This is a genomic window from Azospirillum sp. BE72, assembly GCF_031455875.1.
GTDB lineage: Bacteria > Pseudomonadota > Alphaproteobacteria > Azospirillales > Azospirillaceae > Azospirillum.
On the sequence record NZ_JAVDTO010000004.1, the window covers coordinates 338,125 to 395,795 of the forward strand.

The 57,671-nt window shown below is 68.6% G+C and carries 45 protein-coding genes (2 of these 45 only partly in view); 26 read left to right on the forward strand and 19 right to left on the reverse strand.

From position 1 onward, the window contains the following. The 4 genes from J2Y49_RS15945 to J2Y49_RS15960 form a co-directional block, all read left to right on the forward strand. Positions 1 to 915 carry the 3' portion of an ATP-binding protein gene (locus J2Y49_RS15945; RefSeq protein WP_310115841.1) on the forward strand. Its footprint begins 2,547 nt before the window's first position, so only the last 915 of its 3,462 coding nucleotides appear in the window; its start codon lies off the left edge, out of view; the stop codon is at positions 913 to 915. Next, positions 912 to 1,859: a response regulator transcription factor gene (locus J2Y49_RS15950; protein ID WP_310115842.1), complete on the forward strand. Its 948-nt coding sequence runs from the start codon at positions 912 to 914 to the stop codon at positions 1,857 to 1,859. The genes J2Y49_RS15945 and J2Y49_RS15950 overlap by 4 nt, the downstream gene beginning before the upstream one ends. A 127-nt stretch (positions 1,860 to 1,986) precedes the next feature. Next, positions 1,987 to 2,448 carry a putative toxin-antitoxin system toxin component, PIN family gene (locus J2Y49_RS15955; RefSeq protein WP_310115843.1) on the forward strand — a complete coding sequence of 154 codons (462 nt, stop codon included), beginning with the start codon at positions 1,987 to 1,989 and terminating at the stop codon, positions 2,446 to 2,448. Beyond that, positions 2,445 to 2,696: a pilus assembly protein HicB gene (locus J2Y49_RS15960; protein WP_310115844.1), complete on the forward strand. Its 252-nt coding sequence runs from the start codon at positions 2,445 to 2,447 to the stop codon at positions 2,694 to 2,696. Before J2Y49_RS15955 ends, J2Y49_RS15960 begins: the two co-directional genes overlap by 4 nt. 82 nt (positions 2,697 to 2,778) lie before the next feature. Here the strand turns inward: J2Y49_RS15960 and J2Y49_RS15965 are convergent, their stop codons facing one another. Genes J2Y49_RS15965 through J2Y49_RS15975 form a run of 3 tightly spaced genes read right to left on the reverse strand, consistent with a single transcriptional unit; the run spans position 2,779 to position 6,544 of the window. Then, positions 2,779 to 5,061, reverse strand: a complete 2,283-nt coding sequence (locus J2Y49_RS15965; protein ID WP_310115845.1) for a xanthine dehydrogenase family protein molybdopterin-binding subunit — start codon at positions 5,059 to 5,061, stop codon at positions 2,779 to 2,781. After that, on the reverse strand, positions 5,058 to 6,068 hold the full coding sequence (locus tag J2Y49_RS15970; RefSeq protein WP_310115846.1) for a xanthine dehydrogenase family protein subunit M: 1,011 nt from the start codon (positions 6,066 to 6,068) through the stop codon (positions 5,058 to 5,060). Before J2Y49_RS15970 ends, J2Y49_RS15965 begins: the two co-directional genes overlap by 4 nt. Continuing rightward, positions 6,065 to 6,544, reverse strand: coding sequence for a 2Fe-2S iron-sulfur cluster-binding protein (locus tag J2Y49_RS15975; protein WP_310115924.1), 480 nt, complete (start codon positions 6,542 to 6,544; stop codon positions 6,065 to 6,067). Before J2Y49_RS15975 ends, J2Y49_RS15970 begins: the two co-directional genes overlap by 4 nt. Before the next feature lie 445 nt (positions 6,545 to 6,989). Here J2Y49_RS15975 and J2Y49_RS15980 point away from each other — a divergent pair, with 445 nt between their 5' ends. From J2Y49_RS15980 to J2Y49_RS16015, 8 genes are all read left to right on the forward strand, one after another. Then, positions 6,990 to 7,484 (forward strand): GFA family protein, encoded by a 495-nt coding sequence (locus J2Y49_RS15980; protein WP_310115847.1) that lies wholly within the window; start codon positions 6,990 to 6,992, stop codon positions 7,482 to 7,484. A gap of 7 nt (positions 7,485 to 7,491) precedes the next feature. Continuing rightward, the gene (locus tag J2Y49_RS15985; protein WP_310115848.1) at positions 7,492 to 8,205 is read left to right on the forward strand and encodes an extensin family protein; all 714 of its coding nucleotides are present in this window, start codon (positions 7,492 to 7,494) and stop codon (positions 8,203 to 8,205) included. Positions 8,206 to 8,273: 68 nt separating this feature from the next. Then, positions 8,274 to 10,028: a thiamine pyrophosphate-dependent enzyme gene (locus J2Y49_RS15990; protein ID WP_310115849.1), complete on the forward strand. Its 1,755-nt coding sequence runs from the start codon at positions 8,274 to 8,276 to the stop codon at positions 10,026 to 10,028. Between the two features lie 175 nt (positions 10,029 to 10,203). Next, positions 10,204 to 10,695, forward strand: a complete 492-nt coding sequence (locus J2Y49_RS15995; protein WP_310115850.1) for a BLUF domain-containing protein — start codon at positions 10,204 to 10,206, stop codon at positions 10,693 to 10,695. Between the two features lie 110 nt (positions 10,696 to 10,805). After that, positions 10,806 to 12,272 (forward strand): mechanosensitive ion channel family protein, encoded by a 1,467-nt coding sequence (locus J2Y49_RS16000; RefSeq protein ID WP_310115851.1) that lies wholly within the window; start codon positions 10,806 to 10,808, stop codon positions 12,270 to 12,272. Positions 12,273 to 12,493: 221 nt separating this feature from the next. Further along, positions 12,494 to 14,269, forward strand: coding sequence for an N-acetylglutaminylglutamine amidotransferase (locus tag J2Y49_RS16005; protein ID WP_310115852.1), 1,776 nt, complete (start codon positions 12,494 to 12,496; stop codon positions 14,267 to 14,269). Between the two features lie 121 nt (positions 14,270 to 14,390). After that, positions 14,391 to 16,181 carry an N-acetylglutaminylglutamine synthetase gene (ngg, locus tag J2Y49_RS16010; protein WP_310115853.1) on the forward strand — a complete coding sequence of 597 codons (1,791 nt, stop codon included), beginning with the start codon at positions 14,391 to 14,393 and terminating at the stop codon, positions 16,179 to 16,181. Between the two features lie 55 nt (positions 16,182 to 16,236). Continuing rightward, positions 16,237 to 17,295 (forward strand): osmoprotectant NAGGN system M42 family peptidase, encoded by a 1,059-nt coding sequence (locus tag J2Y49_RS16015; RefSeq protein ID WP_310115854.1) that lies wholly within the window; start codon positions 16,237 to 16,239, stop codon positions 17,293 to 17,295. Here J2Y49_RS16015 and J2Y49_RS16020 read toward each other — a convergent pair. The 8 genes from J2Y49_RS16020 to J2Y49_RS16055 form a co-directional block, all read right to left on the reverse strand. Further along, positions 17,292 to 18,959 carry a hybrid sensor histidine kinase/response regulator gene (locus tag J2Y49_RS16020; RefSeq protein WP_310115855.1) on the reverse strand — a complete coding sequence of 556 codons (1,668 nt, stop codon included), beginning with the start codon at positions 18,957 to 18,959 and terminating at the stop codon, positions 17,292 to 17,294. The two genes, J2Y49_RS16015 and J2Y49_RS16020, sit on opposite strands and share 4 nt — an antisense overlap. Positions 18,960 to 19,053: 94 nt before the next feature. Beyond that, entirely contained in the window at positions 19,054 to 19,794 is a 741-nt protein-coding gene (locus J2Y49_RS16025) for a response regulator transcription factor (RefSeq protein ID WP_310115856.1), read from the reverse strand. 23 nt (positions 19,795 to 19,817) lie between these two features. Continuing rightward, complete coding sequence (locus J2Y49_RS16030; protein ID WP_310115857.1) at positions 19,818 to 20,897, reverse strand: chemotaxis protein CheB; 1,080 nt, start codon at positions 20,895 to 20,897, stop codon at positions 19,818 to 19,820. A 35-nt stretch (positions 20,898 to 20,932) separates the two neighbouring features. Further along, positions 20,933 to 23,176 (reverse strand): response regulator, encoded by a 2,244-nt coding sequence (locus J2Y49_RS16035; protein ID WP_310115858.1) that lies wholly within the window; start codon positions 23,174 to 23,176, stop codon positions 20,933 to 20,935. 229 nt (positions 23,177 to 23,405) lie between these two features. Next, the gene (locus tag J2Y49_RS16040) at positions 23,406 to 25,094 is read right to left on the reverse strand and encodes a methyl-accepting chemotaxis protein (protein ID WP_310115859.1); all 1,689 of its coding nucleotides are present in this window, start codon (positions 25,092 to 25,094) and stop codon (positions 23,406 to 23,408) included. Positions 25,095 to 25,152: 58 nt separating this feature from the next. Then, positions 25,153 to 25,761 carry a chemotaxis protein CheW gene (locus J2Y49_RS16045; RefSeq protein ID WP_310115860.1) on the reverse strand — a complete coding sequence of 203 codons (609 nt, stop codon included), beginning with the start codon at positions 25,759 to 25,761 and terminating at the stop codon, positions 25,153 to 25,155. Further along, positions 25,761 to 27,167: a protein-glutamate O-methyltransferase CheR gene (locus tag J2Y49_RS16050; protein WP_310115861.1), complete on the reverse strand. Its 1,407-nt coding sequence runs from the start codon at positions 27,165 to 27,167 to the stop codon at positions 25,761 to 25,763. Before J2Y49_RS16050 ends, J2Y49_RS16045 begins: the two co-directional genes overlap by 1 nt. Further along, positions 27,164 to 27,616: a chemotaxis protein CheW gene (locus J2Y49_RS16055; protein WP_310115862.1), complete on the reverse strand. Its 453-nt coding sequence runs from the start codon at positions 27,614 to 27,616 to the stop codon at positions 27,164 to 27,166. The genes J2Y49_RS16050 and J2Y49_RS16055 overlap by 4 nt, the downstream gene beginning before the upstream one ends. Positions 27,617 to 27,947: 331 nt before the next feature. Here J2Y49_RS16055 and J2Y49_RS16060 point away from each other — a divergent pair, with 331 nt between their 5' ends. Next, the gene (locus J2Y49_RS16060; protein WP_310115863.1) at positions 27,948 to 28,400 is read left to right on the forward strand and encodes a MaoC family dehydratase; all 453 of its coding nucleotides are present in this window, start codon (positions 27,948 to 27,950) and stop codon (positions 28,398 to 28,400) included. Between the two features lie 331 nt (positions 28,401 to 28,731). Next, a complete protein-coding gene (locus J2Y49_RS16065; protein WP_310115864.1) occupies positions 28,732 to 28,878 on the forward strand; it encodes a hypothetical protein in 147 nt (48 codons plus the stop codon). Between the two features lie 129 nt (positions 28,879 to 29,007). Here the strand turns inward: J2Y49_RS16065 and J2Y49_RS16070 are convergent, their stop codons facing one another. The 5 genes from J2Y49_RS16070 to J2Y49_RS16090 form a co-directional block, all read right to left on the reverse strand. Further along, positions 29,008 to 29,727 carry a metallophosphoesterase gene (locus J2Y49_RS16070; protein ID WP_310115865.1) on the reverse strand — a complete coding sequence of 240 codons (720 nt, stop codon included), beginning with the start codon at positions 29,725 to 29,727 and terminating at the stop codon, positions 29,008 to 29,010. Beyond that, positions 29,720 to 30,505 carry a nucleotidyltransferase gene (locus J2Y49_RS16075; RefSeq protein ID WP_310115866.1) on the reverse strand — a complete coding sequence of 262 codons (786 nt, stop codon included), beginning with the start codon at positions 30,503 to 30,505 and terminating at the stop codon, positions 29,720 to 29,722. Before J2Y49_RS16075 ends, J2Y49_RS16070 begins: the two co-directional genes overlap by 8 nt. 106 nt (positions 30,506 to 30,611) lie before the next feature. Then, positions 30,612 to 33,110, reverse strand: a complete 2,499-nt coding sequence (locus J2Y49_RS16080; protein ID WP_310115867.1) for a PAS domain-containing protein — start codon at positions 33,108 to 33,110, stop codon at positions 30,612 to 30,614. A gap of 335 nt (positions 33,111 to 33,445) precedes the next feature. Further along, entirely contained in the window at positions 33,446 to 34,660 is a 1,215-nt protein-coding gene (locus J2Y49_RS16085) for an alpha-hydroxy acid oxidase (protein WP_310115868.1), read from the reverse strand. A 114-nt stretch (positions 34,661 to 34,774) separates the two neighbouring features. Beyond that, a complete protein-coding gene (locus tag J2Y49_RS16090; RefSeq protein ID WP_310115869.1) occupies positions 34,775 to 34,948 on the reverse strand; it encodes a hypothetical protein in 174 nt (57 codons plus the stop codon). A gap of 346 nt (positions 34,949 to 35,294) precedes the next feature. On the opposite strand from J2Y49_RS16090, the gene J2Y49_RS16095 reads away from it, so the two are divergent. Next, positions 35,295 to 36,626, forward strand: a complete 1,332-nt coding sequence (locus tag J2Y49_RS16095; protein WP_310115871.1) for a nitrate- and nitrite sensing domain-containing protein — start codon at positions 35,295 to 35,297, stop codon at positions 36,624 to 36,626. A 12-nt stretch (positions 36,627 to 36,638) separates the two neighbouring features. On the opposite strand, the gene J2Y49_RS16100 is transcribed toward J2Y49_RS16095, so the two are convergent. From J2Y49_RS16100 to galE, 3 genes are read right to left on the reverse strand one after another with little or no spacing between them, the layout of a single operon-like run. Next, positions 36,639 to 37,856 (reverse strand): DUF2336 domain-containing protein, encoded by a 1,218-nt coding sequence (locus J2Y49_RS16100; RefSeq protein WP_310115872.1) that lies wholly within the window; start codon positions 37,854 to 37,856, stop codon positions 36,639 to 36,641. 35 nt (positions 37,857 to 37,891) lie between these two features. Beyond that, a complete protein-coding gene (locus tag J2Y49_RS16105; protein ID WP_310115873.1) occupies positions 37,892 to 38,452 on the reverse strand; it encodes a winged helix DNA-binding protein in 561 nt (186 codons plus the stop codon). A 51-nt stretch (positions 38,453 to 38,503) separates the two neighbouring features. Then, a complete protein-coding gene (gene galE, locus J2Y49_RS16110) occupies positions 38,504 to 39,517 on the reverse strand; it encodes a UDP-glucose 4-epimerase GalE (protein ID WP_310115874.1) in 1,014 nt (337 codons plus the stop codon). 535 nt (positions 39,518 to 40,052) lie between these two features. On the opposite strand from galE, the gene J2Y49_RS16115 reads away from it, so the two are divergent. The 11 genes from J2Y49_RS16115 to J2Y49_RS16165 all read left to right on the forward strand — a co-directional run. Then, positions 40,053 to 41,777 (forward strand): type I secretion system permease/ATPase, encoded by a 1,725-nt coding sequence (locus tag J2Y49_RS16115; protein ID WP_149224284.1) that lies wholly within the window; start codon positions 40,053 to 40,055, stop codon positions 41,775 to 41,777. Beyond that, positions 41,774 to 43,129: an HlyD family type I secretion periplasmic adaptor subunit gene (locus J2Y49_RS16120; protein ID WP_310115875.1), complete on the forward strand. Its 1,356-nt coding sequence runs from the start codon at positions 41,774 to 41,776 to the stop codon at positions 43,127 to 43,129. The genes J2Y49_RS16115 and J2Y49_RS16120 overlap by 4 nt, the downstream gene beginning before the upstream one ends. Before the next feature lie 642 nt (positions 43,130 to 43,771). Continuing rightward, positions 43,772 to 44,593 (forward strand): calcium-binding protein, encoded by an 822-nt coding sequence (locus J2Y49_RS16125; protein ID WP_310115876.1) that lies wholly within the window; start codon positions 43,772 to 43,774, stop codon positions 44,591 to 44,593. Between the two features lie 154 nt (positions 44,594 to 44,747). Beyond that, positions 44,748 to 47,027 carry a glycosyltransferase gene (locus tag J2Y49_RS16130; protein WP_310115877.1) on the forward strand — a complete coding sequence of 760 codons (2,280 nt, stop codon included), beginning with the start codon at positions 44,748 to 44,750 and terminating at the stop codon, positions 47,025 to 47,027. Continuing rightward, positions 47,024 to 47,851: a class I SAM-dependent methyltransferase gene (locus tag J2Y49_RS16135; protein WP_310115878.1), complete on the forward strand. Its 828-nt coding sequence runs from the start codon at positions 47,024 to 47,026 to the stop codon at positions 47,849 to 47,851. The genes J2Y49_RS16130 and J2Y49_RS16135 overlap by 4 nt, the downstream gene beginning before the upstream one ends. Beyond that, positions 47,848 to 49,254, forward strand: a complete 1,407-nt coding sequence (locus J2Y49_RS16140) for a glycosyltransferase family 4 protein (protein WP_310115879.1) — start codon at positions 47,848 to 47,850, stop codon at positions 49,252 to 49,254. Before J2Y49_RS16135 ends, J2Y49_RS16140 begins: the two co-directional genes overlap by 4 nt. Next, on the forward strand, positions 49,251 to 51,437 hold the full coding sequence (locus J2Y49_RS16145) for a hypothetical protein (RefSeq protein ID WP_310115880.1): 2,187 nt from the start codon (positions 49,251 to 49,253) through the stop codon (positions 51,435 to 51,437). The genes J2Y49_RS16140 and J2Y49_RS16145 overlap by 4 nt, the downstream gene beginning before the upstream one ends. A gap of 155 nt (positions 51,438 to 51,592) precedes the next feature. Next, positions 51,593 to 52,906 carry a glycosyltransferase family 4 protein gene (locus J2Y49_RS16150; protein ID WP_310115881.1) on the forward strand — a complete coding sequence of 438 codons (1,314 nt, stop codon included), beginning with the start codon at positions 51,593 to 51,595 and terminating at the stop codon, positions 52,904 to 52,906. Positions 52,907 to 53,102: 196 nt separating this feature from the next. Continuing rightward, positions 53,103 to 54,290: a polysaccharide pyruvyl transferase family protein gene (locus J2Y49_RS16155; RefSeq protein WP_310115882.1), complete on the forward strand. Its 1,188-nt coding sequence runs from the start codon at positions 53,103 to 53,105 to the stop codon at positions 54,288 to 54,290. Between the two features lie 212 nt (positions 54,291 to 54,502). Continuing rightward, positions 54,503 to 55,288, forward strand: coding sequence for a hypothetical protein (locus tag J2Y49_RS16160; RefSeq protein ID WP_310115884.1), 786 nt, complete (start codon positions 54,503 to 54,505; stop codon positions 55,286 to 55,288). 121 nt (positions 55,289 to 55,409) lie between these two features. Then, positions 55,410 to 57,671 carry the 5' portion of a DEAD/DEAH box helicase gene (locus J2Y49_RS16165; protein ID WP_310115886.1) on the forward strand. The gene runs 1,170 nt beyond the window's last position, so the window shows 2,262 of its 3,432 coding nt (coding positions 1-2,262); the start codon lies at positions 55,410 to 55,412; its stop codon lies off the right edge, out of view.

Below are 57,671 nucleotides of genomic sequence, written 5' to 3' on the forward strand. Positions count from 1 at the left end.
CGGGCGGTGGCCGGCACCGGCCTCGGCCTCACCATCACGCGGGTGCTGACCCGGATCATGGGCGGCGACATCGCCGTGCGCAGCACGCTGGGGCAGGGCAGCGTCTTCACCGTCCGCCTGCTGCTGTCGGAGGCCATGCACCGGCCGGGCGAGCAGGCGGAGCGGCGCTCCATCACCGGCTATGCCGGGCCGCAGATCACCATCCTGCTGGCCGATGACGACCGCGACCATCTGGCGCTGATGACCGACATCCTGCGCCCGCTGGGGTTCGTGCTGTTCACCGCGTCGGACGCCGCCGGCTGTCTGGAACTGGCGGCGCAGTGCAAGCCGGACCTCGCCATGCTCGACATCTCCATGCCGGGAGAGAGCGGCTGGGACGTGGCCGACGGACTGCGCCGGCAGTTCGGCGACGGCATCCGGATCATCATGGTGTCCGCCAACGCCTATGAGGCGCAGGGGCCGGGCGACGGGCGTGCTCCGCACGACGCCTTCGTCGCCAAGCCCATCGAGATCCACGCCCTGCTCGACCGGGTTCAGGCGCTGACCGGGCTGGAATGGATCCATGCGGCGGAAAAGCCGCCGGAACCGCTTGCGCCGGCGCCGGTGGCGGTCAAGTCTGCAGAGCCGTCCCCGGCTCCCGTCGTTGCGGCGGCACCCGCCCGGCCGCCGGACTCTGCGCTGCGTCATCTCGATGACCTGCGCCAACTGGGCCGGATCGGGTACATTCGCGGGATCGAGGCCAAGCTGCGCGAGATCGAGGCGGAGGACGCGGCCGCAACGCCCTTCGTCGAACGCCTGCGGACGCTGGTGCGCGCTTTCGACCTGAAGGGCTATATGCGCGCGGTGGAAGAGGCCGCTGACGAGAGCGGCAAAGGACCGAAGGGAGAGGCAGTGGACGGGGCCGTGACAGGATGAAGCGCCGCGACATGATCCTGGTGGTGGACGACACCCCCGACACGCTGGGATTCCTGACGGAGGCCATCGAACAGGCCGACCTGACCGTGCTGGTCGCCGTGGACGGTGAAAGCGCGCTGGAACTGGTCGGCCAGATCACGCCGGACCTGATCCTGATGGATGCCGTCATGCCGGGGCTGGACGGCTTCGAGACCTGCCGGCGGCTGAAGCAGATTCCCCACCTGTCGCACCTGCCGGTGATCTTCATGACCGGCCTCAGCGACACCGAACATGTGGTGAAGGGGCTGGAGGCCGGCGGCGTCGATTACGTCACCAAGCCCATCGTGGTGGACGAACTGATCGCCCGCATCCGCGTCCACCTGACCAACGCCCGCGTCGCCTATGGCGCCCGCGCGGCGCTGGACGCCACCGGCCGCTTCCTGCTGGCGACGGACGGGGAGGGGAGGCTGCTGTGGTGCACCCCCCAGGCCGAACGGCTGCTGGGCGGGCTGCTGCCGGGGACGGACGGCGTGCGGCCGGAATTGGCCCCCAATTTGGCTGCGACCCTGGCAGCCGGTCTGGTCCGTCTGCGGCAGGCGGCCAGCCCTGGCGCCGCCGCGTCGGAGAGCTTCACGCTCGACCTGCCGGATGGCGAGGGCGTGCGCCGGCTGGAATTCACCTATCTCAGCCCTGCCAACCCTGACGAGTACCTGTTCCGCCTCAGCGAACCGGCCGCCGGCCGGCAGGAGGCGATCCTGCGCGATGCCCTGGGCCTGACCGTGCGCGAGGCGGAGGTCCTGCTGTGGATCGCCAACGGCAAGCCCAACCGCGACATCGGCGAAATCCTGGGCATCAGCCCACGCACGGTGAACAAGCATCTGGAACAGGTCTTCGCCAAGCTGGGCGTGGAGAACCGCGCCTCCGCCGCGGCGCTGGCGATCCGCACCCTGGCGGCGCGGGGGTGAGCGGAAGAAGCCCACGGTTTCGCTGCAGATTGCGTTTGCCGGTCCGCCGTCTTCTCTCTGCATCGGCCTCCCGGCGGGCTGGGGTCGCTGAAGTCTCAGCCTGACATCCTATGGGATGTCACATTCGTTGCCTGGCGTTGAGAATTCTCATATCATCGACCGGATGAAGAGAGCGGTTCTCGACACCAATATTCTGACCGCCGGCTTGCGTAGCCGTCGGGGTGCGTCATTTGCCGTGCTCAACCTTCTTGCGGATGGACAGTTCAGGGCTTTGGTGACCACTGCCCTGTTCCTGGAATACGAGGCGGTGTTGAAGCGCCCCGAACAACGCGAAGTTCACGGACTCGACGGGACCGATGTGGATCGATTGTTGGCCGAGTTGGCCGCGATTCTGGAACCCGTTGACGTGCGTTTCACCTGGCGGCCCCAACTTTCCGATCCGGCGGACGAGATGGTGCTGGAGGCGGCGGTCAATGGCAGGGCGGATGTACTGGTAACCCACAATGTCCGGGACTTTGCCGCAGCCGCGCCGCGGTTCGGCATTCCGGTTCTCCGGCCTGCGGAGTTTCTGCGAGGAGTGGCGATATGAGCAAGGCGACCTACCCCCTGAAGCTGCCCGCGTCCGTCAAGGATGCCGCTGCCCGGCTGGCCCGTGAGGATGGCGTGTCTTTGAACCAGTGGATCGCCGCCGCCGTCGCCGAGAAGGTCGGTGCCGTCGAAACGGCAGCCTCCTTCCTGAAGGCCCGTGCCGGCACCGCGACCGGCGCAGGCTTGCGCTCCTTCCTGGACAGGGTGCCGGACAGACCGCCACAGACCGGCGACGAACTGGATCGGTGATAACGGGTTCAAAAAGAGGAGCGACCGTGCCAAGTGTGGGTTCGGGGAGGAGGCCCTTCTACATGGCGCCTCCTCCCTGCATCTATGCCCCCAATACCTTATCCACCGTGATCGGCAGGTCGCAGAGCCGCTTGCCGGTGGCGTGGTAAATGGCGTTGGCGATGGCGGCGGGGACGCCGACGATGCCGATCTCGCCGACGCCCTTGGCGCCCAGCGGGTTGACGATGTCGTCATGCTCCTCGACGAAGATGACGTCGATGTCGTGGACGTCGGCGTTCACCGGGATGTGGTATTCGGCGAAGTCGTGGTTCATGAACCGGCCCAGGCGCTGGTCGGTCATCGACTCCTCCTCCAGCGCCATGCCGATGCCCCACACCACCGCCCCCAGCACTTGGCTGCGGGCCATCTTCGGGTTGATGATGCGGCCGGCGGCGACCGCGCTGACCACGCGGGTCACCTGCACGGTGCCGAGATCCTCGTCCACCCGCACCTCCGCGAAGACGGCGGAGTGGGTGCCGAGCGTGTGCTGCATCTGCGACTTGTAATAGGGGATAGAGCGCGCCTCGTCCTCCAGCACAAGCAGATCGCTGGCGCGCATCACCTCGGTGACCGACATCCGCCGGGACGGGGCGGCCTTGGCGATCAGGAAGCCGTCGGCGAAGACCAGATCGTCGGCCTTCAGCCCCTTCAGCGGCCCGTCGTTCTGCCCCACCGCCAGCCCGGCCAGCTTGTCGCGCAGCCGGTCGCACACCGCCTTCACCGCCGACCCGACCGACGACACCGTCCAGGACCCGCCCTGCAGCGGTGCCATCGGCAGGTTGCTGTCGCCCAGCTGGAATGACACCCTTTCGATGGGCAGACCCAGGATGTCGGCGGCGATCTGCGTCATCGCCGTGTAGGTGCCGGGGCCGATGTCGGCGGTGGCGCTGCCCACGACCAGCGTGCCGTCGATGCCGAGCCGGGCCGATGCCGCGGCCTGCCCCTGCATGGCGTCCCACACGCCGGACGCCACGCCCCAACCGATCAGTTGCCGCCCCTCCCGCATCGACCGCGGTGTATGGTTGCGCCTGTGCCAGCCGAACCGCTCCGCCCCCTGCGTGAAGCACGCGCGTAGTTCCTTGCTGGAGAAGGGCTTGTCCGTATTGGGATCGACCTCGGTGTGGTTCTTCAGCCGCAACTCCAGCGGGTCCATGCCCAGCTTGGCCGCCAGCTCGTCCATGGCGATTTCCAGCGCCGGGACGCCGGTGGCGGCACCGGGCGCGCGCTGGTCGAGCGGGGTGTGGGTGTCCATCCGGGCCAGCTTGTAGTCGAGCCGGACATTGTCGCATTTGTACTGTTGGCCCGACCAGTTGACGACGACCTCGACATAGTTCTCGGTCTGCGAGGTCTCCTGCACCGCCTCGTGGATCATGGCGGTCAGCGTGCCGTCCTTGCGCGCGCCCAGCGCCACGCGCTGCAGGGTTTCGGGCCGATGGCCGAAGCTGAACATCTGCGGGCGCGACAGCTCGACCCGCACCGAACGCTTCAGCGCGGTCGCCGCCAGCACCGCCATGAACAGCTGGTGCTGCGGCCGCAGGCCCGAGCCGAAGGCGCCGCCGACGAAGGGCGAGATCACCCGCACCGCGTCCTTCGACAGGTTGAAGACGTTGCAGACGTAGGTCTGGGTGTTCAGCGGCCCCTGGGTCTTGTCATGGACGGTCAGGGTGCCGTCATCGTGGTAAATGACGGTGGAGGCGTGCATCTCCATCGGGTTGTGGTGCTCGACCGCCTGGGTGAAGTGCAGGTCGACGCTGATCTCCGCCTCGGCCAGTGCCCGGTCGGCGTCGCCGCGCGGCTTCGGCGGCGGCTGGAATCCCCCCTTGTCCTTGCCGGGGGTGAAGGCCTGGGCGCTCGCCGCGCGCAGGTCGGTCTGGTGCCCGTCGGCCTCATAGACGACATGGATCAGGCGGGCGGCGTAGCGCGCCAACTCGAAGCTTTCCGCCACAACCAGGGCGATGGGCTGGAGCGCATGGTGGATCGTCGCGTCGTACAGCGGGCGGAAGGGCGAGCCCTTGGGTGCGTCGTCGTCCTTCCACTTGCGGTCGAACCAGGCAAGGCTCGGCCGGTTCTCGTGCGTGAAGACCTGGAACACGCCGGGCAGGGCCAGCGCCTTGGACGTATCCATGCTCAGGATCCGGCCGCGGGCGATGGCGCTCGACAGGATGTAGCCGTGGGCGAGGCCGGGCGTGTTGAACTCCGCGGCGTATTTGGCGCCGCCGGTCACCTTCAGCCGGCCGTCGACGCGGCTGACGGGCTTGCCGATCTGCGCACCCGGCGAGCCATTGGGACGGTCGAGCGGATCGGGAATGGTCGGTTTGGCGATCATGGATGCTCCACTCCGGCGGCTTCGGCCAGCGCCCGGACGATGGCGCGCTCGGCAAGTCCGATCTTGAAGGCGTTGTGGGAATAGCCCTTGGCGTCGCGCAGCAGCACGCGCGCAGCCTCGCGGAATGTCTCCAGCGAGGCCGGCTTGCCCGCCAGTTCGGCTTCGGCCGTCGCATCGCGCCAGGGCTTGTGGGCGACGCCGCCGAGAGCCAGCCGGGCGGTGCGGATCGTCTGCCCGTCCATCTCCAGCGCCGCCGCCACCGAAACCAGCGCGAAGGCGTAGGAGGCGCGGTCGCGCACCTTCAGGTAGGTGGAGTGTTTGGCGAAGCCCTCCGCCGGCAAATCGATGGCTGTGATCAGCTCGTCGGCGGCAAGTGTGCTGTCGATGTGCGGGGTGTCGCCGGGCAGGCGGTGGAACTCGGCGAAGGGGATGGTCCGCTCGCCCTTCGGCCCGCTGACGCGCACCACCGCTTCCAGCGCCGCAAGCGCCACGCACATGTCGGACGGGTGGACGGCGATGCAACTGTCGCTGGCGCCCAGGATGGCGTGGATGCGGTTGACGCCAGTCAGCGCGCCGCAGCCTGTCCCCGGCTCCCGTTTGTTGCAGGGGGTGCCGGTGTCGTAGAAGTAATAGCAGCGCGTCCGCTGCAACAGATTGCCGCCGTTGGTCGCCATGTTGCGCAGCTGCGCCGACGCTCCCGCCAGGATAGCCTTGGACAGCATCGGATAGCGCGCCTGTACCCGCTCGTCATAGGCGGTGTCGGAATTGCGGGCGAGCGCGCCCAGCCGCAGCCCGCCGCCTTCCGTCTCCTCGATCCGGTCGAGGTTGAGGCGGGAGATGTCGACCAGCCGCTCCGGCCGCATCACGTCGGCCTTCATCAAATCCAGCAGGTTTGTGCCGCCGGCAACGAACTTCACCGCCGCCTCGGTCGTCGTGCCCGGCTGTCCCGCCACGCCGCGCAGCGCCGCATCGACGCTGTCGGGGCGGTCGTAGGAGAAGGCCCTCATGGCTTGCCTCCATCTTTCGATTGCCCATCCATCACCTGCCGGATCGCCGCGACGATGTTGGGATAGGCGCCGCAGCGGCACAGGTTGCCGCTCATCAGTTCGCGGATGTCGTCGTCGGTCTTGGCGTGGCCTTCCTCCAGCATGCCGACGGCGGAGCAGATCTGGCCCGGCGTGCAATAGCCGCACTGGAAGGCGTCATGTTCGACGAAGGCCTCCTGCAGCGGGTGGAGCGTGTCGCCGCTGGCCAGCCCTTCGATGGTGGTGACGCTCCGCCCCTCCATCATCACCGCCAGCGTCAGGCAGGAGTTGATGCGCCGTCCGTCGACCAGCACGGTGCAGGCGCCGCACTGCCCATGGTCGCAGCCCTTCTTGGTGCCGGTCAGGTCGAGATGCAGGCGCAACGCGTCGAGCAGGCTGGTCCAGGGCGCGACATGCAGCGTCCTGCGGCTGCCGTTGAGGGTCAGGGTGATCTCCATCGCTTCCGGCGGAGGCGCCGGCTGCGTGTGGGCATGGCCCTGGGACGCTGGACCTGTTGGCTGGGACATGACCGCTCCGACTGCTGGCAGGGGGGGGCGCCGCCGGCCGCGGGGGTGCGGCGGCGCGTCTTGGCTTGCCGGGGGTAACAGCCGCCCTTCCGCTGCGTTCCCTCGTTGGGGCTTAGCTCCCTCTCCCGCCCCGGGAGAGGGCATGAAGCCGACGGCCGTAGGCCGGACGAGCGCCGAAAGGCGATCGTAGGTGGAATGCAGTCGCGAGGCCTGCGAGCGACTTCGGGGCCCATGCAAAGCATGGGAAGGGTGAGGGGTGATCCAAGGAACCATGCGGTCCGGGATTCTTGGATTTCCCCTCACCCTCCCCACCTTCGGTGGGTCCCCTCCCTCTCCCGGGACGGGAGAGGGCATAGATTCCTGGAGACCCCCTGCCATGAAACTCTCCGGTTCCTGCCGTTGCGGTGCCGTCCGCTTCACGCTGAACTCGCCGACGCCGGTGCCCTACATGCACTGCTACTGCACGATCTGCCGCAAGAGCGCCGGTGGCGGCGGTTACGCCATCAACCTGGGCGGCGATGCCGACACGCTGGAGGTGGAGGGACGCGAGGCCGTGGAGATGTGGCGCGCGCCCATCGACGATCCCGACCATCCGGGCCATACCCACCTCGGCCCGTCGCACCGCCATTTCTGCAAGCACTGCGGCACTGCGCTGTGGGCGGAGGACCCGGCCTGGCCGGAACTGGTCCACCCCTTCGCCTCGGCCATCGACACGCCGCTGCCGACCCCGCCGGAGCGGGTGCACATCATGCTGGACTTCAAGGCGCCCTGGGTGGAGGTGCCCAGCGGCCCGAACGACGTGCATTTCGCCCGGTATCCGGAGGAATCGCTGGAGGATTGGCACCGGCGCCACGGGCTGCTGGACCGCTAGACGATCCATGATGGCAAGGCTGCTGCGATGGCTGGCGCTGCTGGTCCTGCTGGCGCTGGCCGGGGCGGCGGCCGGGGTGTGGGGCGGGCTGATCGCCGTGCCGCCGCGCTACGATCCCTGGGCGCCGCTCGACCTGCGGGCGGAGCCGGACTGGCTGACCGGATTCAAGCTGTCGCGGTTGGAGCGCGACCCGGAGCAGTGCAGGGCGGCGTTGGGCAACACGGGCCTGCATTTCGCTTCTGTGCTCGACCGCGACTCCGGCGAGAATTGCGCCTTGCAGGGGGTGGTGCGCGTTTCGCGTTCCGACCTCGCCTTCAGCAGCGGTTTTCTCGCCACCTGCGGGCTCGCCGCCGCCTGGACCCTGTTCGAGGCGAACGCCCTGCAGCCGGCGGCGCAAACGCATTTCGGCCAGAAGGTGGCGCGTGTCGAGCATCTCGGCACCTACGCCTGCCGCAACGTCTATGGCCGGGCGGAGGGGCGGCGCAGCGAGCATGCCAGCGCCAACGCCATCGACCTCGGCGCCTTCGTTCTGGCCGACGGCACACGGATCAGCGTTCTGAACGACTGGAAGAAGACCGGCGACGACCGCAAGGCCGCTTTCCTGCGCGACGTGCGCGACGGCGCCTGCCGCTTCTTCGACGTGGTGCTGGGTCCCGACTACAACGAGGCGCACCGCAACCACTTCCACCTGGACATGGGCGCCTTCAGCACCTGCCGGTGAGGGAACCGCCCGGGAAGCCTCCTGTTGCTGGGCTCAAGACGACACGAACCCGGCGAGGAAGTAGACCCATGGCACGCACGGCAGCCGACATCCTGGTGGACGTCCTGGTGGATTGGGGAGTCGACACCATCTTCGGCATTCCCGGCGACGGCATCAACGGCGTGGTGGAGGCGCTGCGCCAGCGCAAGGACGAGATCCGCTTCATCCAGGTCCGGCACGAGGAGGCCGCCGCCCTCGCCGCCTGCGGCTATGCCAAGTTCACCGGGAGGCTGGGCGTCTGCCTCGCCACCTCCGGCCCCGGCGGACTTCATCTGCTGAACGGCCTCTACGACGCCAAGCTGGACCACCAGCCGGTTCTGGCGATCACCGGGCTGCAATATCACGACCTCGTCGGCACCCACACCCAGCAGGACGTGGAACTGGACAAGGTGTTCCAGGACGTGTCGGTCTTCAACCAGCGCATCATGGGCGCCGCCCATGTCCGCAACATCGCGACATTGGCCTGCCGCACGGCGCTGGCCCATCGCGGCGTCGCCCACATCACCATCCCGGTCGATCTGCAGGATCAGGCGGCCGGCGACGACATGCGGGCGCCGCGCAACGTCAAGGGCCACAACACCGCCCTGTTCGCCCCCGAATTGCCGGTTCCGTCTGAGGCCGAGATGCGGCGCGCGGTGGAGATCATGGACGCCGGCAAGCGCATCGTCATCCTGGCCGGCCAAGGCGCGCTGAACGCCACGGACCAGCTGGAACGGCTTGCGGAGAAGACCGGGGCGGTGATCGTCAAGGCGCTGCTCGGCAAGGCGGCGGTGCCGGACGACAGCCCCTACACCACCGGATCGGTTGGCCTGCTGGGCACCGAGCCGTCGCAGACCGCGCTGGAGACCTGCGACACGCTGCTGATCGCCGGTTCCACCTTCCCCTACATCGAATACTACCCGAAGCCGGATCAGGCCCGCGGCATCCAGATCGACATCGACGCCGCCCGCATCGGCCTGCGTTACCCGGTGGAGGCCGGGCTGGTCGGCGATTGCCGGCTGGCGCTGGACATCCTGACCGAGCGGGTGCAGCGTCACGATGACCGCAGCTTCCTGGAGAAGGCGCAGGCCGGCAAGGCGGAGTGGATGCGCCTGATGGGGGAACGCGGCACCCGCCAGGACATGCCGATGAAGCCGCAGGTGGCGGCCTGGGAGCTGGGCAAGCGGCTGACCGACACCGCCATCGTCGCCTGCGACAGCGGAACCATCGCCACATGGTGGGCGCGCCAGATCCCGGTGAAGCGCGGTCAGATGCATTCGCTGTCCGGCAACCTCGCCACAATGGCGCCGGGGCTGCCCTATGCCATCGCCGCGCAGATTGCCTATCCGGACCGGCAGGTGATCGCCTATGTCGGCGACGGCGGATTCTCGATGCTGATGGCCGATTTCGTGACGGCGGTGAAGTACGATCTGCCGGTCAAGGTCATCATCAACAACAACAGCTCGCTCGGCCAGATCAAGTGGGAGCAGATGGCGATGCTGGGCAATCCCGAATATGTCTGCGACCTGCACCCCATCGACTTCGCCAAGGTGGCGGAGGCCTGCGGCGGCAAGGGCTTCACCATCCGCGACCCCAAGGATTGCGGCGCCATCCTGGACGCCGCCCTGGCCCATCCCGGCCCCGTGGTGGTCGATTGCCTCGTGGACACCAACGAGCCGCCGATGCCGCCCAAGGTGAAGGCCAAGCAGGCCGCCCATTTCGCCGAGGCGCTGGCCCGCGGCACCCCCGACGCGCTGAAGATCGCCGCCACGGTGTTCAAGGACCGCGCGCGGGAGATCATTTGAGGGGAAATCCTCCGATCTGTGTCAACCCCGGCCTGACGGTGGGCGGCAATCCGCCTCACCGCCATCCCGGATATGTCCGCCGGGTGCGACACTGAATCGACGAAAGAAAGGGTTACTGATTGTCAGTTTCCTCATCATTATTGCCGTAAGGTGGGGCAAGAGGTGGAGGGAACCGATGCTCACTCTTCTCTATCGCAGCGATGCCGTCGCTTTGCTGCCGTTTTCGGCGCTGGCAGACATTTGTGTGCGAAGTTCTTCAAACAATCGGCGTCTGGGCGTCACCGGCTTCCTGATCGAGCATGAAGGCACCTTCCTTCAAGTGCTGGAGGGGGAGGCGGACGCCATCGGTACGTTGTTCGCCCGCATCTCCAGCGACACGCGGCACCGCAACCTCGCCGTGCTCGGCCGCTGGGAACGGCCGGAGCGTTCCTTCGGGTTCTGGGCGATGAACTTCGGACCGTTGGACGACCCGGATTTCTGGGACGACGAATTCGCCCCCCTGCGCGACGCCCAGGCGTTCCGGCGCAGGAGTTGCGATCCGGAAACCGCCCTCGCCGTGCTGTGCCGCGCCTATGCCTTCGCCGGCAAGGTCGCGGGGGCCGACCCGGTGATCGGCGACTTCGTGATGGGGCTGTCCCGACCGGTCCGGCAGCCGGTCGGTGTCTGAACACACAAGTCTCTGAAGCGATTGCTTGCTTGACGGGATGGCGCGTGTTTGTGCCATCGTCGCACCTCGCCCGGCCAAGGGTGGCCGGCTGCCGAGGAGAACCCCGTCCGATGAACGCCTTGCGGCGTCTGTCCATCCCCGCCCTGCTGCTTGCCCTGCTGGCCGCCCTGGTCGCAGCCAAACCCTGGCTGCACGGCCATCTGGAGCCCGTCGTCGGCCGATCGCTCAGCAACGGACTCGACATCGCCGTCGCATCGGCCGCTTGGTTGATAGCCGCCTGGGGCGGCGCGCGCCTGATCGACCTGCTGGCGGCCGGAAATGGCGGCACCAATCCTGATGGCACGCCCCGGCCGCCCCGCTTCCCACGGCTGCTGGCCGATCTGCTGCGCTTCTTCGTCTATGGCGTCGCGGTGCTGGCGATCCTGGCCTTCGTGCTGGAACAGCCGGTGACCGGGCTGCTGGCGACCTCCGGCGTCGCCATTGCCGTGCTTGGCTTCGCGCTCCGCAATATCATTGCCGACATCTTCGCCGGCATCGCACTGAACGTCGAGCACCCCTATCATATCGGTGACTGGCTGGAACTGTCGCCCGGCGTGGCCGGCCGGGTCGACGAGATCAACTGGCGCGCCACGCGCCTGATCGCCGGCGACGGCACCGCCGTCATCGTGCCGAACGGCATCGTCGCCGGCAGCCGCTTCGTCAATTTCAGCCGTCCCAGCCCGGCCTTCCGCGCTTCCGTGCCGATCCTGCTTGACCATGACGTTCCGGTGGAGCGCGCAAAGCGCATCCTGCTGTCCGCCATGCTCTGCGCCGACGGCGTTCTGCCCACCCCGCGTCCCGACGTGATCGTCGAGGCGGTGACGCCCAACGGCATCTCCTATCAGGCCCGCTTCTGGGCCGACGACGGCGGTCGGGTGGCGCTGGTGCGGGATGCCGTGCTGACGGCGGTGATGGGCAACCTCGCCCGCGCCGGGATCGGGCCTGCCTGTCCGAAGCAGGAGGTTCGCGAGCACCAGCCCGTCCATGCGGATACCGACTTGTTGCGGCACAACCTGCTGCGTCAACTGCAACTGTTCGACGCCTTCGACGACGAGGAACTGGGGGCGCTGGCCGAAGCAATGCGCGAGGTCCAACTCCCGGCCGGCACCTCCGCCGTCCGCCAGGGCGAGGCCGGGGAATCGCTGTTCGTGATCGCGGAGGGTGCGTTCGACGTCGAGGTCGCCGCTCCGGCCGCCGACGGCCCTGCCGACTCCGATGACGGCCAGCATCCGGGCGTGATCCACCTGACCCGCCTGCGGCCGGGCGACCTGTTCGGCGAGATGTCGCTGCTGACCGGCCAGCCGCGCAGCGCCTCGGTCGTCGCCTGCACCGACGCTGTGGTGTACGAGCTGGCGCGCAGCCATCTCGACCCCGTGCTGCGCCAGCGTCCGCAATTGGCCGAGCGGCTGGCCGACCTGATGGCCGACCGCCAGTCCCGCAACACCGTCCAGCGCAACCGCCAGCAGGGCGTCGCCCCGCCTCCGCCGGCGGAATCGCAGGCGCTGCTGGCCCGCCTGCGCAATTTCTTCAAACTTTGAAGGGAAGCCATCCCCAAAACGCCGCCGCCGGGGAACCTTGGGCGCCGCCAACCGTTATGCCGCGCGGGTGCCGGTGGTGCATCGAGCGGGAGAAGGGCCGGCATCCACGAACGCTCCCAACGGGTGGCGGCCGCATTCCGCAGCCGGCGCCCCCGGTGTTTGGCCCTTCTTGCGGGTCGAGCGCCCCTTCGTCCTGAACCAACGAGGAGGCTCGACAGCCGATGTGCGGACTGAGTGGCGAGATACGTTTCAAGACCGGCGAGGCGGCCAGCACGGCTGCGGTCCAGGCCATGTGCGACCGGCTGGAGGCGCGCGGGCCGGACGGCCATGGCCTGTTCGCCCATGGCCGCGTCGCCTTCGGCCATCGCCGGTTGAAGATCATCGACCTCAGCGAGGCATCGCAACAGCCGATGGTGGACTCCGCCCTCGGCCTCGCCATCGTCTTCAACGGCTGCATCTACAATCACCGCGAACTGCGCGAGGAACTGGCCGGGCTTGGTTACAGCTTCTTCTCCGACGGCGACACCGAGGTCCTGATCAAGGCCTATCACGCCTGGGGGCCGGATTTCGTCAAGCGCATGAACGGCATGTTCGCCTTCGCCATCCACGAGCGCGACAGCGGACGCGTCGTGCTGGGCCGCGACCGCCTGGGCATCAAGCCGCTCTACCTCGCCGACATTCCGGGTGGATTGCGCTTCGCCTCCTCCCTGCCGGCCCTGGTGGCGTCAGGCGGCATCGAAACCGACATCGATCCGGTGGCGCTGCACCATTACATGAGCTTCCACGCCGTCGTTCCGGCGCCGCACACCATCCTGAAGGGCGTGCGCAAGCTTCCCCCCGCCACCACCCTGATCGTCGAGCCGGACGGCACCCGCCGCGAGACCAATTACTGGTCGCTGAATTTCGGGCCGCAGGCCGGCGACGAGGGCCGCGACTTCGCCGACTGGCGCGAACTGGTGCTGGAGACGCTGACCCGCGCCGTCCGCCGCCGGCTGGTCGCCGACGTGCCGGTCGGCGTGCTGCTGTCGGGCGGGCTGGACAGCTCCCTCATCACGGCGCTGCTGGCCGAGAACGGGCAGAGCGGGCTGAAGACCTTCTCCATCGGTTTCGAGACGGTGGGGGACGAGCGCGGCGACGAGTTCCAGTATTCCGACATCGTCGCCCGACATTTCGGCACCGACCACAACCGCATCTTCGTCGATTCCGCCCGTGCCCTGCCCGAGTTGCGCGACTGCGTGCGCGCCATGTCGGAGCCGATGGTCAGCCACGACAACATCGGCTTCTTCCTGCTGTCGCAGGAGGTGGCGAAGCAGGTGAAGGTGGTGCAGTCGGGCCAGGGCGCCGACGAGGTGTTCGGCGGCTATCACTGGTACCCGCCGCTGCTGGAAAGCAGCGACGCCGTCGGCGATTATGCCCGCGTCTTCTTCGACCGCGACCATGCGGAGATGGTCGACGCGCTGGACCCGCGCTTCCTCGGCGAGGACCATTCCCGCCGCTGGCTGGAGCGTCAGTTCGCCATGCCCGGCGCCGAGCGGGCGGTGGACAAGGCGTTGCGGCTCGACACCACGGTGATGCTGGTGGACGACCCGGTGAAGCGGGTCGACAACATGACGATGGCCGCCGGGCTGGAAGCGCGCGTGCCCTTCCTCGATTACGAGCTGGTGGAGCTGGCCGCCCGGATCCCGGCCGAAATGAAGCTGGCCGAGGGCGGCAAATACGTCCTGAAGGAGGCGGCCCGCCGCGTCGTCCCGGCCGAGGTGATCGACCGGCCGAAGGGCTATTTCCCGGTACCGGCGCTGAAATACCTGCGCGGTCCCTTCCTGGAGCTGGTGCGCGACGTGCTGAGCGCCCCTGCGGCGCGCGAACGCGGCCTGTTCCGGCGCGACTATCTGGACCGGCTGCTGGCCGACCCGGAACGCCACATCACGCCCTTGCGCGGGTCGAAGCTGTGGCAGGTGGCGCTGCTGGAATTCTGGTTCCAGGAACAGGGCTTCTGACAGCCCATCCGGCCATTCCATACCAAACAAGCGCTCCGCCGGGGCATCCGGGCGCGGGACCGATCCGCATTCCGGGATGTTTTCCGAACATGGAGCCGCATCCGACGATCAGGGGGACCCCATGAGCTACGCCCGAGTGAAACCGCACCGGCTGGAGCGCGCCGCCAGCGCCAGCCTGCGCCACACCCGGCGCTACACCGGCCGCCCGCCGGCGGCCGGGCAGGGGGCCGGGCAAGCGGCCGGGCAGGGCGCGGTGGCCGAGGCGCCGCGCGCCGACGTGGTGGTCGATTGCGGCTGGGGCCGGCTGATCTTCGCCCACACCTTCGACGATCTCGACCGCATGATCGACACCCTGCGGCAGGAGGCGCCGGGCACCCGCGACATCGTCTTCTACCTGCAGGACCCGCATGTCGCCCTGTCCCGCGCCCCGCAGGAGCTGTTCCTCGATCCCTCCCACACCTTCCGGCTCTGGCTGACCGACTACCGCCCGTCGCGGCGCCGGCCCAAGGGCTACAGCGTCCGCCGCCTGCGCACGCGCGAGGATGCGGAAGGCGTGCAGCGCATCTATGCCCGGCGGCGGATGGTGCCGGTTTCCGCCTCCTTCCTGGTCGCGACGCGCAACAGCCGGGTGCTGACCCATTTCGTCGCCTGCGACGACGCCACCGGCGAGGTGATCGGCTCGGTCACGGCGGTCGACCATGGCCATGCCTTCGCCGATCCGGAGAACGGCAGTTCGCTCTGGTGCCTGGCGGTCGATCCGCAGGCCTCATTTCCGGGCATCGGCGAGACGCTGGTCCGCACGGTGGCGGAGCATGTCCAGGCACGCGGCCGCGCCTTCCTCGACCTGTCGGTGCTGCACGACAACGAGAACGCCATCGCGCTGTATGAGAAGCTGAATTTCCGCCGCATCCCGGCCTTCGCACTGAAGACCAAGAACCCGATCAACGAGCGGCTGTTCACCGGACCGCAGCCCGGCGAGCGGCTGAACCCCTACGCCACCATCATCGTCAACGAGGCGCGGCGGCGCGGCATCGGTGTCGACGTGCTGGACGCGGAGGCCGGCTATTTCTGCCTGACCTGGGGCGGGCGCAGCGTGGTCTGCCGCGAATCCCTCAGCGAGCTGACCACCGCCGTCGCCATGAGCCGCTGCGACGACAAGGCGGTGACGCGGCGCGTGCTGGAGCGCGCCTGCCTGAATGTCCCCGCCCAGGCGGTGGCGGGGGAGCCTGCGGAGAACGCCGCCTTCCTGGAGACGCATGGCCGCATCGTGGTGAAGCCGGCCCGTGGCGAGCAGGGCCGCGGCATCACCGTGGACGTGCGCGATGCCGAAACGATGGAGCGTGCCGTCGCGTCGGCCCGCCAGCATTGCGACACCGTGCTGCTGGAGCAGTTCTGCGAAGGGCAGGATCTGCGCATCGTCGTCATCGATAAGAAGGTGGTCGCTGCCGCGGTGCGCCGCCCGGCCGAGGTCATGGGCGATGGCACCCACAGCGTCCGCGAGCTGATCGAGGCGCAGAGCCGCCGCCGAGCCGCCGCCACCGGCGGGGAGAGCCACATCCCGCTGGACGCCGAGACCGAACGCTGCCTTGCCGCCGCCGGCAAGTCGCTGGACGACGTGCTGCCGGCGGGGGAGGTTCTGCCGGTGCGCAAGACCGCCAACCTGCACACCGGCGGCACCATCCACGACGTGACCGACAGCCTGCATCCCGAACTGGTGGAGGTGGCGACCGTCGCCGCCCGCGCGCTGGACATCCCGGTGGTGGGGTTCGACCTGCTGGTCGAGGCGCCGGACCGGCCGGGCTACGTCTTCATCGAGGCGAACGAGCGCCCCGGCCTCGCCAACCACGAACCGCAGCCGACGGCGGAACGCTTCGTCGACCTGCTGTTCCCGCAGACGCGGGGAGTGTTCTGAGGGGGAGGTTAGGTGGGGGCCAGTGCAGGCGCCTCAGCAGGAGGAAAATCCAACCATGGCCGTGCCGCTGCCCATCGACATGGGCTATGTCACCGACATCCTCTACCGGCTGCTGACCACGCCCAGCCCGACCGGCTACACCACCGACGTGGTCCGGCTGTGCTGCGCCGAGCTGGAGCGGATGGGCATCTCCTACGAGCTGACCCGTCGCGGCGCCATCCGCGCCGACCTGAAGGGCGTGCGGGGCAGCCCGGATCGGGCGCTGGTCGCCCATGTCGACACGCTGGGCGCCCAGGTGAAGATGCTGAAGGACAATGGCCGGATGGAACTGGTCCCCATCGGCCACTGGTCGTCCCGCTTCGCCGAGGGCGCGCGCTGCACCGTGCTGACCGACCGCGGCCCCTGGCGCGGCACCATCCTGCCGCTGAAGGCGTCGGGACACACCTTCAACAAGGAGGTCGATACCCAGCCGGTCAACTGGCAGCAGGTGGAACTGCGCGTCGACGTACCCGTCGCCAACCGGCGCGATCTGGAGGAGCGCGGCTTCAACATCGGCGATTTCGTCGCCATCGACCCGCAGCCGGAATTCCTGGAGAACGGCTACATCGTCTCCCGCCATCTCGACGACAAGGCGGGCGTGGCGGTGATGCTGGGCGCGGCCAAGGCGGTGGTGGAGGCCGGAGCCGCCCTGCCGGTGGACTGCCACCTGCTGTTCACGATTTCCGAAGAGGTCGGGTCCGGCGCCTCGTCGATCCTGCACCAGGACGTGGCGGAGATGGTGACCATCGACAACGGCACCACCGCCCCCGGCCAGAACAGCAGCGAATTCGGCGTCACCATCGCCATGGCCGACAGCACCGGCCCCTTCGACATGGCGCTGACCCACTCGCTGCTGACCTTATGTCAGGCGCAGAACATCCCGCACCAGCGCGACGTCTTCCGCTATTACCGCTGCGACAGCGCGTCCGCCATCGAGGCTGGCAACGACATCCGCACGGCGCTGGTCTGCTTCGGCATCGACGCCTCGCACGGCTACGAGCGCATCCATGCCGACGCGCTGGAGAGCCTCGTGCGGCTGCTGGTGCTGTACATGCAGAGCCCGCCGCGGGATTAGCAGGCCGTCTTCCCGTCCCGCCGCACCTCCTCCAGAACCCGGCGCAGTTCGCCGGGGTGCAGCGGCTTGTGCAGGAAGGCGCAGCCGCGGCGCTGGCCCTCCAGCAGGGATTCCGGCGCGGTCTCGCCGGTCAGCACCACGGCGGGGATGTCGGCCTTGAACAGCTTGCGCACGCGGTCGATCACGTCGAAGCCGGACACCTTTCCCGGCAGGCGCAGGTCGGTCAGAATGGCGTCGGGCGGTCCCTCCAGCCCATCGACCGCCGCGAAGACCTCGCGCATGTTCGATGCGGAGACGAAGGTGCAGCCCCAGCTTTCCAGAGTCAGCAGCAGGCCGGACAGCACCATGCTGTCGTCGTCCACCACCAGGATGCGCATTCCGTCCAGCGGCACCCCCGACGGGCCGCCGTCGACGTGCCCCCCGACCGTCGGGGTGTCGGCCGGCGCCTCGCCCTCCAGCCGGTTCACGGTGACGGCGAAGACCGACCCGCGCCCCGACCGCGACTGCACCTCGATCGGTGCCTGCAGCAATACCGACAGCCGCCGCACGATGGCCAGGCCCAGGCCCAGGCCGCGGGTCGGGTCGCGGCTGGGGTTGGTCAGTTGGTGGAACTCGTCGAAGATGACGTCCAGTTTGTCCTGCGGGATGCCGAAGCCGGTGTCCCACACCTCGATCCGCCACTGCCCGTCACGCTTGCGCAGGCCCAGCAGGATGCCGCCGCGCTGGGTGTAGCGGATGGCGTTGGCCAGCAGGTTGCGGACGATGCGGCTCAGCAGGATCGGGTCGCTGCGGGTGACCGCTCCGCCCGCCACATCCGGCACATGGACGCGCAGGCGCAGGCCCTTCTCCTCCGCCTGCGGGCGGAATTCCTCGGCCAGCGACTGCAGCAGACCATCCACCGAAACCGGCTGGAGGTCTGGCTCCACCGTTCCGGCGTCCAGTGTGGAGATGTCCAGCAGGGCATTCAGCAGTTGCTCGCCCGCCGTCATGGCGTTGGCCAGCATCCCGGCGGTGCGGGTCGCCCGCGCATTGCCGTCGACCTGGCTGGTCAGCGCGTCGAGGAACAGCCGCATCGCCTGGAAGGGCTGGCGCAGGTCATGGCTGGCCGAGGCGAGGAAGCGGGAACGCGCCGCGGTGGTCCGCGCCACCTCCGCCCGCATGGTCTCGGCCATCTGCGCGATGGCGCCGTCCAGCGTCGCCGAGGCCAGCACTCCCACCACATGCCCGTCGACCAGCAGCGGCGCGGCGCGCAGGCTCAGCGGCGGGTTGGTCGGCAGGTTCAGCAGCGACGATTCCGGCCGGCCGGCCGCCGTCGGATCCCCTTCGTCCACATAGAGCGGGCGCAGCGCGTCGGCAACCGCCGTCCAGCCGCCGGGCAGCAGGCTGGGGCCGCTCTCGTCGCGGGTGGCGGCGCGCGGGCGGTTCAGCAGGGCGGCCAGCGGCTCGTTGCAGCGGACGGCAGCCATCTCCGGCCCGCCGATCACCAGCATGGTCGGGACCGTGCCGGCGGCGCAGACGCGCCGTGCATTGTCCAGACACTCCCGGTAACGCTGATCGGTCGGTGACATTGGGTTGGCCGAGGATCGGGGCATCGCGTCGGTGTCTTTCGCGTCGGTATCTTTGGGGATCGAGGTCCCGTGGAAGGGCTTGAGGCTGATCGCCATGGGCGCCGGCTCGACCGTCGGACAGTTTCGAAAAGCCCGCAGAGAATAATCGGACGATCGGACTTGTGAAATCACACGATGGCTCTACTCCCTCCTATGCGGATGGTGAAGGCCGCGGCAACCGCATCAGATGGTCCTCAACAAAATATTTCCGCCGCAGAAGCGCCATCAGGCGGACCTTCAGGACATCCATTTCCTGTGCCTTTCCAACGAAATCATCGGCGCCGGCATTCAGGCTGATCATCAATTGCTCTTCGTCGTCCTGGCTGGTCAGGATGACGATCTGGAAGAACAGGCCGCGCTGGCGCCGGAACCTGTCGAATCTTTCGCAGAGCTGCGTGCCGCTGGTTCCCGGCATCACCAGGTCCAGGATGACGCAGTCCAGCCCGCCGCCGGAGAGCGCCGCCACCGCCTCGTCGGCATTGCGGGCGGCGGTGACGGTGCAGCCTTCCTGCTCCAGCTCGGCGCGCAGGAATTCGCGGTAGGTCGCGCTGTCATCGACGATCAGGATGCGGGCGCGGCGGAAAATCTCCGGCACGGTCGGGGGCGCGCTGCGCCGCTCCAGCACGGCGCAGGCATCGTCCACCACCGCCTTGGGGTCGGACGGGTCATGCTCGCCGTCGCCGCGGCCGAGCACCAGCACGGCGGCATCGCTGCGCGCCCGCAGTTCCGCCAGACCGGTCGGGCCGGCAAGCTCGCCCTCGACGATCAGCAGATCCTGCGGCCTGCCGGCGATCTCGGCCAGGGCCGGTTCCACCCCGTCGACGCAGACGGTCTCCACGCCGCGTTCCTCCAGCAGCAGCTTCAGCAGAAGCCCCTGCGTCTGGGAACCCATGACAACCAAGGTGCGGAGTCCGTTCATGACGCCATCATATCGTCGGAGGTCAGTTGCAGCAGCCGTCCGGCCACCCGGTCGAGAGGCAGTTCCTCAACCGCACCGCCCAGCCGCACCGCGGTGCCGGGCATGCTGTGGATCACTGCCGTGGAGGCGTGTTCGGCAATGGTGTAGGCCCCAACCTTATGCATGTCCACCAATCCCCGCGCGCCGTCCTCGCCCATGCCGGTCAGCAGCACGCCGATTCCGGACGCGCCATGGGCGCGCGCCATCGACCGGAACAGCTCCTCGCCGGACGGGCGCTGGCCGCAGACCAGCGGGTCGTCGGACAGGCGGATGGTGCCGCCTTCCACCAGCATGTGGCGGTCGCCGGGCGCCACATAGACGGTGCCGGGCCGTGGGACCAGCCCCGCTTCGCCCAGCTTCACCGGCAGGGGAGAAACGGTGCCCAGCCAGTTGGCGAAGCCGGCCATGAAGGGGGCGCCCATATGCTGGACCACGAAGACCGGCAACGGAAAGCCCGGCGGCAAGTCCTTCAGGATGCGCGCCAGCGCCGCCGGCCCGCCGGTGGAGGCGACCAGCCCGACCGCCCGGAATCGCCGCGGGCGCCCGTCGGCCGTCACCGCCGCCTCGGGGAGCCCGCCGTCGGCGGCGCCATCGGACGGGGCGGCACCGGTGGCCGGCCGCGGCGGCCGGGCGGTGATGCGGTGGCGGATCACCTTCACCTGGCTCATGATGACCAGCTGGGTGCAGAGATGGTGCGCCACCGTCTGGTAATCGGCGCGCGCCACGCTGCCCGGCTTCTCCACCACCGCCAGCGCGCCGGCCTGCAGCGCCCGCATGGGGATGTCGAGGTCGCGCACGTCCGACGCCACCACCACGATCGGCAGCGGGTTCTGCCGCATGATGCGGCTGGTCACCTCGAACCCGTCGATGCCCGGCAGGCGGATGTCGAGCGACACCACGTCGGGCGCCGCCCGCTCGATCATCCGCAGCGCCTGCTCGCCGCTGGATGCGATGCCTGCCACCTCCAGCCGCGGGTCGGCGCCGATGACGTGGCTGAGCAGCTGCTGGATGACGGGGCTGTCCTCGACCACCAGCACACGGATGCGTCGGGAGCCCGCTTTCTCCGGCCCGCTCACAGCAGCCGCCGGATGCCGGCCAGAAGCTCGTTCTGGTCGAAGCGCGTCTTGACGATGTAGGCGTCGGCGCCCAGCCGCAGGCCGCGTTCGCGGTCCTCGTCGCTGGCGCGCGAGGTGACGAGGATCACCGGGATCTCCGCCAGACGCTTGTCCGCCTTCACCGCCTGCAACAGGGCGAAACCGTCCATGCGCGGCATCTCGACGTCACTGATGATCAGGCCAACCTCCATCCCTTCCGACAGGCGCTCCAGGGCCTCGCGCCCGTCCACGCACAGCGTCACCCGATAACCATGGGCTTCGAGGATGCTCTTTTCCAGCGTGCGGGTGGTGATGCTGTCATCGACAACCAGGATATGCGCGCGGGCAGGGGTGGCCTCCTCCGCAGGGCGGGCCGGGGCGGGCAGGACGCTGCCGGGCAGCGGCATCAGGCCGGGAATGTTCAGCACCAGCGCCGGCCCGCCATCGTCCATCAGCGCGGTGCCGAGATAGCGCCCGGAATCGAGCCCGATCTCATCCGCCGCGGTCACCACCGTCTCGCGCGTGGCGACGAAGCGGTCGACCGCCAGCGCCAGTCGCCGGTCCGCCGCCCGCACCACCACCAGCGACAGCGACCGTTCGGCGCTCGGCACCACCGGCGCCTCCATGCCCAGCAGTGCCGCCAGCGAGGTGACGGGGATTTCCTCCTCGCCGATGCGGATCATCGGGGTGCCGACGCCGGAGAACAGGGATTCCGCGGTGGTGGTGCGCAGCCGGACCACGTCGGCCGACGGGATCGCCAGGATCTGGTCCTGCACGGCGACGAAGACCAGCCGCTGGCTCAACAGGCTCAGCGGAACCTCGATGGTGACGGCGGTGCCGCCGTCCGGCCGGTCGGCGATGGTCAGGTTGCCCTGCAGCCGCTCCACCTCCCGCCGGGCGATGGCCAGCCCCATGCCGCGCCCGGCCAGTTCGGTGGTGCGGGCGGCGGTGGAGAAGCCGGACTGGAACAGGAATTCGGTCAGCCGTTCGAGCGGCATCTCCTCGCCCGACGACAGCTCGTCGGCGTCGATCAGCCCGCGCTCCGCCGCCTTGCGCAGGATCGCGCCGCGGTCCAGCCCCCGCCCGTCATCCTCGATGCGCAGGCGCAGGCGCGAGCCCTCCACCGACGCCGCGATGGTCACGCGGGCGGCCGGCCGCTTGCCCAGCGCCAGCCGCTCCGCCGGCGTCTCGATGCCGTGGCTGATGGCGTTCCGCGCGATGTGCAGGATCGGGTCCTTCAGCCGTTGCAGGACGGCGCGGTCGGCCTCCACCTCCAGCCCGCGGACGTCGACCTCGACCTCCTTGCCCTCGGCCCGGCTGATGTCGCGCACCATGCGGCCCAGCCCGCTCAGCTGGTTTTCCGCCGGCAGCATGCGCAGGCGCCGCATGTCCTGCTGGAAGCCGCCGCCCCAGCGCCGCATCGACCACAGCAGCCGGTCATGGCTGCGATGCGCGGAATCCAACGCCCCGCCCAGCGCGCGGAAGCGCCGTTCGAACGCCATCAGCGCCGGCAGGGCGCCGCGCCCGTCCAGCGCATCCGCATCCTTGTCTACCTGGGCGCCGCGCCCGATCTGCCCCCGCAGATGGCGCCACGCCCGGTCCAGCGCCCGCCATTCCCGGCGCATCGCCCGCAATTCCTCGCCCAGCCCGGCCTGGGCCTCCACCTCCGGCAGCAGGGCCGACGCGGTCTCCGACAGCCGCTCCAGCCCTTGCGCCGCGATGCGGACCAACGCCGCGGAGTCGGCGTCGACCGCCTCGGCGCGCGGCCGCGGCGCCCGGCGTTCCGCCCGTGCCGGGCGCACCGGTGCCGCCGTGCTTCGGGCCGGCGGCGGGGGTTCGCCGTTCCGGCCACCGGCCAGACCGTCGAGATCGGCCAGCACGCCGGCGATCTCTACCTCCTCTCCGCCCTGCAGCGACCAGGCGACCAGATCCTCGATGGCGTCCAGCGCCCGGCGCACCACGGCGATGGCGGCGGCGTCCAGTTCCGTTTCGCCTTTCTGCACCGCAATGAAGGCGGCTTCCAGACGGTGGGAGATCGCCTCCACCTCCGGCAGGTCGACGGCGCGGGCGGCGCCCTTCAGGCTGTGGGCGCGCCGGTGGATGTCGACGAGGTCCGGCGCCTCCCCCGTCGCCTCGGCCTCGCGCAGCCCGGCGCGGATCACCGCGAGATGATCCTTGTGCTCAAGCTCGAACGCGGCGAGCAGGCGCTGGCGGATGTCCATCAGGCGCTCCGGGTGGCTCCCTCTCCCGCCCCGGGAGAGGGAAGGGGCACATGCAAAGCATGGGAAGGGTGAGGGGTATTCCAAGGAACCATGCGGTTCGGGTTCCTTGCGCGACCCCTCACCCTCCCCACGCCTGCGGCGTGGGTCCCCTCCCTCTCCCGGGACGGGAGAGGGTGATCATCGCCGAGTGCGATGCCTTGATAGGGTGCGGGGGAAAAGAACACCCGCATCACACCCGGTAGTTCCGCACCGCCTCGACCAGCCCCTGGCCGAGGTTGTTCAGGTTGGCGGCGGCGCCTTCCAACTGGCGGGTTCCGGCGGCGGTCTGGCTGCTGGCCTCGCGGATGTTCTGCAGCGCCTGGATCACCTGTTCCAGGCCGATCTGCTGCTGGTTGGTGCCGGCGACGATCTGCTGGAAGGCCAGCACGCTCTCCTGGATGTTCTCGGCCATGGTGCGGATGGTGGACTGGGTGGCGTCGGTCTGGCGCTTGCCGGCGGCGACGCGCTTCACCGCCTCCTCCGTCAGCATGACCGAGGCGTTGATGCCGTGCTGGATCTCCGACAGGTTGGAGCGGACCTGGGCCGTCGCCTCCTTCGACTGGTCGGCCAGGCTCTTGATCTCGCCGGCCACGATGGAGAAGGTGCGGCCATGCTCGCCGGCCGCCGCCGCCTCGATGGCGGCGTTCAGCGCCAGCAGGTGGCAGCGCTCGGCGATGTCGTTCACCGTCACGATGATCTCGCCGATCGCCTGGGTGCGTTCCGACAGCATGACGATGTTCTCGGCCACCGCCTCGGCCTGTTCGCGGATGGCGTCCATCGCCTGGATGGTGTCGTCGACCGCCTTCATGCCGGAATGGCTGGAGGTCGCCACCGTCTGGGCGCCATGGGCGACGTCCTGGGCGCGGCGGTTGATCTGGGCGCCGGATTCCGTGATTTCCGACAGGGTGGCCGTGGTCTGCTCCACCGCAGCCAGCTGTTCGGCGACGCTGGCCGACTGCTGCTGGGTCGAGGCGCGGATCTGCGCGGTGGCGGCGTGGACGCTCTCGGCGGTCTCGCGGGTGGTGCGGGCCATCGACTTCAGCCGGCCGGCCATCTCGTTCAGGTGCCGGCCCAGGACGGCCAGCTCGTCCTTGCCGGGGATCGTGACCTCCTGCGTCAGGTCGCCGTGGCCAATCCTGGTGACGAAATCGATGGCGCGGCCGAGCCGGCGGGTGATGGAGCTGCCGATCAGATAGGCCACCCCCACCGCGATCAGGAAGACGATGACCAGCGCGATGATCGACGACTGGATTGCCGAGTTGTAGATCGCCCGGATGTCCTCGCGGCCGGTCTCCGTCAGCCGGTCGATGGCGCTCTGGGCGGCGGCGATGCGCGCCTCCATGTTCTTGCGCAGCTCGTCCACCCGCTGGCGGCGCTGCAGCGCTTCTGGCACCTGGTTGCGTTCCAGCATGGTGTAGATGGTGCGCGCCTCCTCGCCCACCGCGGTGATGGCGCGGCTCATCTCGGTGACCGCGGTGTCCAGCTCGACCCAGCCCTTGCGGCGGTTGTCGGTCACGCTGTAGGAGGAGCGTTCCGCCACCATCGCGCGCAGCCGGCCCAGCGTGTCGCGCAGCTTCGTCCCGACCACGTCATACTGCCGGTGCAACGGAACCATGATGGCCGGAATGTCCGCGACCCTCCCTTCCGCATTGGCGACGCTGACGGCGTTCAGCGCGGTCTCGCGCGTGCTGCGCAGCTCCGCCTGCAGGTTGCCGACGTCGGTCACCAGGTTGGCGGCTTCGGTGTCGTAGCTGGACACCGCCATGATGACGGTCAGCGCGTCGGAGAAACGCGCCATCTGGTACAGCGCCAGCAGCGCGGTCAGGACGCAGACCACGCCGAACCCCAGGACCAGCTTGTGCGCGACTTTGATGTTCATTCTCGGACTCCAGCCCCGGTCGGCTCAAATGCAGATGGATCGTTCTTGACGGCAGGGTTCAGGTCTTCACGGCGTCGAGCAATGCCGCCATGTCGAGGATCGCCATGCGGTCCCCGGCGATCGCCCGGACCAGCGGCCCGGCCTCCGCCGGAGCGGGGGTGCGCGGCGGGACGATGTCGGCCACCCGCTCCACTTCCCTCAGCCGCAGCGCCGCCGGACGGCCGCCGCCGGTGCGCAGGACCACGGCATAGCCGGGCTGTTCCGCGTCGGTCCCGGTGCCCCGACCGTTCCCGCACAGCCGGTCGACGTCGAACAGCCGCATCACCCGGCCGGCGACGGCGATCACCCCCAGCACGGCGTGCGGCGCCCCCGGCACGCGGGCCAGCCGCGGCATCGGGACGATCTGGCCGAGATGGCGCAGCTCCATCCCGTACAGCGTCTCGGCTCCGCGCGCGACCAGCATGGGGATGCCTGCGCTTTCCCGGTCGAAGGCGGGCGGTGGTTCGGCGAGTTCCGCGGCGCGGCGGTCCAGCATGGCGTCGGCCCAGGGGCCGCGGCCGGCGAAGGTCTGCGCCAGGACGGCGTTGCGGTGCGCCAGCCTCTCGCGCACCTCCTGCCAGTCGATGGAGCTGTCTGTTTCCCGCCCTTGGGAAGGATCCCGGTTCATCAGCCCTCCTCACCGGTCAGCCAGAGGTCGAGCATCCCGCGCAGCTCCTGCACGGTCAGTCCGCCGCCCTCCGCCACCGCCTCGTCGTCGGCAAGGCTCTCCAGCGCTTCGCGGGCGTTGCGGAAATGGCGCTGCGCCGGGACCAGCCTGCCACGGCGCCAATAGGCCAGCGCCAGATGATAGTCGGCCAGCACGAAACGCGGGTCGAGATACAGCGCCCGCTTGAAGGCCGCGACCGGATCGCCGACGCCCAGATCCTCCTCGACCAGCCCCAGCTGGTAATGGGCCGCGGGGTCCATCCGGTTGGCCTCCACCCGCGCCAGACAGGCTTCCAGCAGGGAAGAGCGCTCGTTGCTCTCCGACGGATTCGGCGGATTCGGTGCCGCGGGCGGGGGGGCCGCCTTGGGCTGCGCCTTCGCCGTGGGCTTGGCCGCCGCCATGCGCCGCGGCTTGACGGCCGGCATCGGCGCCGGTGCGGCGGGGGACGGGCTCGGCGTGGCGACGGGCGCCGGTGCGGCCCGGTCGCCCTGCTTGCGGTAGAGCGTCGCGCCGGGGACCGAAACCGGGATGAACAGTTCGTTCATCTGCGGTCCGGCCTCGGCATGGCCGACCACCAGCCATCCGCCGTCGGCCAGCGCGTTGTGCAGGTTCGCCAGCAGACGGTGCCGCGTCGCCTCGTCGAAATAGATCATGACGTTGCGGCAGAGGATGATGTCGAAATGCCCGATGCCGTGGGGATAGGACGGGATGGCTCCTTCCACCAGATTGAACGGCATGAAGCTGGTCCATTGCCGGTACTTCGGCTTCACCGACCACAGCTTGTCCTGGCGGTCGAAGCAGGCCTCCAGCGTCTCCGGCGACAGGCCGCGGACCGCCCAGTCGCCATAGGTGCCGCGGCGGGCCTGCTCCAGGAAGGCGCCGTTGATGTCGGTGCCGACGATGTGGACCTGCCAGCCTTCCAGCTGGTCGGCGAAATGCTGCTTCAGCAGGATTTCCATCGTGTAGGCTTCCGGCCCGATGGAACAGCCCGCGCTCCAGATCCGCAGCAGCCGCGTCGTCTGGTTGCGGCGGATGCACTCCGGAATGGCAACGGCGCGCAATGCGTCGAACTGCTCGATGTAGCGGAAGAAGAAGGTCTCCCCCACCGCCAGCTCGTTGATCAGCCCCTGATACTCCGGCCCGCCCGGTCCCTGCGCCTCCAAGGCCGCCAGATAGCCGGCGACGGTCGTGATCCGGCCGAAGGGCAGGCGGCGGTTGATCCGCTCGGCGAAGGCGGAATCCTTGTCGGCGTAATAGGCGAGCCCGGTGGCGTCGATCACCATCGCCTTCAGGCGCGGGAAATGCGGGTCGCGGCGGATCGCCTCGATGGCTGCGGCCGCGGTGGCGGCGGGATTGGCCGGTGTCATGCCGCACCCTCCCAGCGGGCCAGCCGCCGTTCCTCCGCCGCCCGGAAGGCGTCGAGCAGCCGGCCCTCCGCCTCGCTCAGCAGCCGGTCGGGGTCGAGCAGCGTCACGGTGCCGGCGCGCCCGGTCACCCGGTCCGGGAAGGCACCGGCCGCACAGCCGTTGAAGGACAGCGACGGATCGGAGGCCAAGCGCTCCTCCGCCGGCAACGCCACGTCGCCATGGACCTGATCGACCAGCAGCGCGGTCGGACGCCCCTGCCAGGTGATCAGGATCAGCGGCGCGTAAAGCCCCGTTTCGCCGCCGCCCGCCGCCCCGTCCACGACGAGATCCAGCAGAACGCCCAGGCGCAGGACCGGCACAACCTCCCCATGATAACGGAACACCCCCTCGACCGGCTGCGGCGCGGTGGGCAGGCGGTCGAGCCGCGGCAACGGCAGAAAACGCCGCACGGAGTCCACCGGCAGCGCCAGCGCTTGACCGGCAACCGAGAACACGACGCAACGGAAGGGCGATGGCGCGGAAGGGCCGTGGGTGGTGCTTTGGGAGAGGCTGTGCGTGGGGTGCGGTGACATCCGTCCGTCGATGGTCTGGAATCCGACCGGGAACATGCCCGATCACGACTGGAATGCGAATTACGCCAAAGGTTTACGCCGGACGATCTATGCCCGGCCCGCCGGATTCGGGACCTTTGCCTGAGTGCTTTGCCGGTCTACTGTCTTCCGCCATGCCGAAAAGCCGGCAAAGATCAGCCGAACCAACGACAAAGGGAGAGACGAGACGATGCCCGGCCGCCATTTCGAGGATTTCCGCATCGGCGACGTGATCGAATCGGAAGGGGCGACCCTCACCGACAGCCAGATCATGGATTTCGCCCTGCGCTTCGATCCGCAGCCCTTCCATATGGATGCGGTCGCTGCGGCCGACGGCCCGTTCCAGGGGCTGATCGCCAGCGGATTCCACACCCTGTCGCTGACCTTCCGCCTGATCCGCGACACCGGCATCATCACCGGCACCAGCCTGGGCGGCTCAGGCATGGACGAGCTGCGCTGGCTGCGCCCGGTGCGCCCTGGCGACACCATCCGCGTCCGGGTGGAGGTGGTGGAGACGATCCCGTCGCGCCGCGGCGACCGCGGAACCGTGCGGCTGGCCTACACCACGTTGAACCAGCGGGGGGAACCGGTGATGACCTGCATCATGAACCACATCGTGGCCGGCCGGACGGTCGCCGTCTGAACGCCTCTCCCCAATGCTGTCCCGACCGGCCAAAAACCGACCTCCGCGCTCTGCCATGACAATTTTGTTAACCAGAGCTGCGCCGATTTCCGCAGCCCCTCCATTGCCAGTTCGCAGGTGCGGGACTATCTGACCGCTCCGCACAGTCCACGCTGGCAAGATGTTGGAAATAAAGGCAGTCCGCAATGCGGACGATTAATTTTCCTTCATCCCCGCAAAGCTGACGGAAGAAAAGACGGGGTTCTCGCGTCCACTGCGCAGGGACCGCGAAAAAAAGGTCTGGCCACCCCGGTCGGGTGGCCGCAAGAGGTTTGGGAAAGGGTTGGTCACCATGCTTTGCAACATCGTCACAGTCGCCTCGCTTGGCGTCCTCCTGCTATCGGGCATCGGCTTCAGCGTCACCAAGCCGCCGAAGCAGGATCGCGAACAGCGTGTCGATGTGCCGCGCCGCCCGCTGGGCGAGAACATTATGGGCTGATGCCCGCTCCCTCCGCCTCGGGCGGAGGGGACGACGGGGGAGGGGGGAAGCGCCGCAATCATCAGTTCAGCGGCGCCGGCCCCCCGATCCTGGCCTCCATCCCCAAGGGGGAGCGAAGGTCCGAATCATTCAAATCTCGATCAACGCGTATGGCCGGCCGGTTTCCTTCGGGATGGTCTGCGCCACATTGTAGACCGGCGTGCCGCGCAGCGTCTTCCCCGAATAGGTCCCGTGATGGGCATGGCCGTGGGCGATGGCGCGGACATTGTCGAAGCGGTCGATGGTCTCGGCCAGCCGCGAAGATCCCAGGAACGGAAAGATCTCCGTCGGCTCCCCTTCCACCGTCGCGGCGATGGGGGCATAGTGCAGCACCACGAACACCCGTTCGGTATCCAACTGGCGCAGCGCGCTTTCCAACCGCATCGCCTCGTTCACCGCCTCATGGACGAACTGCTTGATCGCCGGTTCGCCGAAGCTGTCCAGCATCCGGTTGCCGAACCCGCCGCCGAAGCCCTTCACCCCGGCGAAGCCCACTCCGCCGATCTCCTGCGGCGCGCCATCGAGGAAACGCACGCCGGCCTGGGTCAGGATGTGCTGCACCTCCTCCAGATGGCCGCATTCGTAATCGTGGTTGCCGAAGACCGCGACGATGGGAATGCCGATGGCGCGCAGGGCATCGGCCAGGATTTCCGCCTCGTGCGGCTTGCCGTGGTTGGTCAGGTCGCCGCACAGCGCCAGCACGTCGGCCTTGCCGGCGATCTCCTGGAACAGCTCGCGATAGGGGTACTGGGTGGTTTCCCCGACATGAATGTCGCCGATGGCGGCGACGGTCAGCCTGCGCTCATCCATTCTTCTTCTCCCTTGGGATCTCCTTCGTGCCCTCCTCCCCGACGACGTCGGCGAAGCCCCATTGGGTGACGTCGATCAGGTAATCCTCGCGCGAGAACAGCCGGCCCCGGCAGATGCGGGTCTGGGCGACCGGTAGCTTGGCGCGCTCCTGCATCCGTTCGAGCAGTTCCGCCACCAGCCAGTCGGGCACGCAATCGCGTTCGGTCGGGTAGATGAACCGGAAGTTCAGGAGGTGGATCAGCAGCACCTCCCAATATTGCTCCATATGGGCGAGCAGCCTTTTCCAGTCGACCTTGTCGTGCTGCTTCAGGATCAGGTGCGCCACGTCCGGACCATCGTATTTGTGACGCATCTGGACGAAGGATTTGGAGAAGATCATCTCCGTCGGCGCCACCAGCCGCACATCGGCGCCGCAGATCACCGCGCGATGTTCTTCCTTGAACCAGCGGTCGTTGACCGGGTTTATGGCGACCGCCGAATTGAAGATGACGTCGAAGAACAGGTCGCCATGCTTGACCTTGCCGATCCAGCGTTCGTCTTCGATCTCCGTCCCGAAGCCATGGTCCTGGAAGTGACCCAGGATGCGCGGGAAGTCGCCACCGCAGCAGAAGACGTCGATGTCCTTGGTCGGCCGGTTGATCCCGGTATAGGCGCTGACCGCATAGGTCCCGCCCAAGAGGAACGGGATGCCCGACTGGGTCAGCAGCTTGAGGCTTTCGGTATAGAAGGCTTCGGCCTCCGCGGAGACGGTGGCGCTGCCCTCACGGAGTTCGCTCATGTACCACTCCCCCCAATGCACCGGCTTTGCGCGCCGGCATGGCACGTTGCCCCGATACAACAGGGCAGGGGGGCAAGCGTTGCAGGGGTGGCGTACGGTGGTCCCGTCAGCCCGCTCTCAGAAGGGAGGCGAGCTGCTCGGCGAGAGCCTGTGGCCGGAAAGGCTTGTGCAGAATCGCACAATGCTCGATCCCCTCCGGCTTGTCGGCATATCCGGTGATGAGCAGGACAGGCAGCTCCGGCGCCAGGCGCCGCGTCTCCCGGATCAGGGCGACGCCGCTCATTCCGGGCATGGCGTAGTCGGTGATCAGGACGTCGACCGCCTCCGCGTCCTGAAGAAACTGCAGCGCTTCGACCCCGCTCGCGGCGGCGAGCACGTTGTAGCCGAGCATCTCCAGAACCGCCGAGGCGCCGGTTCGGACCAGATGGTCGTCGTCGGCCAGCAGCACGACCTTGCGGCTTGCCGGCATCGTTTCCGGTGCCGGCGCCGGTGCCGTGGTCTCGACATCGACGGCGCGTGGAATGAAGATGGTCACCGAGGTGCCCCTGCCGGCCTCGCTGGCCATCGTCACCCCGCCGCCGGACTGGGCGACCATTCCATAGACCATCGACAGGCCGAGGCCCGAACCCCTGCCCACTTCCTTGGTGGTGAAGAAGGGTTCGAAGGCCCTGGCCAGCGTCGGCTCGTCCATGCCGGTCCCGGTATCGGCCAGGGTGATCGCCACATAATCGCCGGGCGCCAGTTCCGCCGGGCGTCCGGCTTCGCCCTGCCGCCCGATGGCTACGTTGTCGGTGCGTAGCGTCAGAACCCCGCCCTGGGGCATCGCGTCCCTGGCGTTGATCGCGAGATTGAGGATCGCCGACTCCAGCTGTGCCGGGTCGACCATCACCGGCGCCGTGTCCGCGGGCACATCGATGTCGAAGTGGATCAGGCCGCCCAGCGTGCGTTCCAGCAACGGCTGCATGCTCTCGACGAGGGAAAGCAGCCGTGTCGGCTTGGGCGTGAGCATCTGGCGCCGCGCGAAGGCGAGCAGCGAATGCGTCAGTTGGGCGCCGCGCGTGATGGCCTCCTCCGCGGCGGCGAAAAGCCGGCGCGGCGAACCGTCGGGAACATACCTGTCCAGCACGGCGAGACAGCCGCCGATTCCCTGGAGAAGGTTGTTGAAGTCGTGCGCCATGCCGCCGCTGAGTTGCCCGACGATCTCCATCTTCTGCGCCTGCACCAGCTGGGCGGTGCGCTCCTGGACCAGCCGCTCCAGTTCCTCGCGCGAGCGTTCCAGAACGGCCTCGGCCTCGCGCTGCTCGGTCACGTCGGTATGGACGCCGACCCACTCGCGGATCGCTCCGCCGGCATCGATCAACGGGATGGCGCGGATGCTGAAACGGCGCCAGACACCGTCATGACGCCGCACCCGATGCTCGAAGATGAAGGTCCGCCCTTCCGCCACCGCGGCTTTCCAGGCATCGACGGTCGCCTGGGCGTCGTCGGGGTGAACGGCCCGGGCCCAGCCATAGCCGCGGTACTCGTCATGGGACTGGCCGGTGAGCGCGGACCAGCCGGGCTGTTCGCCCTGCATCTCGCCATGCGCGTTGTTGGTCCACAGGATGCCGTTGACGGCCTGAACGGCGGCCCGGAAGCGTTCCTCGCTTTCGCGCAGCGCCGCTTCCGCAGCCCGGCGGCTTTCCACGTCGATGAGGACGCCCGGAAAGTTCAGCGGCGTGCCGTCGGGTGCACGCTCGACCCGGCCGTTTGCTTCGATCCAATGGTAACGCCCGTCGTGGCGGCGCACCCGGTACTGGTGGGCATAAGCCCCGCCGCGCCCGATCACCTCTGCGATTGCCGCCATCAGGCCGGGCATGTCGTCGGGATGGACCGTCGCGACGACCTGTTCGATGCCGAGGCCTGTGCTGCAGACCTCCGAAGACAGGCCGAACGAGCGGGCGAACTGTTCGTCCGCGGTGAAATGGTCGGTCGGCAGATGCCAGAACCAGGTGCCGATGATCGCGCCCGCGTCGAGGGCAAGTTGCACGCGCTGGGCGTCGGCGCGGGCGCGGGCCTCGCTTTCCATCAGCCGGCGCTGCACCATCACCTGTTCGGTGATCTCGGTGCAGGCACAGAACAGGCCGGCGACCGAATCGACATCGCCCCTGAGAGGTGAGTAGGAAAAGGAGAAATGGGTTTCTTCCCGGTAGCCGCGGCGCTCCATGAACAGTGTGATGTCGTCCATCTGCAGCGGTTCACCGCGGTATGCCTGGGCCACGATACCCTCTAGATTGCCGCGTATCTCGCTCCAGACGTCGAGAAAATCCTGTCCCATCGCCAGCGGATGCTTGTTGGCGAGGATTTCGGCATAGGGCGTGTTGTAGATCAGCGTGCGCTCCGCCCCCCAGACCACGAACATCGGCTGGTTCGAGCCGAGCATGACGCCGACGATCGTCTTGAGGGGCTGCGGCCAACGCTCCGGCGGACCCAGGGAGGTGTGCGTCCAGTCCTGCGCCAGAATGAGTTTGCCGGCGGCCCCGCCACCGGTCAGGAAAGCCAGCGCGGCCCTATCATGCCCGGAGAGCTGGCTTTCGCCGTCCACGGGGTCGAAGGAAGATGTCAACTGCGGTCTCGCCGGTCGGGGCCAATGGAGAAGCACTATGTCATGAAATTGAGCAAGCGGCTTGCACTTTCCACTATCCCATGTGGGTGCATCTTTCTCGTCAAAGCTTCCGCTTGGCCTTGAGCCTGGCAATTCTGATCTTGATGAGCTGAAGCGTGACTGATTTGCCAGTCGACATTGTTTCGGGATTGAAACAATGAAGGGCTTCTCTTCGACCGGCACCCATGTCGGCAAGCCCTATGCTCGGACCGGCAGGCGGGGCGGAACAACGCCGGAAAGCCGTTCCACGCTGTTCCATCCCGCCAATGCTCCCGCCGCGGCCATCGGCGAACCGCTCACACCCCGAAATCAGGCTTCCCGGCCAGGATGTTGGACGTCACATGCCGGATGTCGCGCAGGCCGCACATCGCCATGGTGACGTCCATCTCCTTGCGGATGATCTCCAGGCACTGGGCCACGCCGGCCTCGCCGCCGGCTCCCAGGCCGTAGAGGAAGGCGCGGCCGATGAAGGTGCCCTTGGCGCCCAGCGCCAACGCCTTCACCACGTCCTGGCCGGAGCGGATGCCGCCGTCCATCAGCACCTCGATCCGGTCGCCGACCGCCTCGACGATGGCCGGCAGCGCCGCGATGGACGAGATGGCGCCGTCCAGTTGCCGCCCGCCATGGTTGGAGACGATCAGCGCGTCGGCCCCGGTGTCGGCCGCCATCACCGCGTCTTCCGCGTCGAGGATGCCCTTCAGGATCAGCTTGCCGCCCCAGCGATCGCGGATGCGGCGCACGTCGTCCCAGTTCAGCGTCGGGTCGAACTGCTCCGCCGTCCAGGAGGACAGCGACGACAGGTTGCTGACGCCGGTGGCGTGGCCGACGATGTTGCGGAAGGTGCGGCGGTGGGTCCGCAGCATGTTGATCGACCAGCGCGGCTTGGTCGCCATGTCCAGGATGTTGCCGACGGTCAGCTTCGGCGGGGTGGACAAGCCGTTCTTGATGTCCTTGTGACGCTGGCCGAGGATCTGCAGGTCCAGCGTCAGCACCAGCGCCGAACAGCCGGCCGCCTTGGCCCGGTCGATCAGCTTGTCGATGAAGTCGCGGTCGCGCATGACGTACAGCTGGAACCAGAAGGGCTTGTCGGTATTCTCCGCCACATCCTCGATCGAGCAGATGCTCATGGTCGACAGCGTGAAGGGAACGCCGGCCTTGGCTGCGGCACGCGCGGCCAGGATCTCGCCGTCGGCATGCTGCATTCCCGTCAGGCCGGTCGGGGCCAGCGCCACCGGCATCGCCACCGGCTGGCCGACCATGGTGCTGGCCAGCGTCCGGTTGGTCATGTCCACCGCCACGCGCTGGCGCAGCTTGATCCGGCCGAAATCCGATTCGTTGGCGCGGTAGGTCGACTCGGTGTAGGAGCCGGAATCCGCGTAATCATAGAACATCCGCGGCACGCGCCATTCCGCCAGCTGCCGCAGATCCTCGATGCAGGTGACGGGCCGGTCGGTGAACAGGTTCGCCCAGCGCGACGGAGGCCGCGACGAGGGCATGCGAACGGAGGTCATGGGGCGTGTCTCAACGGTTGCGCGTGAAACGAAGGGGGTAGGATTTGGCCATCCCCTCCGCGCACCGTCAAGCACGCCCTCATCGGATCCCTGCTGAATCCGTCCGTCCGCCGGTCAGCGTGCCGGCTTGGCCTTGCGCTTCGGCTTGGCGGGTTTGGGTGGCGTCATCATGGATTTCAGCGCCGCCGACTGGTTGCGCTTGGCCGCCGACATCGCGGCTGTGGTCCACATGCCGGTGGCACGGTTGGCCCAGGACAACCAGGCGCTCATGAAGGGATTCTTGGCCATGGCGGTACGACTCCGGGACGGTTGGGGTGCCGACTCAACAACGGCTTCGGGGTGGATGTTGCGCTGCACAGGACTTCGCCGATCATGTGCGCAAATTTTCGGCGGAACCGCTGCATTCTTAGGCAAACGCATTGACCAGGAGCGACCGGCTTGCAGTGTAGAAGCCCTTCCTCCCTTGCGGGAGAAGGGTTGGGATGAGGGGGCAGTCGGCCGCAGGCCGGGGGGATCCCAGATTTCCACCCCTCACCCCAACCCCTCTCCCACAAGGGGAGAGGGGCCTGTTTTTGTTGGCATATGCATTGCTTCATCACCTGCGGGGCAGCGCGATCATGGGGGAACGGGCCGGATGGTGACACAGCAGGAAAGCAGGGACGGCGGAGCGGGCGCCGCGGCCGCAAGATTCCTGCGCGCCGCCAAGCTGTGCCGTATCCGCGACGTTGAACAGCTTCTGACCGTCAGTGCCCTGGTCCGCGACATGGGCGGGCTGATCCACGCGCTGCAGAAGGAACGCGGCGCCTCCTCCATCTATCTTGGTTCCAGCGGAAAGCGCTTCGCCGACGACCGCGCCCGCTGGCAGGCCGACGCCAAGGCGCTGGAGGCGGTCCTGCGCGACCGGCTCGACCAAGTCGACGAGCAGCTCGGCCGCCTCGGTTCGGGCGCTCAGTTCTACAACCGCGTCGCCATCGCCCTGCATGCACTGGACGGGCTGCCGGCGCTGCGGGATCAGGTGGCGTCGCTGGCACTGGTGCCGCAGGATGCCGTGAAGTCCTTCACCGACATCGTCGGCCATCTGCTGGCCGTGGTGTTCGAGGCGGCGGATATCGCCGCCGATCCGGCGATCTCCCGCGCGCTGGTGGCGCTGTTCAACATCGTGCAGGGCAAGGAATTCGCCGGGCAGGAGCGGGCGACGGCCAGCGCCGGCTTCTCGCGCGGGCGGTTCGATGGGGCGGAGCATGGCCGGCTCGCCCAGCTGATCGATGCGCAGAACCGCGCCTTCCGCATCGTCGCGGAATTCGCCGACCCCACCCACACAGCCGCTTTTCGCGCTGCGCTTTCCGATCCGGCGATGGCGGAGGTGGAGAGGATGCGGGCGGTGGCGCTCGGCGACGGTGCCCGCCATGGCGAACTGTCGGGCATCACGCCGGAATCCTGGTTCGAGCAGGCCACGCGGCGGATGGACCTATTGAAAACGGTAGAAGACCGGCTGACGGAGGATCTGCGCCTGCTGTGCGAGGCGAAGCTGGCCCAGGCGCGCGCCGATCTGGAACAGGCCGACCTGCGCGGACATGATGCGGTGATGCCGGTGGCGATGGTGCTGGTCGACGCCGATCCCGCCCTGCCCGGGCAGGACGGCACCGGGCTCTACGCCCCGGACGGGTTGCGGCCGAAGCTGATGCGCTCCGTGCTCGATGTCGTGCAGGCGCAGTCGCAGCGTCTGCGCGACGTCAGCCTTGAGTTGGAGACCGCCAAGGCGGCGCTGAACGAGCGCAAGGTGATCGACCGCGCCAAGGGCCTGCTGATGTCCACCCGCAACCTGTCGGAGGAGGAGGCCTACAAGCTGATCCGCAAGACGGCGATGAACCAGAACAAGCGCATCATCGAGGTCGCCGAGGCGATCCTCAGCATGTCCGACATACTGCGCGGCGTGACGGCGGGCGGCGGGGTGGGCGGCGGCTGAGGACGGCCTTTTCTACTGCACCGTCCGCACCGGCGAGAAGGGCAGGCCGGCCTGATCCAGCGCCCGGTCGATCACCTCCTCGGACTTCTGGTCGAACAGCTGCAGAAGCAGGTCGTCGACCATCCAGTCGTTGGTGGGGGTGCAGGCGGTGAACAGTTCGCTGATGACCTCCGACTGGAAGTCCTCGCGCCGGCTCTCCTCGCCCTCATACTCCATCCGCTTGGCGACGCCGACCGCGACCTGGAAGGGATGGGTCAGGCCGGGGGCGACGGTCGCCTTCTTCATCAGCGCCGCCATGCCAAGCTCTCCGTCGTCCCAGGCCAGCCGGCGTGCGTTCTCCGCCGGAATGCCGGCGCGCAGCGCCATGCCGGCGACGAACAGCGACAGGTCGCCGGCGCACAGCGCCCGGAACAGCAGCACCGGCGTCAGGCGGCGGTTGGCGTGCAGCCACTGGATCACCGAATCGATGTCCTCGGCGCCGCGCAGCACCGGGCGCAGCAGCCGCATGGTCGCCGCCTCCCGCCCGCGCTCCACCAGCCGTTCGACCAGTTCGCGCGACAGGCCGTGCGCCTGCATCAGGGTGGTGCGCATGCTGTCCGACACGAAGGCGACGACGCGCTCCACCATCGCCAGCGACAGGCCGGGGCGGGTCGCCGCGGCCTCGCTGACCATGCGGACGCGGCCGAAGCGGTCGAGCGCGCGGTGCATCGCGCTGTCCGGCACCTCGGCCCCGTCGTTGCGCAGCAGGGCGGTGACGGCGACGACGTTGCCGCGCTCCGCGATGGCTCCCGACACGCGGGCCGAGACCTTCGACCGGCTGGCGACCGCCACATGCTTGCCGGAATCCGGATCGGACAGCACGTCCAGCAGCAGGTCGTCGGTCAGTCCCGCCGCGTCGCGCAGGATCGGGAAGGCCACCCGCCCGACATCGCGGACCAGCCGTTCGGCCAGATCCCCGGTCAGCAGGGGGCTGTTGCGCAACTGCCAAGCCACCGCCTCGCGCACCGCCACCTGGGCGTCGCCGGCGAAGCAATGCACCACCTCGATCGCCAGCGACCGTTCCGCCGGGCTGAGCGCGCCGGCTTCCAGGTCGTGGAACAGCTTGTTCATCGTCTCGATCCGCGTCTCCGCGGTGGGCGAGGTCAGCAGGCGTTCCACATCCCGCGACGACAGGGCGTTCGGGTTGGGCGCCTCAGGTTGAGAGGTCTGCGGTTTGGCGGCATGTGGCATAGGGGCACCCGGCTGCGGCATCGGACGAAAACCCATCAATCGAAATCGAGACAGGAATAGCGGACCATGTCGCCCCACAGCCGGTCGAGCCGGCGGAGCGTGCGGTAGCTGGCCTTCAGGTCGCGCGCCTCGGTCTCGTTGCGCACCAGCGCCTCGGCCTGGGCGTGTTCCATCCGCCGCAGCCCTTCCCACAGCTCCCGCCCCTTGTCGGTCAGCTGGAGCCGCGCGGTGCGGCGGTCGCGCTGGTTGGCGGCGCGGTTGATGTAACCGGCATCGACCAGGATCTTCAGGCTGTAGGACGCGTTGGAGCCCAGGTAATAGCCGCGCTCCATCAGGTCGCGGACCGACAGCTCGTCCTCGCCGATCAGCATCACCATCAGCGCCTGGACTGGGCCGATGTCCTCGATGCCCTGCTTGGACAGGCCGACGCGCACGACGTCCAGATAACGCCGGTGCATCCGCTCGATCAGGCGCGCCATGCCGTGGAAGTCGGCGAGGTCGAGGTCCTCGCCGGGTTTCCGAGCGGGGTCGCCGCCCGGCTTGCCGTCCGGTCCCGGTTCGGGCGCGTCGTCATCGTCCCAGTTCAGGTTGCTCATCGCGTCCATGATCCCGGCTCTGCCATTGCCGCCATCCTTCTCGCCTCTGCCTTACTCCGCCGCGGCGGCGAGGCCGCGGAAACCATTCGGGTGCGCGCTGCGCCACGCCCAGGCGCCGGCGATGATGCTGTCCAGCTCCGGGAAGCGCGGCTGCCAGCCGAGATCGCGGCGGATGCGCTCCGACGAGGCGATCAGCACCGGAAGGTCGCCGGGCCGCCGCGGACCGATCTTCACCGGCACCGTCCGTCCGGTGATGCGCTCCACCGACGAGATCACCTCGCGCACGCTGTAGCCGGTGCCGTTGCCGAGGTTGTAGCGGACCGACCGCTCCTCCAGCGCGTCCAGCACCCGCAGATGGGCGTCGGCCAGATCGCAGACATGGATGTAGTCGCGGATGCAGGTGCCGTCGCGCGTGTCGTAATCGTCGCCGAAGATCTCGATGTGCGGACGCTTGCCGGTGGCGGCGTCCATCACCAGCGGGATCAGGTGCGTTTCCGGGCTGTGGTCCTCGCCCAGTTTGCCATTGGGGTGCGCCCCGGCGGCATTGAAGTAGCGCAGGCAGGCGGAGCGCAGGCCGTGGCAGCGGTCGGCCCAATGCAGGGCGCGCTCGATCATGAACTTCGATTCGCCATAGGGGCTGCCGGGATCGATCGCCTCATCCTCGTCGATGGGGATCCGCTTGGGCGAACCGAACAGGTTGGCGGTGGAGGAGAAGACCAGCTTCATCACCCCCGCCTTCACCGCGGCGCGGATCAGGTTCAGCGAAGTGACCGTGTTGCCGTGCAGATAGGCGTGCGGGTCGCGCATCGAATCGCCGACCACCGACAAGGCGGCGAAATGGAACACCGCGTCGAAACGCCATTCCGCGAAGACGCGGGCCAGCGCCGCCTCGTCGGCGAGGTCGGCCTGGACGAAGGCGGCCTCGGGCGGAACGGCGGCGATATGACCCTGACGCAGATTGTCGAACACCACGACACGATGGCCATGGTCGAGAAGTTCCGCCACGCAATGGCTGCCGACATAGCCGGCGCCGCCTGTGACGAGGATGGTCTTCGGGGTCGTCATGGATCGGGTTTCCTTGAACCGGTTTTCGGGCCGCAACCGGAAACGGGCGGCCGGCATGGTGGAAGGAAAGGGGGGCGGGGCAGGGGCGGGATGGGGGAAGCCCGGCGCCCTGCGCAAATCATCGCGATGCACCATGCACGATAACCGAGGGCTCTGACCAGATGGCTGCAAACCCCACCCAAAAAGGCCTAAGACCTTCGGTGAAGCGCCGAATCTCGTAGAAAAATCAATTGTTTGCCAACCACTTTGCACCCCTTTCGCGGGAACTGGAAAGGGGTAGAACCCGAAACTTGTCACACGTCTCTAAAATGTCCCCGGTGTAAAGCTTGAGCGTGCCAAGTCCGCCGACGCTTCCCCCCGCGTCTGGATCCGCCATGCATAGGCGACCGTTCCTTGATTGGACCGGCCGCACCCGGCGCCCCCCCGGCCGGCTTCCTGTCCAGCGCACCACCCGCCGGCAGCTTTTTCCGTTTTTCCCTCCCCCGAGTTCCAGCGCCGCCTTGATCGGCCAATCCTCCACCAGGAAGGATCGAAGATGAGTTCCGTGGATCGGCCCCTGCTGACCCAAGCCTACCGGAAGATCGGGCATGGCCTGCTGCTGGCCGGCATCCTCAGCCTGTTCGTGAATGTCCTGATGCTGGTGGTTCCGCTCTTCACCATGCAGGTCTACGACCGCGTGATGAGCAGCCGCAGCCTGGAAACGCTGACGATGCTGGCGATCATCGCGGTGGGGGCGCTGGCGCTGTACGGCGTGCTGGACTTCATCCGCGCCCGCGCCTTCCTGGTGACGAGCGCCGTGATCGCCCACCGCTTCAACGTGCCGGCGCTGGAGGCGTCCATCGTCGATGCGCTGTCCGGCGGGCCGCGCAATGCGGCGCAGACCATGCGCGACCTGAACGACCTGCGGGCCTTCATGACCAGCAGCGCCGTCACCGCGCCGCTGGAATTGATCTGGGCGCCGATCTTCCTGGTGATCCTGTTCCTGCTGCACCCGGTCTACGGCTTCCTCGCCATCGGCGCCGCGCTGGTCCTGCTGGTGATGGGGGTGCTGACCGACGCGCTGACCCGGCGGCCGATGGCCGAGGCGAACGAGGCGTCGGCCCGCGTCTTCGCCGACATCGCCGGCACCGTCCGCCATGCCGAAGCCATCGAGGCGATGGGCATGCTGCCGGCGCTGGCGCGGCGCTGGCAGGCGGCGCAGAGCGGATCGGCCGGCATGATCGACCGCGGCGCCACCATGTCGCGCGGGCTGGCCGCGGCCTCGCGCTCGCTGCGGCTGATGCTGCAGGTCGGGGTGATCGCCGCCGGTGCCACGCTGGTGATCGACAATCTGGTGACCCCCGGCAGCATGATGGCGGCCGGCCTGATCACCGGGCGGCTTCTGCATCCCTTCGAACAGCTGGTCGACGGCTGGCGCCAGTGGGTCAAGGCGCTGGAGGCGCACCGGCGCATCCGCGACCTGCTGAACAACGGCGCTTCCGCGCGCTCCACCATGCCGCTGCCGGCGCCGCAGGGGACGCTGGCGGTCGACCGCGTCAGCCATGTGCCGGCGGGCCTGAACCGTCCGGTGCTGCGCAACGTCTCCTTCTCCGCCGAGGCGGGGGAGGTGCTCGGCATCATCGGCCCGTCGGGCGCCGGCAAATCGACACTGGCCCGCCTGCTCGTCGGCGTCTGGCAGCCGACCGCCGGCGGCATCTATCTGGACGGCACCAGCACCTATCTGTGGGAGCGCGAGAGCTTCGGCAAGTATGTCGGCTATGTCCCGCAGTCGGTGGCGCTGCTCGACGGCACCATCGGCGAGAACATCGCCCGCATGGCCAGCGCCGATCCGGCGGAGATCGTCCGCGCCGCCCGGCTGGCCGGCGTGCACGAGATGATCGGCCGCCTGCCCTTCGGTTACGACACGCCGGTGGGCGAGAGCGCCTTTTCCCTGTCCGGCGGCCAGCGGCAGCGCATCGCGTTGGCCCGCGCGCTTTTCGGCCGGCCGCGGCTGCTGGTGCTGGACGAGCCCAATTCCAACCTCGACCATGAGGGCGAGCAGGCCCTGCTGAACGCCGTTCACAAGGTGAAGGCCGAGGGCACCACCGTGGTGATGATCGCCCATCGCCCCTCCATCGTCGCGGTCGCCGACAAGCTCGTGGTGATGAAAGAGGGCGTCGTCGAGCATTTCGGCGCCCGCGCCGACGTCCTGAAACTGGTGCAGCCGGGCGGGGTCCCCGCCGGCGTGACCCGCCTCGTCCGCAGCGGAGAGCAACGATGACCAGCGAAACGCCCGCCCTGACATCCCCGACGGTCTGGACGGCGACCATCGACATGGATCCCGCCGAACCGTCGTTGCGCAATACCGCGCTGGCCGGGGCGTTGGCCGTGCTGGTCGGCTTCGGCGGCTTCCTGACCTGGGGCTTCACCGCCAGCCTGGACAGCGCGGCATTGGCCGCCGGCACAGTGATGGTGGAAAGCCACCGCAAGACCGTCTCCCATCTGGAAGGCGGCATCCTGCGCGACCTGCTGGTGAAGGACGGCGACCTCGTGCGTGCGGGCCAAGTGCTGTTGCGGATGGATTCGACGCAGAGCCAGGCGGTGGTGTCGCAGCTGCAGGGCCAATACTGGACGGCGCTGGCCCGGCTTGGCCGGCTGCGGGCGGAGCAGTCCGACGGCCCGAAGCCGCTGTTCAGCGACGATCTGGTGAAGGCGGCGCGCGACAACCCGGTGGCGGCCGAGGCGATGTCGGTCGAGGAGCGGCTGTTCCGGTCCCGGCTGGACAGCCACGAGGCGCAGTTGGGCATCCAGCGCCGCCAGATTTCCCAGCTGCGGGACGAGATCGCGGCGCTGGAATCCCAGCGCGTCGCCACCGCCGACCGGCTGCGCTACACCCGGGACGAATTGCAGGTGGTGCAGGGCCTGCTGGCGAAGGGATACGAACGTAAGCCGCGCATGCTTGAACTCCAGCGCAACGTCGCCGATTCCGAAGGACGGCTGGGCGAGCTGATGGCGAACAAGTCCAAGGCCGAACAGGCCATCGCGGCGGCCGAACTGACCATGATCAACCTCGGCAACACTCGCCGGTCGGAGGTGGCGGTCGATCTGCAGACGGCCCAGGCCAGCGTTTCCGACCTGTCGGAACGCCTGCGCAGTGCCGACGACATCCTGTTGCGCCAGGCGATCACCGCGCCGCAGGCGGGGCGCGTGACGGGCTTGCGGTTCTTCACGACCGGCGGCGTCATTCCGGCCGGCGCCGGCATCCTCGACATCGTGCCGCAGGACGACGCCATGATCGTGGAGGCCCGCGTCTCCCCCCACGACGTGCAGAATGTGGAGGTCGGCAGCAAGGCGATGGTGAAGCTGACCGGCTATCGCCAGCGTGCGGTGCCGCCGGTGGCAGGGCAGGTAGTGTCCCTGTCTGCCGACCAACTGCAGGACGAGCGCACCGGCGCCTTCTATTTCGCTGCCCGGATCAGCATGGATGCGGCGGAATTGAAGGCACTGCCGGATGTCGATCTTCATCCCGGCATGCCGGCCGAAGTCATGATCCATGGCCATGCCCGCCGCGCCATCGACTATTTCCTGACGCCGCTGACCGATGGGATGCAGCGGGCCTTCCGGGAGAAATAGACGGCACGCCCGTCCCCCCGGCCCTCCCCCGTTGGGCCGGTGCGGGCTGGGGCCGCCGGCAAGTGGGTCCATCCCCTGCAAGCGGTCCCGTGAAAGGGCCGGCGTCCCCCACGCCGGCCCTTTTGCCATTCCGGGTCAGTTCCATGACGCTTTTACTGTGCCGAAACTCACCGTTACTTGCATACTTGAGTATCGCGCCGAGGACATCCTTGGATGGGAAAGGCATCTCCCGCGTCGGCCCGGGATGATGACCGGCCATCGAATCCACTGCCTCACCGACCCTGTGGCATTAAGTGGGTGAACTGATTTTTAAAAACTATCTCTTAACCAAGAGAACTTTTCATGGTGATCCCGAGGGTTGGCGGCAATCCAGAGTCTGGAAGTGGGTCTGACCAACATTATTGCAATGGGAACTGCTTAGAAATTCGAAGCAAATCAGACTAACTCTCTTTTTGAAAATATAGACAATGCGTTGTTCTGTGAGATTCTTCTGTTCTGACTCAACTTTTTCTTCCCACAGCCCATCTTTTATCACACTATCCCCCCGATAGATTTGGTTACACCGAAAGGCGAGCTCAGCCTTTCGAGCGAGGCCGAAAGACGGCCCAAAAATCCCAATCACATCGCAAGGAGATACCTACGATGGCTACGGTTCCTGGGGGCAGCTACGACGATGTGAAGGTCGGCGGCAATCACGCCGATCTTCTCGATGGCGGGCAGGGTAACGATCTGTTGCTGGGGGGCAACGGCGCGGACACCCTGCTCGGCGGCGCTGGACACGATGCTCTGTTCGGGGGGAACGGGCAGGACGTGATCCATGGCGGCACTTCGGCGGATGTGCTGCTGGGGGGTAACGGCAACGACATCATCGACGGCGGTTCGGGCGACGACATCATCCTGGGGGGGAGTGGTGACGACGTTCTGATCGGCGGTGCCGGGCGCGACGTGCTGGACGGCGGCACCGGCGACGACGTGCTGTCCGGGGGGGACGGCAACGACGTGCTGACGGGCGGCAAGGGTGACGACATCCTGACCGGCGGCGGCCACGACGACATCCTCGACGGCGGCAAGGGCGACGACATCCTGCGCGGCGGCACCGGCAACGACGTGCTGAACGGCGGCGACGGCGACGACATGCTGTTCGGCGACGAAGGCAACGATCGCCTGGAAGGCGGCAAGGGCGACGATCTGCTGTCCGGCAGCGCCGGCCAGGACGTCTTCATCTTCTCCGGCGGCGGCGGCCAGGACGTGGTCCTGGACTTCAAGGCCGGCGAGGACGTGCTGCAGATCTCCCGCAACATCAACGGCTTGAAGGTGAACGACGCTGCCGATCTGGCCGCCCGCGTCACCGACCAGCATGGCGATGCCGTGATCGACCTCGGCCATGGCGACAGCATCACGCTGAAGGGTGTCTCGGCTGCGGACATCCACAACCACCCGAACGACTTCTTCGTCATCCACTAACCGGGCACTGATCGTTCCCTGCTTCTTGAGCAGTGAATGAAAGGGACGGACCGGTGGTGTCAAAGCCGCCGCCGGTCCTCCTTTGCCCGAAATCAGCACTTCCGAAGTTCAAACCCCCGACTTTCAAACCATCGACGCTGCCGGAATCCAATCCATGACCGTCATCGCCGTCCTGCCGAATTCGGTGTCGATCGCCCCCGCCCAACGTTTGGCGCTGGGCAGCCGCTTCCTCCTCGTCTCCTGGACGATGGATGGCGCGGCCGATATCGTCGGCCCGATCACGCCGAGCGTCGACGGCGAACCGGTGCGTCCGCCCTTCACCACGCTGACCATCGACAGCGGCTGGGGCGCCCGGCGCGTCCTGTCGATCCTGCCGGCACCGCGCGACCCGCGGATGCCCATCAATTTCATCGCCAACAAGCGCGTGATCGCCGAGCTTCGCACTGAATCCGGCGCCGCCGACCTCGACCCCGCCGGGCTGCTGGGCAGCCTGGATGGTGCCGGCCGCTTGCGGGTTCTGCGCTTCCTGTTCGATTTCGCCTGCTCCACCCCGGCGCTTCGCCGCGATGCCGCTTTCGCCGCGCTGTGCCGACGCCTGGTGCTCGACCGTGCGGCGGAGCCGGCGATGCTGGCGGTCCGCGCGACGGCGGGCGGCGGCCTTTTGCTGTGCGCCGGTGCTCTGTCCGGCCGCTTCGGCGCTATCACCGGTCTGGTGGTTCTGTCCGCGAATGCGGTAGCGCGGGCGCCGTTCGATGCCTGCATCGGGCCGGATCCCGCCGGCAAGGGACGCATCGCCTTCGACCTGCTGATGGATCGCGGACTGTGCGCGCCGGGCAACCTGCTGGTGGTGCTGGGCGCCAACGGCGTGGCCTGCCGCCGCTTCCCGGAGGAGCCTGCCGGCCTGCCGACCCTAACCGACCGGCTGAACGCCCGGCCCGACACGCCGGCCGCGTTGCGCCACTATCTGCTGTCGTGCCTCGCCAAGCGTGGCCGCAACGATGCGTCCGCCGCGTCGGCGGTCAGCGAGTTGCAGGCATTAGCCCCGCTGCCGCGCCGGCAGGCCGCCGATGCCAAGCGGCCGATCGGTGCGTCGCTCGACCTTGCGGTTCCCACGGCCGATGGCGGGCTGTTCCTGGCCGGCTGGCTGCATGATCCGCATGGTCTGGCGGCGGAGCTGGTGGTGCGCACCCCCTTCGGCGGCGAACGGCGGGTGGAGCGCTTCACCAACCGCTTCCCGCGTGAGGATGTGGCAAAGCTCTACGGCAACACCGGTCTCGACCGCAGCGGCTTCGTCCTGCATCTGCCGGGCAATCCCGAACCGGCGGAGGCGCTTCAGGTGACGGCGGAGCTTCGGCTGGCGTCCGGCGGCGCGCTGCGCCTCGTCCCGCCGCCGCGGCCGCGCGCCGATGCCGACGCCCGCGCCGCCGTGCTGGGCAGCCTGCCGCCGCGCTTCGCCACGCATGAGTTGCTGGAGACCGTCATCGGCCCGGCCGTCGCCCCGCTGCACGCCGCCCATCTCGCCACACGCGGCGAGCCGGAATTGGTGGTCTATGGCGAACGCAAGGCGAAGCCCGCGGTGTCGGTCATCATCCCGCTCTACCGCACGCTGGAGTTCCTGCGCTTCCAAATATCCAGCTTCGCCACCGATCCGGCGATGGCCGATGCCGAACTGGTCTTCGTGCTGGACAGCCCGGAGCAGCGTGACGAGGTGGTGCATCTGCTGCGTGGCTTCCACGGCCTCTACGGCCTGCCGATGCTGCTGCTGGTGCAGAGCGGCAATTACGGCTATTCCGCCGCCAACAATGCCGGCGTCGCGGTGGCCCGCGCCAACCGCCTGCTGCTGCTCAATTCCGACGTGGTGCCCGACCGCGCCGGCTGGCTGCCGCAACTGGTCGCGGCGCTGGAGCAACGTCCGGGCATCGGCGCCGTCGGCCCGAAGCTGCTGTTCGACGACGACAGCCTTCAGCATGCCGGGCTCTATTTCGACCGCGATCTGCAGGGCGCCTGGTACAACCACCATTACTTCAAGGGCCTGCCGCGCGACTTCGCCGCCGCCTGCCGGCCGCGCTCGGTTCCCGGCGTCACCGGCGCCTGCCTGCTGACCACGCGCGCCGCCTACACCGCCGCCGGCGGATTCTGCGAAGACTACATCATCGGCGACTTCGAGGATTCGGACCTGTGCCTGCGCATCCGCGGCCAGGGCCTCGACATCCGCTATGCCCCCTCGGTCGAGCTGTACCATCTGGAGCGCCGCTCCATCGGCCGGCACCAGGGCTACACCCGCGGAGTCGCCTCCGAATACAACCGCTGGCTCCATGGCCGCCGCTGGGCCGACCGCATGGCCGAACTGATGGCGCGCGACTGGTACGCCGACGACGAGGTGCAGCCCTCCAAGACAGGCCGCGCCCGCAAGACAGCACAGGTGACCCGATGAACGCGATCGTGCCGACCCCGCAGCTTGCCGTCCTGCGCCGCCAGACCGATCCGCGGCTGGAATGGCTCTGCGCCCAGATCGCGCGCAACCGCTTCCTGCCGGTGCCGCCGCCCGAACTGCATTTCATCGGCGACGGCGATTTCCGTGCCATCGGGGCGGAGTTCCTGCGCCATTTCGTCCGGCTCGGCGGCCTGCGTCCCGACCACAAGGTGCTGGAGATCGGCTGCGGCGTCGGCCGCATGGCGCTGCCGCTGACCCAGTATCTGGATTCGTCCTACGACGGCATCGACATCGTGCTGGACGGCATCCGCTGGTGCGCGTCGACCATCACCCCGGCCTATCCGGAGTTCCGCTTCCACCATCTCGACGTCGCCAACGGCCTCTACAATCCCGATGGTCGGATCGAGGGGGAGACGGCGACGCTGCCCTTCAAGGCGGCGGCTTACGACTTCGTCATCCTGACATCCGTCATCACCCACCTGCGCACCGCCGACACCGAGCGCTATGCGGCCGAGATCGCGCGGGTGCTGAAGCCGGGCGGACGCTGCTTCCTCAGCCTGTTCCTGGCCGACGCCACCGCCCGCGCCGGCATCGCCAAGGGCACCGCGCGCCCTCCTTTCCGCGATGCGCCCGGCGTGGAGCTGTTGGCCGATCCGGAGCATCCCAACGCCGCCGTCGCCTATGACGAGGAGTTCCTGCTCGGCCGCTTCGCCGCCCATGGCCTGCGGACGGCGCGTCCCGTGATGCGCGGGCATTGGAGCGGCCAGCGCGAGGCCGAGAATTTCCAGGATCTGCTGGTTCTGGAGAAGGGGAGTGCGCCATGAGCCGGCGCCGCCTGCCACTCGTTCCAGCCGGCCACGCGGCGGCCCGTCCCGCTCCGCGCCAGCCGGCGCGTCCGCTGGTGGCCGCCCGGCCGCCGCGGGTGCTGCTGATCGCACACAACCACCCCAGCCTGCATCCCGGCGGTACCGAGATCTTCGCGCACGAGCTGTTCGGCGGCCTGAAGGCGGCGGGGGCGGAATGCCTGTTCCTGGCCTGCACCAACGACACCCATCGCGCCCCCCGCCCCGGCACAGGATTCCAGACGCTGGGCCGCAGCGCCGACGAGGTGCTGCTGTGGGCCGGCCATTTCGACCATTTCAACCAGAGCCAGATCGACCTGCACGGGCTGGTTCCCGACCTGTCCAACCTGCTGCGCGCCTTCCGGCCGGACATCGTGCATGTGCATCACACGCTGCTGCTGGGCGTGGAGATGCTGTTCCTGATCCGCCGCGTCTGCCCGGATGCGAAGATCGTCTACACCCTGCACGACTATTACCCGATCTGCGCCAATGACGGACAGATGGTCACCCCGCCGCGCGGCGAGGGTGGTGCGCGCGCTCTCTGCACCAAGGCGTCGCCGGATGCCTGCCACCGCTGCTTCCCCGACCGGCCGGCCGACCAGTTCCTGCTGCGCGAGAAGCACATCAAGGCGATGTTCGGGCTGGTCGACCGCTTTCTGGCGCCCAGCCGCTTCCTGCGCGACCGCTATGTCGCCTGGGGCCTCGACCCCGCCCGGATCGAGGTGATGGCGAACAGCCGCCCCGCCGTGGACCCAGCCCCGGCCCGCGACCGCGCCCCCGATGCGGCGCGCGACGCCTTCGCCTATTTCGGCAACCTGAACCCGTTCAAGGGCGTCACCGTGGCGCTGGACGCCGTCGCCCGCATGGCGCGCCAGGGCCTGTCCCCGTCGCTGGCCGTCCATGGCGGCAGCCTGTACCAGGCGCCGGAGTTCCGCCAGCGGGTGGCCGACGGCTTCGACGCGACGCGTGGCCTTGCCACCGCCCACGGGCCCTACCGGCCACAGGAGATGCCGGCGCTGATGGCCGCCGCCGACTGGGTGGTGATGCCGTCGATCTGGTGGGAGAACGCGCCCCTGGTGATCCAGGAGGCCTTCCAGCACCGCCGCCCGGTCATCGTCAGCGGGATTGGCGGCATGGCGGAGGCGGTGCGCGACGGCGTCGACGGCCTGCATGTCCGCCCCAACGACCCGGCCGACCTCGCCCGCGTCATGACCCGTGCCATGACCGAACCCGATCTGTGGGAACGCCTGTCGGCCAACATCCCCGCCGTCCGCCCGACGGAGGAGGCCGCGTCGCTCCACCTCGCGCTCTACGGCGAGCTTCTCTCGCCGGCACCCGCCGCTCTCAAACCCGCCGCTCTTTCCCAGGGGATCCGCATCCGATGAAGGACCGCAGCACCAAGGCGGACATCACCGCCGCCGTCCTGTTGGACGAGGACACGCTGATGCTGTTCGGGGCCATCGACCACCCACTGCCGGCCGACAGCGTCGTGATGCTGGACGGTATGCTCGACGGGCGTTTCCGTGGCGGCTGCTGGACCGATGGGGCGGGGGAGCGCTGGTTCCTGGGCGCCATCCGTGTTGCCGGGCTTGCCCACATGCGCCCGTCGCGCATCGAGATCGAGGATGCGCAGGGCAAGCACCTGCTGCTGCCGCGCCTGTCCAACGTCCGCACCAACCCCGCCCATCTGGTCGCGGCCTTGCGTGAGGTGCAGCCACAGTCGCTCGACGTCGCGCTGGACGTCGCCGTGACCCTGCTGTCCGGGTTGGAGGCGGGCGAGGGCGAAGCCGACCGCCGCACCCGCCTGCTGGCCGGTCTGGCGCAGGAGGCCTCCCGTCACGACGGCTTCGCCGAGGTGCTGGGCCGCTTCCGCGACGGCGCGCTGATGGTGCAGGGCTGGTCGCACGGCTTCCCCGCCGGTGCTGCCCATGTGCTCGTCGAGGCCGACGATCTGCGCGCCCATGCCAGCGCCGCCGCCCCCTTCCACCGTCCGGACCTGCCCGACGATGCCGCCGGCCTGCTGACGGTGCTGGAAGGACCGGTGGCTTCCCCCGATACCATTCGCCGAATCCATTTCCGTGCCGCCGACGGCTGGCACCATCTGGCGGTCTTCGAGCATCGGCAGCTTCTGGCCGACGGCGTCGCCTCCGCCCACGCCCGCGACATGCTGGGCCATCTGCAGGGCGATGCCGCCCGCCGCGGTGTCGCGGCCGCCATCGCCGCCCGCTACAATGGGGTGGAGACGGTGTCGCAGCTCCCGCTGCCGGTGCGCATGGGCCTGGACATGGCGGTGCGCGTGGCCGGCGCCGGGCTGTTCGTCTGCGGCTGGCTGCTCGACCCCACCGGCTCGGTGCGGGCGGTGACGGTCAAGGGCGGCGGAATGACGGCGCGGCTGGACCAGGATTGGTCGCGGCTGGGCCGCAAGGACGTTTCCGATGCCTTCGCCCACGACCCGCTGTTCGCCGGCCGCATGGTTCCGGGCAACGACGCCCACGGCTTCACCGCCTTCGCCCGCGAACCGGCCGGCATCTCCGCCGACGCCGAATTCCATCTGGAGCTGGCGCTCGCCGATGGCATCGCCTTCCTGCCGCTGCCCTGCCAGCCGCCGACCGGCGATGCGCTGCGCCGCATGCTGGGGTCGGTCAATCCCGACAGCCCGTCGATCGACCGCGTCGTCGCCACCCACCTGGGGCCGATGCTGCGCAGCGCGGCGTCGGGCCGAGCGGCGCCGTCCTCCGTCCTGCACCCGATGGGCCGTACGTTGAAGAGCCCGCGCGTGTCGGTGATCCTGCCGGTTTGCGACGGGCGCGAGGATGTCGACCTGAACCTCGCCCGCATGGCGAACGACCCGGATTTCGCCGAGGCGGAGATCCTGGTGGTGGCCGGCGCCGGCACCCATGAGCGGCTGGCCGGCATGGTCCGGCAGGCCGCCGGCTTCTACCGTCTGGCGGTCGGCTTCGTCGCCGCGCCCATGGCATCCGATCCGTTCGAGGCGGTCGCCGCGGCGCTGCCGCATGCCCGTGCCGACCGCGTCCTGCTGCTGTCCCCATCGGTTCTGCCGACCGAACGCGGCTGGCTGTCGGCGCTGGAACGGGCGATCCGCAAGCCGAACGCCGTGGGCTCTGCCGCCCTGGCTCCCGTCATGGCCAGCCCGACGCTGCTGTACGAGGACCACTCGATCCGCTTCGCCGGCATCATCGCGGTCGAAGGGCCGGGCGGCACGGTCACCTACGAGCGCCGCTTCGCCGGCTATCCGCGCGACTGGTTGAAGGAGCAGGAGGCGTCGGCGGTCGATGCCGCATCGGCCGACTGCGCCCTGCTGCCGCGCGAGCTGCTGGTGCGGTCGATGGCCGACGGCGGCCGCTATCTGGCGCCGGAGCCGAAGGGGCTGGACCTGTGCCTGCGGGTGCGGGCGGCCGGCGGCTCCTGCCTGTGGCTGCCGAAGGTCCGGCTGGTGGCGGTCGACGAACAGTCCCGCCAAGCCCGCGACCCCCGCCTGGAGCGCATGAGCGCGCTGGTCGACGACTGGAGCTTCGCGGAGCGCTGGAAGGCGTCGATCGCGGCCTAGCACTTTTGCCCCCACCTAACCTCCCCCGCTTCGCAGGGGAGGGGACTCCGCCGCCCTTGCACCAAACTCCCTCCCCCGCCCAGCGGGGGAGGGTCGGGGTGGGGGCAAGCGACACAACCACCTCACCACCCCCGCTTAGGACGAACGGTCACCCGATGAGCAAGACCAAGCGCGCGCTGATCATCAGCCATGGCCACCCCTCCTTCTCGCTGGGCGGGGGTGAGGTCGCCTCCTACAACCTGCACAACGGCCTGCACGACCTGCCGGGCTGGGAGAGCCATTATCTGGCCCGCGTGGCGCCGCCCATCGCCCAGCATCGCGGTTCCGCCCTGATGGCTCTGCGCCAGAAGGAGCGGGAGGTGCTGTATTACGCCAACGACTACGACCATTTCCGCCTGTCCAACCGCAACCTGCCGGGGCTGGAGAAGGACTTCGTCCGCTATGTCCGCGACCTTCAGCCGGACGTGGTGAACTTCCACCATTTTCTGGGGCTGGGCATCGAGACGATCCAGGCGGTGCGCCAAGCCCTGCCGCGCGTGCCCATCGTGGTGACGCTGCACGAATACCTGTCGATCTGCCATCACCACGGCCAGATGGTGAAGACCAGCCGCAACACGCTGTGCTACCGCGCCAGCCCGGCCGACTGCGCCGGCTGCTTCCCCCACATCGGCGAGGCGGAGTTCTTCAAGCGCGAACTGTTCCTGAAGACCTTCCTGGAGCAGGCGGACTTCTACGTCAGCCCGTCGAACTTCCTGATCGACCGCTATGTCGACTGGGGGCTGCCGCGCGAAAAGTTCCGCATGATCGAGAACGGCCTGACCATCGAGGGCATTGCCCCGCCGCGCCCGGTCACCCGCGCCGGCAAGCGCAACCGCTTCGCCTTCTTCGGTCAGCTGACCGAGTTCAAGGGCGCCCATCTGCTTGTGGAGGCGGTGTCGCGCATCTCCGACAAGGCCTGGGGCGAGGACGGCGCGCTGATGATCTTCGGCGGCAACCTGGAACGCCAGCCGGAGGCCTATCAGAAGCGCTTCAACGACGCGGTTGAGAAGGCCGGCGACCGGGTACGCTTCTACGGCAGCTACCGCTCGGCCGAGCTGCCGGGACTGATGAAGGACGTCGATTGGATGATCATCCCGTCGATCTGGTGGGAGAACTCCCCCGTCGTCATCCAGGAGGCCTTCCTGCACGGCCGCCCGATCATCGCCAGCAACATCGGCGGCATGGCGGAGAAGGTCACCCACGGCGTCGACGGTCTGCATTTCCGCAACGGCAGCGTCGAGGATCTGGTGGACCGCATGACGGAGGCGCTGACCTCGCCCGACCTGTGGGACCGCCTGCGCCTGCGCATCCGCCGCCCGATCGACCGCGCCGAATGCGCGCGCCAGCATGCGGAGGTCTTCGACGCGCTGCTGGCCGCCGGCGGGGCTGCACCCTCCATTCCCGAACGGGCGGTGGCGCAGCGGTCCTGATAGGAAAGAATAGGATAGCCTGTGATATTTTCGAAGTCATAGAATAATTTATTCCATCCTTCACAGATTAAATTGGTAAGGTTGGAATGAAAGTCGCGGGGCCTTCCATTCAGGCCCTGTGCGCCGATTCGAATTTGCCCGGCGACGATCCGGGTGCCATCCATCCCTATTGCCGCCCAACCCAGGGAGAGCCGCCGTGGCCAACATCCTCGTCATGATTCCGTCGGGCGAAGTCTATGATCATGACTGCGTGCGCTGGTACAGCTATCAGGACATTCAGCGCAGCATCGACCATTACCACAACATCGGCGACGCGTTCGTTTTCGACTCTTCGTTGAAGCTGCTGACCTACGACAAGCTCGACGTGCTGGAAATCCGCGAGTTCCGGCAGGAGGTCGTCGACCGCATCAATGCCGAGTATGATTACGTCTTCCTGCGCGGCAGCAACTACATCCATGATTCGATGGACTGGCCGGCGGCGACCATCCAAGTGCTGGCCAAGCTGCGCATCCCCGTCATCGCCTTCGGCGTCGGCGCCCAGGCGCCGGCCACCGGCAAGCTGACGCTGACCGAGGAAAGCAAGCGCATCTGGCGGATGATCGCCGACAAGTCGACGACGCTGGGCGTACGCGGCACCTACACCGCCGAAGTGCTGTGGGACCTGGGCATCAAGAACACCCGCATCGTCGGCTGCCCGACCGCCTTCCGCAACCGCGACCCGGAACTGCGCATCGACCTGCCGGATCTGAACAGCGTGCGCAAGGTCGGCATCACCATGCGCCGCGAGGTGTCCAAGCACTATTCGCCGGACGTTCGCAAGTATCTGGAACGCCACCGAGATTTCGTGAAGGACATCTCCCGCCGCTTCGACACCGTCCTGATGATGCAGGGCGAGGTCGAGGAGAAGAAGCTGCTGTGGGGCACCGACGAGCAGAAGGCGGAGGCCTGGACGCATCTGCATGACAGCGCGTGGCTGAAGCAGTGGTATTTCGACGACGAGATGGATGCGCTGTACCGCGAGCGCCTGTGGTACTCGGACGTCGTCGCCGACTACGAGAACTTGGTGCGGTCGAAGGATCTGGTGCTGGGCTATCGTCTGCACGGCAACCTGATGGCCCTGTCGAACGCCACTCCGTCGGTCTATTTCAGCTATGACAGCCGCACGGCGGAGTTCGCGGAGACCTTCGCGATCCCCTGCTACAACGTCTATTCGGACAAGCCCTTCGTCCTTGAGGAATATTGGGACCAGAGCCTGTTCGAGAAGTTCAACCGCACCTACTACCAGCGCTATCGCGACATGCGGGAGTTCCTGGACGAGAACTACGTCCCCCACCGCATGCCCAGCCACACCCTGCGCCGCACCACCGACCGCAAGGCGGCGTGAGGGGACGCTTGATTTCCCTCTCCCGTCCCGGGAGAGGGAGGGGACCCGCCGCGAAGCGGTGGGGAGGGTGAGGGGGAACCCGAAAATCCCGAACCGCATGGCTCCTTGGATCACCCCTCACCCTTCCCATGCTCCGCATGGGCCCCTTCCCTCTCCCGGGGCGGGAGAGGGAGATCGCTAATTCTCCACTCCAATCAACCGGAACGGGTCCGATGTCCGCCACCGCCAAGATCGTCGAGCTTCACGACACCGCCCCCGCGGCCGAGGCGCCGCAGGGGGCGGCCATCGTTGGCCATATCGACGCCCTGCAGGGGGGCCGGGTGTTCGGCTGGGGTTGGGACGGCAATCATCCCGGCGACCGGCTGGAGGTGGAACTGCGGCTGGAACGGGACTGCGGTCCACCGGTGACGCTGGCGCGGGTGCTGGCCGACCGGCCGCGGCCCGATCTGGCCGGCGGCGGCATCGGCGACGGCGCGCATGCCTTCGAAGCCGAACTGACCCTGCCAGACGGGGCCGATCCGTCGCGGGTGGTGGCCGTCGTCCGGTCGCCGTCCACCGGCGAGACGGCGACCTTCGCGCAGCCCAATCCGGAGGACCAGCGGCTCGACCGGTTGCTGGGGCCGCATCTGCAGCGCATCGGCGAGCGGATCGACGCGCTTCGCCGGGACCAACGCCAGCTCGCCGCCGCCCAACAGACCATCGGCCGACTTCTGCGCGATGCCGGCGAAGGGGTGACGGCACTCCGCGGCGACGCCACCCGCCTGGAGACCACGCAGGCGGAGCGGACGGAAGCAATGGCTGCCACCCTGCAGGACCTGACGGAGCGCGTCGGCGGGCTGGAAGTGTTCCTGATGCGGATGGACCAGACCCTGCGCGGGCTGGATGGCGCCTCGGCCGAAAAGAGCACCGGGGCGGGCTGGTCGCCGCTGCTGACCGTGCTGGGATCGACGGCCGGCGCCTTCATCGCCGTGCTGGTCGGCTGGTTGACGCTGCATTGACCGGGAAGGTTCCGCTAGACTGAAGGGTAGGCAACCGGAGGGACTTGGCGGTGTTGACACCCTGCGGCTCTCCTGCCGCGCGGCGTCATCGACCGGAGCCTTCCCACCATGTCTGCCCATTATGCTTGACGGAGTTCCCGTCGCCGATCCGTCTCCCGAGGCGCCGCCTTCCCCGCAGTCTCCGGCAGCCCTGACCGTCCAGAGCGAAGGCGAACTGGCTGTCCGGCTGGCGGCGCTCGCCCGCCGTCCCGGCGGTGTCCTGCTGCTGGCGCGCAGCGACGGGCGTGCGGCCCGGCTGGCCCGCTTGGCCGGCGACATCGCGCCCGACCTCGACGTCGTTCTGCTTCCCATCGACGAAACGGCCGCCGGCGACCGTGCCGCGCCGTCGCGCGCCGTGCTGGGGCGCCGCGCCGCCGGGCTGATGCGCCTTGCCGATGAACCGGCGCCGGCCACCGGCCGGCTGGTGGTGGCCTCGGCCGACCTCGCCCTGCAACGGCTGCCGCCGCCGGAAGCCTGGACGGGCGCGCGGTTCCACGTGACCCGCGGCATGGCCTATGACGAGGCGGCATGGCGCGGTTGGTTCGCCAAGTCCGGCTATGTGCTGGACGAGCGGGTCGACGAACCCGGCGAGGCGGCGATCCGCGGCGCGGTGGTGGAGGTGTTCCCCGGCGACGGCGACCGGCCGGTCCGCTGCGACATATCCCACGGGGTGGTGCGCGAACTGCGGCTGTTCGATCCGGTTTCCCAGCGCTCCATCGCCTCCATCGACGAGGTCACGCTCGGCCCGGTCACCGACCTGATCGTCGGGCCGCAGATGCTCGACCGGCTGGCGGCCAACCTCGCGAAGCTGGGCTATGTCCTGCCATCGGATCTGCGGAGGGATCTGGAGGAGGGGCGGCGGCCCTATGCCTTCGACCTTCAGCTTCCCAACGTCTTCGACGGCTGCCCGCTACTGCTCGACCTGCTGCCGGACGCCCTAGTGGTTTTGGATGCCGGCGCACGCGACCGCATCGAGGCGCGGGCCGACGATCTGGCCGGGTCCGGTCCCGACCGCCGCATTCGCCGCGACGACGCCTGCATCCTGCCGGTGCCGGTGCTGGAACGGCGCCTGATCGATGCCGAATCCCTCGACGGAAGGCTCGCCGCCCGCACTCTGCTGCCGGTCGAGGTGACGACCGGGCCGGCGGTGGAGACGGTGCGGACCGAGCGCACGCTGCTGCGCCGGGCGGCAGGTCTGGTCGGGGAAGGCGGCGCCGTGCTGCTCGCCGCCCACCCCGGTGGCGGGCCCGAAGAGGCGGACCGGCTGGCGGCGCGGGCGGAGGCGGCGCTGGGGCGGCCGGTGCCACGGCTGGAGCGCTGGCCGGACCCGCCGCTCGGGTCGGGTGACTGCGCGGTGCTGGCATTGAGGACCGGCGTCGGCTTCGTCTGTGACGACATGACCGTGCTGGTGGCACCGCGCCATGCCGGAGACGGCGGCAGGGAGGCACCGGCCCGGCCGCCGCTGGCGCCGTCTGAACTGGCGCCCGGCGACTTCGTCGTCCATCTGGATTACGGCATCGGCCAGTTGGTCGGGCTGGAGGCCATCGCCTCCGACGACGGTGCGGGCGGTGAGTCCACCGCCGATTTCCTGGTCCTGGACTATGCACATGACGACCGGCTGCTGGTTCCGACCGCCGACTTCGACCGGCTGTGGCGCCACGGCTCAGCCGACACCGGGGCCCGGCTCGACAGCCTGAAGAACGCCAACTGGCTGGACCGCCGCACGGTGCTGGAGGCGGAGATCGGCGAGACCGCCAAGGGCATCCTGCGCGAGGCCCGCCGCCGCGCGCGGGAGGTGGCGCCGGTGATCGACCCGCCGGCCGACCGCATGCGCCGCTTCGGCGCCCGGTTCGGCTTCGACCTGACGGAGGGGCAGCATCACGCCATCCGGTCCGTGCTCGATGCCATGCGCCGGGGCCACCCGATGGACCATCTGGTCTGCGCCGATGTCGGATACGGCAAGACCGAGGTGGCTCTGCGCGCGGCGGCGGCCGTCGCCTTCGCCGGCCATCAGGTGGCGGTGATGGCTCCGACCTCCGTCCTCGCCCGCCAGCATCTGGACGTGTTCCGCCGTCGCTTCACCGGTTTCGGCCTGACGGTGGAGCCCCTGACCGGTTCCATGACCAAGGCGGACAGCGAGCGGGTGCGGGCCGGGCTGGCCGACGGAACGGTGGACATCGTCATCGGCACACATGCGTTGCTCTCCAAGGATGTCCGCTTCCAGCGCCTGGGCCTGATGGTGGTGGACGAGGAGCAGCGATTCGGCGCCGCGCAGAAGCAGGCGCTGAAGCGGCGGACCAAGGGTGTCCACAGCCTGGCGCTGAGCGCCACGCCGATCCCGCGC

What these genes read in the sequence shown, in the direction of transcription:
- J2Y49_RS15950 (WP_310115842.1), top strand. Translation starts at nt 912, where the DNA reads ATGAAGCGCCGCGACATGATCCTGGTGGTGGACGACACCCCCGACACG.
- J2Y49_RS15960 (WP_310115844.1), top strand. Translation starts at nt 2,445, where the DNA reads ATGAGCAAGGCGACCTACCCCCTGAAGCTGCCCGCGTCCGTCAAGGAT.
- J2Y49_RS15965 (WP_310115845.1), bottom strand. Translation starts at nt 5,061, where the DNA reads ATGATCGCCAAACCGACCATTCCCGATCCGCTCGACCGTCCCAATGGC.
- J2Y49_RS15970 (WP_310115846.1), bottom strand. Translation starts at nt 6,068, where the DNA reads ATGAGGGCCTTCTCCTACGACCGCCCCGACAGCGTCGATGCGGCGCTG.
- J2Y49_RS15975 (WP_310115924.1), bottom strand. Translation starts at nt 6,544, where the DNA reads ATGGAGATCACCCTGACCCTCAACGGCAGCCGCAGGACGCTGCATGTC.
- J2Y49_RS15980 (WP_310115847.1), top strand. Translation starts at nt 6,990, where the DNA reads ATGAAACTCTCCGGTTCCTGCCGTTGCGGTGCCGTCCGCTTCACGCTG.
- J2Y49_RS15985 (WP_310115848.1), top strand. Translation starts at nt 7,492, where the DNA reads ATGATGGCAAGGCTGCTGCGATGGCTGGCGCTGCTGGTCCTGCTGGCG.
- J2Y49_RS15990 (WP_310115849.1), top strand. Translation starts at nt 8,274, where the DNA reads ATGGCACGCACGGCAGCCGACATCCTGGTGGACGTCCTGGTGGATTGG.
- J2Y49_RS15995 (WP_310115850.1), top strand. Translation starts at nt 10,204, where the DNA reads ATGCTCACTCTTCTCTATCGCAGCGATGCCGTCGCTTTGCTGCCGTTT.
- J2Y49_RS16000 (WP_310115851.1), top strand. Translation starts at nt 10,806, where the DNA reads ATGAACGCCTTGCGGCGTCTGTCCATCCCCGCCCTGCTGCTTGCCCTG.
- J2Y49_RS16005 (WP_310115852.1), top strand. Translation starts at nt 12,494, where the DNA reads ATGTGCGGACTGAGTGGCGAGATACGTTTCAAGACCGGCGAGGCGGCC.
- ngg (WP_310115853.1), top strand. Translation starts at nt 14,391, where the DNA reads ATGAGCTACGCCCGAGTGAAACCGCACCGGCTGGAGCGCGCCGCCAGC.
- J2Y49_RS16015 (WP_310115854.1), top strand. Translation starts at nt 16,237, where the DNA reads ATGGCCGTGCCGCTGCCCATCGACATGGGCTATGTCACCGACATCCTC.
- J2Y49_RS16020 (WP_310115855.1), bottom strand. Translation starts at nt 18,959, where the DNA reads ATGGCGATCAGCCTCAAGCCCTTCCACGGGACCTCGATCCCCAAAGAT.
- J2Y49_RS16025 (WP_310115856.1), bottom strand. Translation starts at nt 19,794, where the DNA reads ATGGGTTCCCAGACGCAGGGGCTTCTGCTGAAGCTGCTGCTGGAGGAA.
- J2Y49_RS16035 (WP_310115858.1), bottom strand. Translation starts at nt 23,176, where the DNA reads ATGGACATCCGCCAGCGCCTGCTCGCCGCGTTCGAGCTTGAGCACAAG.
- J2Y49_RS16040 (WP_310115859.1), bottom strand. Translation starts at nt 25,094, where the DNA reads ATGAACATCAAAGTCGCGCACAAGCTGGTCCTGGGGTTCGGCGTGGTC.
- J2Y49_RS16045 (WP_310115860.1), bottom strand. Translation starts at nt 25,761, where the DNA reads ATGAACCGGGATCCTTCCCAAGGGCGGGAAACAGACAGCTCCATCGAC.
- J2Y49_RS16050 (WP_310115861.1), bottom strand. Translation starts at nt 27,167, where the DNA reads ATGACACCGGCCAATCCCGCCGCCACCGCGGCCGCAGCCATCGAGGCG.
- J2Y49_RS16060 (WP_310115863.1), top strand. Translation starts at nt 27,948, where the DNA reads ATGCCCGGCCGCCATTTCGAGGATTTCCGCATCGGCGACGTGATCGAA.
- J2Y49_RS16065 (WP_310115864.1), top strand. Translation starts at nt 28,732, where the DNA reads ATGCTTTGCAACATCGTCACAGTCGCCTCGCTTGGCGTCCTCCTGCTA.
- J2Y49_RS16070 (WP_310115865.1), bottom strand. Translation starts at nt 29,727, where the DNA reads ATGGATGAGCGCAGGCTGACCGTCGCCGCCATCGGCGACATTCATGTC.
- J2Y49_RS16075 (WP_310115866.1), bottom strand. Translation starts at nt 30,505, where the DNA reads ATGAGCGAACTCCGTGAGGGCAGCGCCACCGTCTCCGCGGAGGCCGAA.
- J2Y49_RS16085 (WP_310115868.1), bottom strand. Translation starts at nt 34,660, where the DNA reads ATGACCTCCGTTCGCATGCCCTCGTCGCGGCCTCCGTCGCGCTGGGCG.
- J2Y49_RS16090 (WP_310115869.1), bottom strand. Translation starts at nt 34,948, where the DNA reads ATGGCCAAGAATCCCTTCATGAGCGCCTGGTTGTCCTGGGCCAACCGT.
- J2Y49_RS16095 (WP_310115871.1), top strand. Translation starts at nt 35,295, where the DNA reads ATGGTGACACAGCAGGAAAGCAGGGACGGCGGAGCGGGCGCCGCGGCC.
- J2Y49_RS16100 (WP_310115872.1), bottom strand. Translation starts at nt 37,856, where the DNA reads ATGCCACATGCCGCCAAACCGCAGACCTCTCAACCTGAGGCGCCCAAC.
- J2Y49_RS16105 (WP_310115873.1), bottom strand. Translation starts at nt 38,452, where the DNA reads ATGAGCAACCTGAACTGGGACGATGACGACGCGCCCGAACCGGGACCG.
- galE (WP_310115874.1), bottom strand. Translation starts at nt 39,517, where the DNA reads ATGACGACCCCGAAGACCATCCTCGTCACAGGCGGCGCCGGCTATGTC.
- J2Y49_RS16115 (WP_149224284.1), top strand. Translation starts at nt 40,053, where the DNA reads ATGAGTTCCGTGGATCGGCCCCTGCTGACCCAAGCCTACCGGAAGATC.
- J2Y49_RS16120 (WP_310115875.1), top strand. Translation starts at nt 41,774, where the DNA reads ATGACCAGCGAAACGCCCGCCCTGACATCCCCGACGGTCTGGACGGCG.
- J2Y49_RS16125 (WP_310115876.1), top strand. Translation starts at nt 43,772, where the DNA reads ATGGCTACGGTTCCTGGGGGCAGCTACGACGATGTGAAGGTCGGCGGC.
- J2Y49_RS16130 (WP_310115877.1), top strand. Translation starts at nt 44,748, where the DNA reads ATGACCGTCATCGCCGTCCTGCCGAATTCGGTGTCGATCGCCCCCGCC.
- J2Y49_RS16135 (WP_310115878.1), top strand. Translation starts at nt 47,024, where the DNA reads ATGAACGCGATCGTGCCGACCCCGCAGCTTGCCGTCCTGCGCCGCCAG.
- J2Y49_RS16140 (WP_310115879.1), top strand. Translation starts at nt 47,848, where the DNA reads ATGAGCCGGCGCCGCCTGCCACTCGTTCCAGCCGGCCACGCGGCGGCC.
- J2Y49_RS16145 (WP_310115880.1), top strand. Translation starts at nt 49,251, where the DNA reads ATGAAGGACCGCAGCACCAAGGCGGACATCACCGCCGCCGTCCTGTTG.
- J2Y49_RS16150 (WP_310115881.1), top strand. Translation starts at nt 51,593, where the DNA reads ATGAGCAAGACCAAGCGCGCGCTGATCATCAGCCATGGCCACCCCTCC.
- J2Y49_RS16160 (WP_310115884.1), top strand. Translation starts at nt 54,503, where the DNA reads ATGTCCGCCACCGCCAAGATCGTCGAGCTTCACGACACCGCCCCCGCG.